The 55,337-nt window shown below is 62.1% G+C and carries 40 protein-coding genes; 21 read left to right on the top strand and 19 right to left on the bottom strand.

Translation table 11 applies throughout. The features are described 5' to 3' along the window. Positions 1-381 precede the first annotated feature (381 nt). From VGI36_00805 to VGI36_00785, 5 genes are all read right to left on the bottom strand, one after another. Complete coding sequence (locus VGI36_00805; GenBank protein ID HEY2483652.1) at positions 382-1,497, bottom strand: ResA-like WAxxUGC motif-containing protein; 1,116 nt, start codon at positions 1,495-1,497, stop codon at positions 382-384. A gap of 109 nt (positions 1,498-1,606) precedes the next feature. Next, complete coding sequence (locus VGI36_00800) at positions 1,607-5,059, bottom strand: UvrD-helicase domain-containing protein (protein HEY2483651.1); 3,453 nt, start codon at positions 5,057-5,059, stop codon at positions 1,607-1,609. After that, positions 5,056-8,295 carry a PD-(D/E)XK nuclease family protein gene (locus VGI36_00795; GenBank protein HEY2483650.1) on the bottom strand — a complete coding sequence of 1,080 codons (3,240 nt, stop codon included), beginning with the start codon at positions 8,293-8,295 and terminating at the stop codon, positions 5,056-5,058. Before VGI36_00795 ends, VGI36_00800 begins: the two co-directional genes overlap by 4 nt. Before the next feature lie 345 nt (positions 8,296-8,640). After that, complete coding sequence (locus VGI36_00790; protein HEY2483649.1) at positions 8,641-9,486, bottom strand: MOSC N-terminal beta barrel domain-containing protein; 846 nt, start codon at positions 9,484-9,486, stop codon at positions 8,641-8,643. Between the two features lies 1 nt (position 9,487). After that, positions 9,488-10,720 carry an LLM class flavin-dependent oxidoreductase gene (locus tag VGI36_00785; protein ID HEY2483648.1) on the bottom strand — a complete coding sequence of 411 codons (1,233 nt, stop codon included), beginning with the start codon at positions 10,718-10,720 and terminating at the stop codon, positions 9,488-9,490. A gap of 368 nt (positions 10,721-11,088) precedes the next feature. On the opposite strand from VGI36_00785, the gene VGI36_00780 reads away from it, so the two are divergent. Both VGI36_00780 and VGI36_00775 read left to right on the top strand, forming a co-directional pair. Continuing rightward, a complete protein-coding gene (locus VGI36_00780) occupies positions 11,089-14,241 on the top strand; it encodes an AAA family ATPase (GenBank protein HEY2483647.1) in 3,153 nt (1,050 codons plus the stop codon). Between the two features lie 53 nt (positions 14,242-14,294). Continuing rightward, positions 14,295-15,872 (top strand): sulfatase-like hydrolase/transferase, encoded by a 1,578-nt coding sequence (locus VGI36_00775; GenBank protein HEY2483646.1) that lies wholly within the window; start codon positions 14,295-14,297, stop codon positions 15,870-15,872. An 85-nt stretch (positions 15,873-15,957) separates the two neighbouring features. Here the strand turns inward: VGI36_00775 and VGI36_00770 are convergent, their stop codons facing one another. Further along, positions 15,958-16,293: a DUF2834 domain-containing protein gene (locus VGI36_00770; GenBank protein HEY2483645.1), complete on the bottom strand. Its 336-nt coding sequence runs from the start codon at positions 16,291-16,293 to the stop codon at positions 15,958-15,960. Between the two features lie 294 nt (positions 16,294-16,587). On the opposite strand from VGI36_00770, the gene VGI36_00765 reads away from it, so the two are divergent. Together VGI36_00765 and VGI36_00760 are read left to right on the top strand one after the other, a co-directional pair. Further along, positions 16,588-17,577, top strand: coding sequence for an ATP-binding protein (locus VGI36_00765; protein HEY2483644.1), 990 nt, complete (start codon positions 16,588-16,590; stop codon positions 17,575-17,577). Next, positions 17,574-18,914, top strand: coding sequence for a sigma-54 dependent transcriptional regulator (locus VGI36_00760; GenBank protein HEY2483643.1), 1,341 nt, complete (start codon positions 17,574-17,576; stop codon positions 18,912-18,914). Before VGI36_00765 ends, VGI36_00760 begins: the two co-directional genes overlap by 4 nt. Positions 18,915-19,381: 467 nt before the next feature. Here VGI36_00760 and VGI36_00755 read toward each other — a convergent pair whose 3' ends face one another. Next, positions 19,382-21,310, bottom strand: a complete 1,929-nt coding sequence (locus tag VGI36_00755) for a CocE/NonD family hydrolase (GenBank protein ID HEY2483642.1) — start codon at positions 21,308-21,310, stop codon at positions 19,382-19,384. Between the two features lie 114 nt (positions 21,311-21,424). Between VGI36_00755 and VGI36_00750 the strand changes: the two genes are divergently transcribed. The 9 genes from VGI36_00750 (at position 21,425) to VGI36_00710 (ending at position 31,995) form a co-directional block, all read left to right on the top strand. Next, positions 21,425-22,222: an alpha/beta fold hydrolase gene (locus VGI36_00750; protein ID HEY2483641.1), complete on the top strand. Its 798-nt coding sequence runs from the start codon at positions 21,425-21,427 to the stop codon at positions 22,220-22,222. Further along, positions 22,223-23,386: a peptidoglycan DD-metalloendopeptidase family protein gene (locus VGI36_00745; protein HEY2483640.1), complete on the top strand. Its 1,164-nt coding sequence runs from the start codon at positions 22,223-22,225 to the stop codon at positions 23,384-23,386. A 133-nt stretch (positions 23,387-23,519) separates the two neighbouring features. Continuing rightward, positions 23,520-24,419 (top strand): MaoC/PaaZ C-terminal domain-containing protein, encoded by a 900-nt coding sequence (locus VGI36_00740; protein ID HEY2483639.1) that lies wholly within the window; start codon positions 23,520-23,522, stop codon positions 24,417-24,419. Further along, positions 24,416-25,525, top strand: a complete 1,110-nt coding sequence (locus VGI36_00735) for an S-(hydroxymethyl)glutathione dehydrogenase/class III alcohol dehydrogenase (GenBank protein ID HEY2483638.1) — start codon at positions 24,416-24,418, stop codon at positions 25,523-25,525. Before VGI36_00740 ends, VGI36_00735 begins: the two co-directional genes overlap by 4 nt. A 9-nt stretch (positions 25,526-25,534) precedes the next feature. Further along, complete coding sequence (locus VGI36_00730; GenBank protein ID HEY2483637.1) at positions 25,535-26,689, top strand: acyl-CoA dehydrogenase family protein; 1,155 nt, start codon at positions 25,535-25,537, stop codon at positions 26,687-26,689. 13 nt (positions 26,690-26,702) lie between these two features. Continuing rightward, positions 26,703-29,117 carry a family 78 glycoside hydrolase catalytic domain gene (locus VGI36_00725; GenBank protein ID HEY2483636.1) on the top strand — a complete coding sequence of 805 codons (2,415 nt, stop codon included), beginning with the start codon at positions 26,703-26,705 and terminating at the stop codon, positions 29,115-29,117. A gap of 169 nt (positions 29,118-29,286) precedes the next feature. Continuing rightward, on the top strand, positions 29,287-30,228 hold the full coding sequence (ispH, locus tag VGI36_00720; protein ID HEY2483635.1) for a 4-hydroxy-3-methylbut-2-enyl diphosphate reductase: 942 nt from the start codon (positions 29,287-29,289) through the stop codon (positions 30,226-30,228). A 185-nt stretch (positions 30,229-30,413) separates the two neighbouring features. Further along, positions 30,414-31,274, top strand: a complete 861-nt coding sequence (locus VGI36_00715; protein ID HEY2483634.1) for a hypothetical protein — start codon at positions 30,414-30,416, stop codon at positions 31,272-31,274. 37 nt (positions 31,275-31,311) lie between these two features. Next, positions 31,312-31,995 (top strand): deoxynucleoside kinase, encoded by a 684-nt coding sequence (locus tag VGI36_00710; GenBank protein ID HEY2483633.1) that lies wholly within the window; start codon positions 31,312-31,314, stop codon positions 31,993-31,995. An 88-nt stretch (positions 31,996-32,083) separates the two neighbouring features. Here the strand turns inward: VGI36_00710 and VGI36_00705 are convergent, their stop codons facing one another. Further along, the gene (locus VGI36_00705) at positions 32,084-32,371 is read right to left on the bottom strand and encodes a 4a-hydroxytetrahydrobiopterin dehydratase (protein HEY2483632.1); all 288 of its coding nucleotides are present in this window, start codon (positions 32,369-32,371) and stop codon (positions 32,084-32,086) included. 136 nt (positions 32,372-32,507) lie between these two features. Between VGI36_00705 and VGI36_00700 the strand changes: the two genes are divergently transcribed. Genes VGI36_00700 through VGI36_00690 form a run of 3 tightly spaced genes read left to right on the top strand, consistent with a single transcriptional unit; the run spans position 32,508 to position 34,187 of the window. Next, positions 32,508-32,963 carry a MaoC family dehydratase N-terminal domain-containing protein gene (locus tag VGI36_00700; GenBank protein ID HEY2483631.1) on the top strand — a complete coding sequence of 152 codons (456 nt, stop codon included), beginning with the start codon at positions 32,508-32,510 and terminating at the stop codon, positions 32,961-32,963. Positions 32,964-32,986: 23 nt separating this feature from the next. After that, complete coding sequence (locus VGI36_00695) at positions 32,987-33,424, top strand: MaoC/PaaZ C-terminal domain-containing protein (protein HEY2483630.1); 438 nt, start codon at positions 32,987-32,989, stop codon at positions 33,422-33,424. Positions 33,425-33,434: 10 nt separating this feature from the next. Continuing rightward, positions 33,435-34,187, top strand: coding sequence for a Phenylacetic acid catabolic protein (locus VGI36_00690; GenBank protein HEY2483629.1), 753 nt, complete (start codon positions 33,435-33,437; stop codon positions 34,185-34,187). 109 nt (positions 34,188-34,296) lie between these two features. Here VGI36_00690 and VGI36_00685 read toward each other — a convergent pair whose 3' ends face one another. Continuing rightward, positions 34,297-35,604, bottom strand: a complete 1,308-nt coding sequence (locus VGI36_00685) for an Hsp70 family protein (protein HEY2483628.1) — start codon at positions 35,602-35,604, stop codon at positions 34,297-34,299. A gap of 290 nt (positions 35,605-35,894) precedes the next feature. On the opposite strand from VGI36_00685, the gene VGI36_00680 reads away from it, so the two are divergent. The 3 genes from VGI36_00680 to VGI36_00670 are packed head-to-tail and all read left to right on the top strand — an operon-like array spanning position 35,895 to position 37,733. Continuing rightward, positions 35,895-36,227: a hypothetical protein gene (locus VGI36_00680; GenBank protein HEY2483627.1), complete on the top strand. Its 333-nt coding sequence runs from the start codon at positions 35,895-35,897 to the stop codon at positions 36,225-36,227. 16 nt (positions 36,228-36,243) lie between these two features. After that, positions 36,244-37,158 carry a cobalamin-binding protein gene (locus VGI36_00675; protein ID HEY2483626.1) on the top strand — a complete coding sequence of 305 codons (915 nt, stop codon included), beginning with the start codon at positions 36,244-36,246 and terminating at the stop codon, positions 37,156-37,158. A gap of 8 nt (positions 37,159-37,166) precedes the next feature. Next, entirely contained in the window at positions 37,167-37,733 is a 567-nt protein-coding gene (locus VGI36_00670) for a Maf family nucleotide pyrophosphatase (protein ID HEY2483625.1), read from the top strand. Here VGI36_00670 and add read toward each other — a convergent pair. The 7 genes from add to VGI36_00635 form a co-directional block, all read right to left on the bottom strand. Next, positions 37,730-38,737 (bottom strand): adenosine deaminase, encoded by a 1,008-nt coding sequence (gene add / locus VGI36_00665; protein HEY2483624.1) that lies wholly within the window; start codon positions 38,735-38,737, stop codon positions 37,730-37,732. The two genes, VGI36_00670 and add, sit on opposite strands and share 4 nt — an antisense overlap. A gap of 244 nt (positions 38,738-38,981) precedes the next feature. Continuing rightward, positions 38,982-42,560 carry an efflux RND transporter permease subunit gene (locus tag VGI36_00660; protein HEY2483623.1) on the bottom strand — a complete coding sequence of 1,193 codons (3,579 nt, stop codon included), beginning with the start codon at positions 42,558-42,560 and terminating at the stop codon, positions 38,982-38,984. Beyond that, positions 42,557-45,670 (bottom strand): multidrug efflux RND transporter permease subunit, encoded by a 3,114-nt coding sequence (locus VGI36_00655; GenBank protein HEY2483622.1) that lies wholly within the window; start codon positions 45,668-45,670, stop codon positions 42,557-42,559. The genes VGI36_00660 and VGI36_00655 overlap by 4 nt, the downstream gene beginning before the upstream one ends. Next, complete coding sequence (locus VGI36_00650) at positions 45,667-46,884, bottom strand: efflux RND transporter periplasmic adaptor subunit (GenBank protein ID HEY2483621.1); 1,218 nt, start codon at positions 46,882-46,884, stop codon at positions 45,667-45,669. Before VGI36_00650 ends, VGI36_00655 begins: the two co-directional genes overlap by 4 nt. A 653-nt stretch (positions 46,885-47,537) precedes the next feature. Beyond that, positions 47,538-48,923 (bottom strand): dihydropyrimidinase, encoded by a 1,386-nt coding sequence (hydA, locus tag VGI36_00645; GenBank protein HEY2483620.1) that lies wholly within the window; start codon positions 48,921-48,923, stop codon positions 47,538-47,540. Between the two features lie 160 nt (positions 48,924-49,083). Continuing rightward, positions 49,084-49,962 carry a metallophosphoesterase gene (locus tag VGI36_00640; protein ID HEY2483619.1) on the bottom strand — a complete coding sequence of 293 codons (879 nt, stop codon included), beginning with the start codon at positions 49,960-49,962 and terminating at the stop codon, positions 49,084-49,086. A gap of 112 nt (positions 49,963-50,074) precedes the next feature. After that, positions 50,075-50,842 (bottom strand): HAD family hydrolase, encoded by a 768-nt coding sequence (locus VGI36_00635; protein ID HEY2483618.1) that lies wholly within the window; start codon positions 50,840-50,842, stop codon positions 50,075-50,077. A 226-nt stretch (positions 50,843-51,068) separates the two neighbouring features. Between VGI36_00635 and VGI36_00630 the strand changes: the two genes are divergently transcribed. Next, on the top strand, positions 51,069-51,467 hold the full coding sequence (locus VGI36_00630; protein HEY2483617.1) for a hypothetical protein: 399 nt from the start codon (positions 51,069-51,071) through the stop codon (positions 51,465-51,467). Between the two features lie 69 nt (positions 51,468-51,536). Here the strand turns inward: VGI36_00630 and VGI36_00625 are convergent, their stop codons facing one another. The 3 genes from VGI36_00625 to VGI36_00615 all read right to left on the bottom strand — a co-directional run bounded on the left by VGI36_00625 (position 51,537) and on the right by VGI36_00615 (position 54,401). Further along, complete coding sequence (locus VGI36_00625; GenBank protein HEY2483616.1) at positions 51,537-53,021, bottom strand: alpha/beta hydrolase domain-containing protein; 1,485 nt, start codon at positions 53,019-53,021, stop codon at positions 51,537-51,539. 285 nt (positions 53,022-53,306) lie between these two features. Continuing rightward, a complete protein-coding gene (locus tag VGI36_00620; protein ID HEY2483615.1) occupies positions 53,307-53,780 on the bottom strand; it encodes a MarR family winged helix-turn-helix transcriptional regulator in 474 nt (157 codons plus the stop codon). 237 nt (positions 53,781-54,017) lie between these two features. Then, entirely contained in the window at positions 54,018-54,401 is a 384-nt protein-coding gene (locus tag VGI36_00615) for a VOC family protein (protein HEY2483614.1), read from the bottom strand. A gap of 380 nt (positions 54,402-54,781) precedes the next feature. On the opposite strand from VGI36_00615, the gene VGI36_00610 reads away from it, so the two are divergent. Beyond that, positions 54,782-55,337: amidohydrolase family protein (locus tag VGI36_00610; GenBank protein ID HEY2483613.1), on the top strand; the 556-nt coding region annotated here is incomplete at its 3' end.

The raw sequence follows: 55,337 nt of genomic DNA, 5'->3' as shown, positions 1-55,337 counted from the left end.
CGTCTGTGAGGGTCGGCTACAGTTTGGCCGATCATTCTGAATCATCATGATTGTCGCCGGCCGCCCAGTGAGGCTTCTAGCGGATTATGATGGTTGAGTGCCGTGAATTCAGTGTGGGGTTGTCTGCTCGTCCGAGGCGGTGCCGGAGCGATCGGAAAGTCTCAAGTAATTGGTTGGACGGGCCGAAACTCAAAAGACCGGACGAATCCAGTTGACCTTGGCCGGGCTCAAGCCGTTGGTCGCGGCGTGGAGACCGTGCGAATCGTTACGGGAGCCCATCGAAGAGCAACGCTGGCGCGCTTACTCGCTTCGCCGTGCAGAGTATCCCGCAAGTGCAAGCGGGGCAGAGTCGGCTCGGTGCCCCTCTTGGGCAACCCGATTCTAGATGTCGTCGGCGGTTGGGTAGTACTTTTCCTTTCCCAGTGCGTCGACCGCGTTCCAGAACTCCGGGCCCCCGGCCGCCAGCGGATTGGTAGGGTCTTTGAGTGAAAGAGCCTGGCGGCGGTAGTTCCAGCTTTCGGGGCGCAGGCGTTGCGCCTCGTCCAGATACTTCACCGCAGCTGCGCCACGTCCCGTCTCATTCAGGAACTGGCCCAGCCGGAAATTGGCAGCAGCGCGGACCCGATCGTCGTCGGGCGTATGCATGCGCCCTAGCACCTCGGCTTCGCTCAGCGCGAAGCGGCTTTGGGAGCCCTTCTCAGTCCAGTCGCGGAGCGCATTCTGATAGGCGGTGCGCTTTGCCATCATCTCGTCGATTGCGTCCTGCGGCATCGCGAAGGTTTTGCGATCCATGGTGCGAAAGCCATCGGTCACCCCGGCTGCCTCGGTGGGGCGCACGATCTTTCCATGCTCATCGATCCATACCGCGTTCGGCACGTTCACCATGTCGTACAGTTCCGCCACCAGGTGGCGCGTGTCGATGAGGCACGGATAGGTCGGATTGGCCGCCTTGATCCACGGTTCGGCGGCGACCTTGCCGGCGCTGTCAAAGGCCACGGCGATCGGCAGGAAATTCTTTGTTTCCAGCTCCTGGTAGAGAGCCTGCCACACGGGCAGGTCCATACGGCATCCTCACCAGGAGGCCCAGGAGACGAGAAATACTCGTTTGCCGCGGTAGTCAGAAAGTGAATGCATCTTGCCCGACAGGTCGGGTAGTGTGAAATCAGGCGCAGCGAGCGACTGCAGCATCCGCCGGCGCTCCCCGGAAGCCTCTCCGATGCACCACGCATGGTTCGCGGTGTCGGCGACGACCGGCTGGCCGAGCAATCTGGCCAGCGCTTCGAGATTGTAGGACTGGCCGGAAACGAACTCCGCGGTGCGCGACGGCGGTACCGGGACGCACACCTCTCCCTTGCAGAAACCCTCGGGTTTGAACGTCCATCCGCTGACCCGCTCAAGGTCAGCAGCACCCAGCCACAGTCCGTCGTTGCGATTGTCAGCCGCAACGCGCCGCGCGGTCTTCTCGCCACAGATGATGTCAGTTGGTTGATTGGCCATGGTTAACCTTTCGGAACACACGGGCTACAAGCCGTGGTCACTTTAATAGGTGCGTGGAACAGGGCCGCCGTTTGGGCGCTCGCCAATCGTAGCGTGACCGGTCGCAGGTTTAAATCCACAGAATGACGCCGCTCGTTTCCGCTCCGGTCGCTTTGCGAATTCCCTGCAGGTAGAGGCGCAGTTGCTCGCGATAGCGCTCCAGGCTCGGCGCAAGGTCACGGTCGGTCTTGAAATCGACGATCGTCCACCGCGTCTTGCCGTCGAGCTTGGTCTCGAAGGCAAGGTCGGCAATTCCTTCGACCAGCGTCCCGTTCTCAAGCCGGAACAGGATGGGGTATTCGCGATGGGCTCGCTCGGAGGTCGCCGCTGCGCGCATAACCGGCGCTGCGAGCGCGCGTTCTACTGCAATCGCCGCAGCCTCCGCGTCCTCCTCACTTGCCCCGACCACCCTGGCTACATAGTTCGCGATGCGCGCGATGTCGCTGCGCGTTACCCCGAAAGGTACCCGCAGCATCGTTTCGTGAACCAGCTGCCCGAAGGCGGCGCGGCCGGGTCGCCTGCTTTCGTGCTGGGTTTCTTCAACCCGGATCTCATCGCTGGCTCCGCTCGAGGCCCCTGAATGCGCTATTCCGGTCGCGGTGGCGACCGCCAGCGTAGGCTCGGCACCCGCCGCGAGAGTGGCCTCGCGGTTCTTTCGCCACTCCTCGTGGAGCTCTTTGCCGCGGGTTGAGACGATCCCGCTCGCGTCCGCCTCGAGCAGCCGGCTTTGCCGCAGGCCCATGGCTTCCTGAACATCGAGAATCAGACGTGACGGATCCCACCATACAACTGTTTGGGTTCCCTGCTTCGGCCGATGCAGCCCGGGCGCAACTGATTGGGTGCGTCCCGGCGCGCGCGAGGGCCGCGTGTAGACGCTGTCTTCACCAAATTCCGGACACCCGGGCGGCTGCTTGGCAAGCGGGGACCGCCACTCATTCGGAGCAGGATACAAAACCGGATTGAGGCGGCTCACCCATCCCTCCCGCTGTTCATCTCCGACCACCGGTGCGACGAGCAAATCGCGGGCTCGAGTAGTTGCGACATAGAGCAGGCGGATCGCTTCTTCCTCATCCCGTCGGCGCTCCGCTTCCGCCCGATCCAGCAGCTCGCGCGGGGAACATCCAGCCAGGCGCAACGCGCACAAACCTCGCGCAGGGTCGACATAGCGGCTCGGCTCTCCGAGCGTTTCGTTGCAGGTCATGTCGGCCAGCATGACGATTGGGAACTCCAGACCCTTGGCGCGGTGCACGGTCATTATACGCACGCCCTCGGTGCCTTCCTCTGCCAGCGGGGTCTCGCTAGCCTCCTCGCGCGCGGCGCGTTCTTCCAGTTCATCGACGAAGCCGCGAAACGAGGTCGCGGTGGTGCGCGCCTCGTAGCGGCGAGCCTGATCCATCAATCGCATGATGTTGGCTAGCGCCTGGTCGCCGGTTGGCCAAATTGCGATGCCGGCGTGTGCCCGAGTTTGGCCCAATGCATCTGCGATGGTTTCCGCGATCGGGCGCCGGTTACGCCGGCGATGAAGCTCGCGGAGAACCTCGCGGGCCCGAAGCACCGGCGCGAGTCGCTCGGGCAACTCGGCAGGCAGCCGACGAAAGAGATTCAGGGTGCCGCACGCCTGATGGAACTCCAGCAGCAAGTCGTCGGGCAGGGCGAAAATCGGTCCACGGAAGGTGGCGAACACCACCAGGTCGTCGTCCGGACGCTCGACCGCAGCCAGGAGGTTGCGAATCGCCTCGACTTCCTCGCGCTCGTTGAACGATCCACCCTTCACCAGCACGTGGGGTAGATGCCGCGCTTCCAGGGCTCGCAGATACGGACGCGTCACATCGCGGCCTCTGGAGTTCAGGCGGCGGAACAGAATGCAGATATGGCGGGGACGGATCGGCACCCGCCTTCCCGGTTCTTCACGTTCGGTAACCGTCCACCCACTTTCGTGCATCAACCATCTGGCGAAAGCGGCAACCGCGTCGGGGAGCGATTCCTCAATTCTGAAATCTACTATCCCGCCGTAGTCGCCGTAGGGTGCCGGCACAGGCAAGGCAATCAGCGCCGGCTGCGAGGCGACGTCGTCGCGCGAGGGCTGCAGGGGTGTGTAGGCGGGATGGGTCGGCGCGTCGCTGCTCATCAGGGGCGCGAAAGCGGCGTTGATACTTGCTTGCAAGGCTGGCACCGCTCGAAAACTGACGGTCAGGTAGTCGAGTTTGGCTCCCGCCTCGACCAGTTGCCGCTTGACCTGCTGGTAGAGCGCGACATCGGCGCGCCGGAAACGATAGATCGACTGCTTGGGGTCGCCGACGACGAACAGTTTGCCGGGAATGGGCCTTATCCGGCGCCAATCCTGCTGGGTGGGATCGTCCGCCGCGAGCAAGACAATGATCTCGGCCTGGAGCGGATCGGTGTCCTGGAACTCATCGACAAAAATATGCGTGTAGCGGCGTTGCAGCGCCGCGCGCACCGTGGGGTTGTCACGAACCAGGTTGCGCGCCACCAGCAGCAGGTCGAGAAAATCCAGCGCGCCGGCGCGTTGCTTGCCGTTCTCGTAGAGCTCGATCATCGGCCACAGCTCGCGCTGCAGTTCAGGAGCCAGATTCGCCCCGGCGTTCTCGCGGAATTTCTCCAGGCGCGCGTGGAGCGCGGCGCGCCGGGCAAAGACTTGTTCGCGCTCAAGCCCGCCGAGTGCACCCCCGAACCCCTTGCGTCTCCACCGCGGGCCGCTGGGCAGGCGCAGCAGTACCGCTTCGAGCGCGTCGTAGTCGCGCTTGCGCACCGCCTCCAGGCGAGTTGCCTCTAAGACCGGGCGCGAAATCTCAAGCAGACTTCGGGCCAGCCAGTCATCGGGTTCGGCCTCGAGCGCCAGCGCACCGAGGGCGGTCACTTCCGCGATTAGGGCGTCGATTTCCCGATCGCGATCGAAGGGTTGCAGTTCCCACAGGGTTTTGAAGTCGCGCCACTCCCGAAGCTGGCGCGCCGCGTTGCGCAAAATCGCCCGAGGACCTTGCCGATCGACCGCATCGCGCCGGCGCAACAGCCGCCGTACCGCCTCGCCCGGCGCCGCGAGCGCGCCCTCAAACCACTGGTCAAAGGCGGTCTCGAACATGGCGTCCGAGGAATCTTCCGCCGCGACCTCGAACATCGGATCGACCCGCGCCTCAACCGGTCGCTCGCGCAGGAGATCGGCACAGAACGAATGAATGGTTCCGATGCGCGCTTCTTCCAGTTGTGGAAGCGCCTGGTCAAGCCGTGTGCGCGAAGCCGCGTCCAGCGAGGAGTCCTTGCGTGCTCGCTCAATCTCCTCGCGCAGCCGGAGTTTTAATTCGCCCGCAGCCTTCTCGGTAAAGGTCACGGCGACCATATTCCCCAGTTCGCCGCGACCCGATGCGATGGTCGCCACGATGCGGCTCACCAGCGCACTGGTCTTGCCGGTTCCGGCAGCAGCTTCGATCAGGATGGTGGAATCGAGATCGTTGCGGATCCGGTCGCGGACCTCCTGGTCCGCGAGTCCTGTGCGCGTTGCGTTCATCTCATCGCCCGCAGCTTTCGCAGCTCTTTGAGCCGGGCGTCGGGTTTGAGCGACGAGCGGCGTTCCTCGTAAGGTCCGCACACGCGCCGATAGTCGCACCATTGGCATTCGCCCGCCCCCGGAGCGGCAGGCAGGAAGCCGGACTCAAGCGCGTCCGATAAGATCGCTGCGAATTCGCGCAGCGAGGTGCGTGCTTCCTCGTCGATAGTCGTTATCCGATCCTCGTAAGCGCCCGCTGCGGTGCAGTAGTAGAGACGTCCGGTCCTGACCGGCTCGCCGAGCATGTGCTCGGCCGCGAGCGCATAGATGACGGGCTGCAGGATTTTGCCGCCGCCAATCACGAAGCTTTTCTCCGCCCGCACCTTGCCGGTTTTGTGGTCGGTCACCCGCAGTGCGCTGCCCGGCGCGCGCTCCACCAGATCGATCGATCCGCGCACCTTCAAATTATCGAGTTGGATTGGATCTGCTGAGCTGTCGGGGTCGCGGTCTTGCCCCCCAACCGTCAAGCCAAAGGCGAGCTCGAAGCGCTCCGGCGTCCATCGTCCCGGATCGTCAGCGGACCTCCTAAGCCATTCGCGCAGGTCAGCGCGGATCTCCTCGATGCCGTCCTGCCACACCCGATCAATCGCGGGCGCCAACTCCTCGCGCCATCGCGTGGCGACGGAATTCAGTCGCTCGTCGAGCATTCGTTCCGCGCGCGGCAGGGTTTCGGAGGTGAGCGGAAGCAGAGTTGCGGCGCGCAACTCGGTCAGAATCTCGAATTGCACGTCGTGGAAGAGTCCGCCGCGCGTCAGCGGGTCGATAAGCTCGATAGCCTCGGGCTCCTCGCGCGGCCCCAGGCGATGGATAGCCTGCAGCAGAAATCGATAGGGGCACGCGGCGAAGTGCTGCAGTGAGGTGGGGGAGTAGGGACGCGCGGACAACTGATGCGGCGCCAGCGCGGCGCGCGCCTGCGGATCAGGGTCAACCAGGCCGTCGGCCGGAGTCCAGCGCCTGAGCCATCGCCGCGCGCGCGCCCGCAGGGCGCGGCCCAGGAATTCGTTCGCGTCGAGCAAATAACGCGCGGTACCACGGGTCGTGTCGGGGTCGGCGTCGACCAGCTTGTCGAGCACCGCCAGATCGAACTCCGCTTCATCGATTGCATCGGCTGGCGTGGACGGTGCAGGCCAGCCGAGCCGAATCGCCTGCTCGCACGCCGCGCGGCGTGCGAGTTCATCAAACCCCGGCAAACGTCCTTCCGCGGCACGAAGAATTTCCAGCGCATAAAACGATGGAACTCGCGGACGACCCTGGTCGATATCGATGCGTGGATACGAGAACATAACCCGCCGTTCCGCCGCACCCGCCGCGATGCGCAGCGCCAGCCGTTCTGTGCTGATCCGATCCTCATTGCACCGGAGCGCGGTTCCTATTTCGGCCCGCACGGCGTCCGGCAGAATGGGGTCTTCGATCAGTTTCTGCGGGAAGACCCGCTCGGCGAGGCCCGGAACGATCACGACGTCGAACGACATTCCCCGCGCCCGGTGCGGAGGCGCGACCATCACCGCTCCGTAGCGGCGGGGAGCAGGGCGGTCCTCAAGACGCGAGAACCGCTCGGCCAGGACCATCCTGACTTCATCGAGCGCGACCGGGCCCACCGGCGCCATCGCTTCGAGTTCCGCGAGCGTTGCGAGCACCGCGGCGCGATCGCGAATTGCCTCGGCGACAAGCGCGCGAAGGTGGTCGAGCCATTCGCCCCAGGTCGCGCTCGTGGGCATGGCCGCGAGCATCGCGATGTGCCGCAGCGCGACGCGTTTCAGATCTTCGAGATCGCCGAGCTGCCGGTCCAGCGAGGCGGCGCGTCCCTCGTCATCGGTGCTCGCCTCGCGCCGGCGGCGAAGCTCGCTTTCGAGACCCTCCAGGCGTCGCTTCCAGCGTTCGGCGCTGCCGATGACGGCGGCATCGACGATGATGCGCTCCCAGCGCCACGGCGCGCGCACCGGCCGCTCCGCCGCCTCGAGATCGTCACCGCCGGCCGCGCGGTCTGCGATCTCGAATTCCGGCGCCAGGCGCAAGGCGGTGAGCTCGTCGTCCGGCGCGCTGGTGCCGTCGTCATCAGTGGAGGCGTTCTCCAGCGGTACTTGGGCCAGCGACAAATACTCGGCATAGCGACGCGCCGAGAGATTCTCGGCCTTGCACGCGAGCAGCGCGAGGAGCGCGCGGCCTCCCGGGCGCGGGCGTCGCGCCTCGCGCGAGAAGTGCGCGGGAATTCCCGCGCGCGCGAGCGCTTCCTGAAGATAGGGCACGTAGCGAACTGGATCGCGAAGCAAAACTGCCATGCGATCGAAGCGAGCGCCCGCCGCAGCTTCGGCGGTGATTTTGCGGGCAATTTCGACGCACTCGTGCATTTCGCCGGGTGCGGAGGTGACGGACACCGTCTCATCCAGCGGCCGCTCAGGGGGTTCGCCGCCGAACAGATACCGCTGCAATGCTGCCAGCGAGCTCGCATCGTGCGCCCCGCCGTCGAAGGCATCGCTGATAGGAGTGGCCAGCGCCCGTGAGAGGTGCTGCGCGCCGCGCTCATCGCCGGCCGGCACCGTTGCCAGAAATTGCGGCGCATACTGTGCGAGCGCCGCGACCAGGTCGCGCTCGCGAGTGCTGTCCACGGGAACGTCGAGGAACAGCGTAGGAATCCCCACAAAACGCGGCCTTTTCGCTACCGCCCCGACAGCGAGTGCGAGCATTCCGGCGCGGTCAATGAGCCGTGCGCCCGCTAGCTCTTCCTCGAAGCGCGCCAGCAGCGCGGCGAGCTCGGCACCGGCAGCGCCGACCTCGGAAAGCGCACTGGCGGTTACCCCTCCCTGGCGTAATTCAGCGATGGTGCGCGCAAGAGCCTCAGCGAAGCCGGGACGATCGGTCACCGGCGCGAAGTGCTTAAGCTTTCCGGACGGCGCGAGATGAAACACCGCGCGCGCCGCGATCGCCTGTGCGGCCAGATCGCTTGCGGGGGCCAAACCGGCCGCGACCATTGCCTCCGACGCGAGCAGTCCAATCAGGCGATTGAAGGTCAAACGGTGAATGCCCGCGACGGCGCCGCGGGCAGCGGCAACTCCCCGCACGAGGTCGTCGGCAGCCTCGCGCGTCGGCGCGATCACCAGCGTTTCGGTGGCGGGCTCTTTGGCGGCGAGCCATTCGCGCGCGGCGGCAATTCGCTCAGCAGCGCGATGGGATCGGACTATCTGAGGGGACTTCGGCATTCAGCCCCCCTAAAGATCGTCAGTCATTTCGCAGCGCCCGCGGCTGTGATTTTTCGAAACTGGGGCAGCGAGCGAGTTGTCAGCAGCTTCCATCGGTGTCGATGCAATGAGAAGTGATTATTATCCGTCGTCGGATCGAGGCTTCCAAGCCGTCATGCCGAACCTGCCCGGCACGCATCCACAGGTGCTGGATGATGTGTGATCCAGCCGTGACCCGCGCGGGCCAACTCGGCTTACAGACAGCGAGCTAAGTCGCGCGGGTCCCCACCGTTACTCGAACCGGAGCGTGCATCTCTTGGAGCGGGCGTGCGGGCCGCCGGCCCAACTCAGAAAAACCGACCGAAGCTATGCTTCGATGAAGACGGGGTCACCGAGATGGACTGTGCCCGGCGCGCCTATCTGCGCGAAAACTCCCACGCTGGCGTGATGGTGTTGGGCGGCAGTGCGGAAGATCGCATAGTCGCGGGGCAGATCGTCTTGGGGATGGGTCGTCATCACGCAGCGCAGCGCCGCGCGGGGTTTCACGATCTTGAGATCAACGCCGACCGCAATGGTTGCCCCTTCCCACTCATCTTCGACGAAATGGTCATCGCTCAGACCGGTGTCGACGAAGATGGTGGGGCGGAAGCGGCGAGGATCGAAAATCGACCCGGCGGCTAGCTTCGCCAGGTGGCGGAGGGTCCCGCTCGCAAGGACGTGCATCGGCGCCGAATCGAAGAACGTGCCGGGCGCCAGGCTGAACTCCGACGGCATGGTTTCCGCTGTCAGGTCGGGAAATACTTTTTCGACCGGCACATCGGCGAACACCGTCTTCGGATCGATTCCGGCCTGCTCTCTCCCGATCGATTCGCAGCGCTCCATCTTGACCTTGCGCCCCAGTGCGGCGCTGATGACCTCCGATGCATCAGCATCCTCGGCGTGGATGGTCCGTCCATTCGGCAGCCTGATTGCCACCGGCGCGAAACGTCCCTGCGAGGGTCGCTCTTCATATGACGCGCGAAAGTCAAACAGCGCGGAAAATTTCTTGCCGCTTACGATTTTCTGCGTGGCCAACTCGCGAAGCGCGTATGCGCGATCGCCAACCGCTCCGCGCTCGCCGATTTCCAGCTCCGCGAGCTGCTCGCCGAGCATCGATTTCACCGGGTAGCGCCACAGCCCCACAACTATTCCGACCCGCTTCGAGATGGCCACTCTACTTTCCTTCTCCGGACCGCGCGGTGCTTTGCGCCGGCGCGATATTGAAAGGTCCCGCCTGCGTGGTGGCGAGCGCCTCCATAGCGCGCTGGTCGGAGCTTATAGCTTTCATGATCGCACCGGTCGCTGCCGACATGAACTTTTCCTTGTTGGCCGTAACATGCGCGGCGCTGCGGTCGATCGACTCGAGCTGACCCTGGAAATGCGGCATCACGAAGCGCGCGATCAGTTCGTAGCTGCGCCACATCTGTTCGCGCGGTGCCCAATCGTGGGCGAAGGTGAGAATGGTGCCGAAGCCGCCAGACAGCTCCTGGAGCTTCTTCAGCTTGACTATCGCGTCTTCCGGCGTGCCGAAAATGCCGCCGCCGAATTCATCCATGAACTTCGCTGCTGCGTAGCCATCGTCGTAGATTTTGCCGTCCGGACGTCCGAGGATTCCGACCACGTATTCGTTGTTCCAGCGCTTGAGGCCGTCGGCGACCTCGCGCCATGCCTGCTCGCGCGAATCCGAGAGATGAAACGGCATTACGATCCGCCAGGTGGCGCGATCGGCCCGCCGACCGGTATCCTGAGCAGCGCTCTCGGCAAAGCCCCACTGGGTCTTGAGCGCGGTGAGTCCGGCCTCCGAATACGACGCGACCGAAAGGACGCCCACCCCGTGCTTGCCGGCGCACTTCATCCCCGACGGCGAAATCATCGACGCAACCGCCATCGGAATTTCACGCTGCACGGGACGGAGATGCAGCGCGGCATCACGTAGTTTGTACCAGGACCCGTCGAGGGTTATCGGCTCGCGCTCGGAGAGCAGGCGTCTGATGACTCCCAAGCCCTCGTCCATCTGCTCGCGCTGCGTCATCGGATCGATTCCGAGCATGAACGCATCGGAAGGTAGCGCTCCGGGGCCGACGCCAAGCATGGCCCGGCCGCGGCTTAGATGGTCGAGCATGACGATCCGCTGGGCTACCGTGAACGGATGATGGTAAGGAATCGACACCACCCCGGTGCCGAGCTTGATGCGCTGGGTTTTCATCGCCGCGGCCGCCAGAAACATCTCCGGCGACGCGATGGTTTCCCATCCGCCCGAATGATGCTCGCCGACCCAGAATTCGTCGTACCCCAGATCGTCAAGCAACGTGGCGAGCTCGAGGTCGCGCTTGAGCTGGAGGGTCGGATGCTCTCCCATCGGATGGTGGGGCGCTAGGAACACTCCAAAACCGAGCCGGTTTTCCATGGCGGGCGTCTCCTTGCCGAAACTCAAGTGACTGTAACACGAGCCGGCGCGCGCTGCGCAACGAACCGGCGAAACGTGCGCCGTTGTGTTGTGGGTTCTGAGGGACCGGACCCGGATGCATTCCCTTAGAGCTCCGTCCAAGATAGTTGGGATTTGGGAACCTGCCGCCTAGACGGGCTTGCAGGGCCGAGCTACACCAAAAGCGGGCCATCTTTTTTGAGGAGTGGGTAATGCTCTGTCCAGCCTGTGGAGCCCAAGCGCACGGCGACGCGCGTTTTTGCAGCGCGTGCGGATTTCGCCTGCCTGCGGCCTGCCCGGGATGTGGGTCGCCGGTTCAGCCGTTCGACCGGTTCTGTGAGCATTGCGGCATGGCGCTCCTCTCCGCTGCCTCGCAAACACCGCGTCCAAACCTCGGCGACAACTCGACGGGCGAGCGGCGCCATGTAACGGTCCTGTTTTCGGACCTCGTCAATTCCACTGCGATTGCGGCACAGCTCGATCCCGAGGAGTGGCGCGAGTTAGCGGCGGGCTATCAGCGGGCCGCTGCGGAGGCGGTCAGCCGATTCGGCGGGCACGTCGCCAAGTACCTGGGAGACGGTCTACTCGTCTACTTCGGTTTTCCCGAGGCGAGTGAGAACGGTCCTGAGCGCGCGGTCCGAGCGGGGCTGCTGATTCTGGAGGCCGTCGAGTCGCTAAACCGAGGCGGGCAAGACCAAAACAAGCACCTTGCGGTGAGGGTCGGAATCCACGCCGGAGAGGTTGTGATCGGCCAGGACGGCGGTGGAAATCCGGAGCTGTTCGGCGAGACCACCAATCTGGCGGCGAGGGTTCAGTCGGCGGCGGAGCCTGGCAACCTGCTTATCACGGCTCCGGTACATCGGATGGTTTCCGGGCTGTTCGTCGTCGAGCCACGCGGTGCCAATCAGCTCAAAGGCGTTCCGGAACCGGTCGAGCTATTCCGGGTCAGCCAGGCCAGTGGCGTGCGTGGTCGTATCCACGCTGCGGCGGCGGCTCAAGGGTTGATCTCATTTGTGGGCCGCGAAGAAGAACTCGGCGTGTTGTGGCGGCGCTGGGAACGCGCACGCGAGGGCGAAGGTCAGGTGGTGGTTATCGCCGGGGAGGCAGGCATCGGTAAGTCGCGCTTAGTCGAGGAGATACATACGCGTCTGGCCCGCATTCCCCACACCTGGATCGAATGCGCCTGCGACCAGTTGCTGCAGAACACGCCGTTTCATCCGGTCAGCGAAATGCTCCGCTCCGCGTTTCCCCTTCGACCCGAAGAAAGTGCCGAACGGCGCATCGAGGCGCTGAAGAACGCGCTAGAGACGGTCGGCGTGCGGGAGGCAGACTTGCCGCTGGTCGCGCCGCTGCTGGACCTCCCGGTGCCTGCGAGTTATCCGCCCCTGCTTGCGACGCCGAATCAGCAGCACCGGCGCCTGCTCGCGACTTTGGCGCAATGGTTGTTCGGGCTCGCGCGGGCGCAGCCGGTGGTGATCGCCATAGAAGACCTGCATTGGGCTGACCCCTCGAGCTTAGAGCTCGCCCGCTTGCTCAGCGAACAGAACGCTAGCGAACCGGTCCTGATTCTATTCACCACCCGCTCGGAATTTCGCGTTCCCTGGCCGCTGCGCGCGCATCATGCGCATCTGACGCTGAGCCCGCTTAGCCGCCGCGAAACTCGCGCCTTGGTGGAAGAGGTCGCGGCTAGTGCGGTACTCGCAGGCGATACCATCGATGCGGTGGTCGACCGCACCGGCGGCGTGCCGCTCTTCATCGAGGAGTTGACGCGACTGATGATCGATTCGGGCGGGCGCTCGGGCACGCGCGAGATTCCGCCCACCCTGCACGACTCGCTGGCCGCGAGATTGGGCAGAGTAGGCTCGGCTCGGGAGATCGCCCAGATTGGTGCAGTGCTGGGCCGGGAGTTCAGCTACGACTTGGTCAGCGCAGTGAGTGGCGTACCCGAGAGCGAACTGCAAGCTGCACTCGAGCGGCTTACGGATGCGGACCTGTTGCACGTGCGCGGAGTTCCTCCCGAGGCCTGGTATCGGTTTAAGCACGCGCTCTTGCAGGATGCGGCTTATGATGCGCTGCTCAAGACCCGGCGCCGCGACCTTCACCGCGTGGCCGGACGAGTGCTCTCCACAACGCAGTTCAGAGACCTCGCCGAATCGCAACCCGAGATCGTGGCGCGGCACCTCACCGAGGCAAACGAATTCGATGACGCGGTTTTCGCCTGGCAGCGCGCGGGCAATGAGGCAACCAAGCGTGGCGCTTTTACCGAAGCGGAAGGACACCTCCGTCATGCGCTGGAAGTGTTTGCGAAATTACCTGAGGCGGCCCAGCGTGGACCGCGCGAACTGGCGCTGAAAGGAGACCTTGCCATCACGCTCTTGGCGACCAAGGGGTGGGCGTCTCCCGAAGCCAAGGAAATATTTGAAGACGCGCTGTCGGTCAGCAAACGCTTCGGTGACCCGATGACCACCACGCTGTTGCTGGCGGCATTGTTCGGGAGCGTATTCACCGCGGGTGAGATGGCCGCGGCCGCTGCGACCGCGGGTGAGATCTCCGCGGTCGCCGAGCGAACCGGCAGCGGATTTGCACAGACCTGGGCCGAAGCCATGTTGGCCATGCTGCGGCTGGTGGGCGGCGACTTGGCGGGTGCCCGGGCATCTGCGGCGCGCGCGATCGCAGCCTATGAGGAAGAGGACCATCGGCTAAGTCCGATCAATCCCGTGGTGTTCGCTCGCGCCCAGGAAAGTGCCGCCGCGGTAATTTCGGGGGAGATCGAGTTCGGTGTGGCCAAAGCCCGCGAGATGCTCGCGGCTGCGGCGCACGGCAATCGGATGCTCGACATGGCGCAGGCACGAACCGAGGCGCTGGCCATCTATTTTCATCTCCGCGATACGGCCGAGGTCGAAAAGCATGCCCGTGCCTTAATCGACGACGCCAAAGAGCACAACATGCAAGCCTATCTGGCCTGGGCAATGATTTATCACGGGTGGTCGGTCGCGATGAGAGAGAACGCCTTCGAGGGTCGCGCCATTTTGAGAAAGGGGCTTGAACTCTACGCCGCCGGCGGACGCCGACTTCTGATCAATCGTTACTTGTCGATGCTGGCCGATGTTCAGCTGGCGGTGGGGTTGCTCGACCACGCCGTCGACGCGATCGACGAGGCGCTGCACGCGGCGCCGGAGCAGAAGATCGACGAGCCTACTATCTTGTGGCGGCGCGGCGAACTGCTGCTCGAAAAGAGCGCCCAATCGACCAACGGTCACGATGCAGCGCTGCTCGAACAAGCTGAGCGGGACTTCCGCGAAGCGATCGCGAGAGCGCGCTCGATGGGTGCGAAACTGTACGAACTGCGCGCCACCAGCAGCCTCGCGCGTATCCTCAAAGCGCGCAGAGAAATCAAGCAGGCACGCGAACTGCTGCAGCCGCTGTATGATTCGTTCGCGCGGTGCGACGACTCCTCCGACTTGAAGGAAGCGGGCACCCTCCTCAAGGCACTGGAGTGCTGATATGGGGATGTTCGAGGCAGGCGGAGGTCGCCGCTCGACCGCCGGAGGAAAGCATGGGCCGCAAGATCCTGTTCATCACGACTGATCAGCAGCGCTACGATGCACTCGGCTGCAATGGCGGCCGAATCGCACGCACCCCGGTGGCGGATGGTTTGGCTGCTGCGGGTATCAACTTTCGCCGCGCGTACAACCAGAACACGGTATGTATGCCCGCGCGCTCCACGATGATCACGGGACAGTACGTGCGCACTCACGGTGTCTTTGCCAACGGCGTGCCGCTCCCGCCCGATGCTCCGAGCATCGCGGCCTGGCTCCATGAAAAAGCGGGCTACCGGACCGCGCTGATCGGCAAGGCGCATTTCGAGCCGATGCTCGATCCCGGCGCGCGCTGGTTCGAAAACCGGATGGCGGATGAGGGGAAGACCGGCCCGTACCGTGGGTTCGAACACATGGAGCTGGCCATGCACGGGCCGATGGGTCGCTGGCACTATTCGAAGTGGCTGAACAGCAACTTTCCCGCAGAAGCCGCAGGGTTCGGGAGGATGCTGAGTGCCAAGGGGGGCGGCGATACTGGCGCCCCGGAAGTTACCTACAATCCGGTGCCGCGCGCGCACTATCACACCGATTGGATCGCGGACCGTACCATCGCGTATCTCAACTCGCTGGGTGTGAATGACGACTGGTTCGTGTGGATGAGCTTTCCCGACCCCCATCATCCGTGGGACCCGCCGGCCAGCGAGGCACGCCGGATCAACTGGCACGACCTCGATTTGCCGCCCGGCCATCCGGGTTCGCGCGAGAAGATCGAAAAAATCCTTGCCGCGAAGCCGCGCCATTGGCTGGAATGGTACCAGGGGCGCTTTCGCAACGATGAAGGCGGTTCGATGGCCTTCATCCCGTGTGTCATGACCCATGACCAGGTGCGTGAAATCAACGCGCTCACCCACGTCGAAAACGAGCTTATCGATGAGGCGTGTGGCCGCGTGCTGGGCCGGATTGCGGAGCGCGGATGGGACGGCAGCACGGATATTTTCTTCACCACTGACCACGGCGAGCTGCAGGGCGATTTCGGTCTGATGTTCAAGGGCCCTTATCACGTCGACGCGTTGATGCGTGTCCCCCTCATCTGGCGCCCAGCACCGGTGGCCAGGGTTGCCCCGGCCGAGATCGCCGAGCCGGTCGGTCACCTCGATATTGCTCCCACCTTCTGCCAAATCGCGGGAGTTGCGACTCCGGAGTGGGCGCAAGGCAGGTCGCTCCCGACCGCAGGCGGCTCGGGTCGCCAGGGGGCCATCACCGAATGGGACAGCCAGTTCGCGGAGATCGGAATGCATCTGCGGTCGATCTATCGCGACGGCTGGGTCTGCACCGTGTACGAGAAGTCAACCCGTGACTTCGGGTTCAATCTCACATTGGTATACCAGGCGCTGCAGCAGAATCGGCCTGTGCCCGACATCCGCTACCAGGGGACGGAGGGCGAGCTCTACAACCTGGCCGAAGACCCGTTGCAGTGGCGAAATCTGTGGGATGATGCAGGGTATCGGAAGGTCAAGTCGGATCTGATTGCGGATCTGTACGACAATCTGCCAAAGGCGCGCGATCCGCGGCTGACCGTGGATGCTCCCGCCTGATCCCGAAAGATCGACCGAGCAGACAATACTGGAGCGCTACCTTCCTCCGAGGTCGTTTCGGGTCAATCCGAAGCAACGGTCATCATTAATTGGATGCGCCCGCGGGACGAGCCGGCTCGCGATTGACGTCGTGATTTCCGCCCATGCGGCGAATCAAATAGAGAAGCGGCCCCACGCTGCCAAAGGCGAGTGTTAGCAGTAGATACGGCACTGCCGAAGCCCCTCGCTCGCGGGCATCATTGCCGAGGTAAACCAGGATGATCGTGAGCGAGATTATCAGGTCCACCAGTAGCGTTACGGAAGCAAGGTTGGAGATGGCCTCGCGAAAAAAGCCTACGTACCCGTACCCGATTAACGCGTAGGCGGTCAGAATTGAAAAACCGGCTAGTACGATCCCCAGTACAATCTGTTTGAGATTCATCAAATAGACTCCTTTCGATTTGCTGCAGTACGGCACATTGTTCTTTCAAGCTCTGTGCCGCCTCGGAGGGCGCCCAGATGCGACCGCCGCGTGCGCTTCTGCGTTGCGAAACTCAACGGCGTTGCAGGTCTCAACGGTTTCGGAGCGGGCGGACGGGAAAGTCGTCGGGTCGGGGTCGCTCACGATTCTTGCAATCGATCTTGCGTGGCATCCGATGGATTGCGTGTGGATGCGCAGGCGAAGAGAATTGCCAGCATGAGTGCGGGTCTAGACGCTCCGGCAGAAGGACTAGCGATGCCTTCAGCGGGAGCGGCGGCTGAGTCCGCCAATACCCGCATCAACCTCAAGTCGCAACTGCACTGGTGGGGCGCCGCGCTCGGCGCGGCCGTCGCGCTAGCCGATGCGCTCATCCTGAGGCGGCTCGGTGTAAACCTGACTTCCCATGGCCATGACGTGATGTGGCCTGTGGTTGCCTGGTTTGGAGCATGGTTCGCGGTGCTGGGGTTCATGCTCGGTAAAACCCTCGACGACCGCCAGCGCGCGCGGACTTCCGCCGATCTCATCGGTGCGCAAATGAGGGAACTCGCCGCATCCCGCGAGCGTCTCTTGCAGTCGGAAAAGCTCGCAGCCCTGGGAACCCTCGCCGCTGCGATCGCCCACGAGGTGCGAAACCCGCTCGCGGTAATTCGTTCCGCCGCACAAAGCCTGGCGGAGGCCGCACCATCAGAGGCCGCCGAAACCCTGCGCTCCTGCCGGTTCATGATGGAAGAGGCAGACCGGCTTGCCAGCCTGGTGAACTCGCTGCTCGCCTTCGCGCGGCCGGCCCGGCTCACGGCGCAGGCGGTGGCGGCCGCCGAATTGTTCGATCGGGCACTACTGCTGGCTCGCGGGCCAATCGAGTCGCGCCAGGTCCGCATCGAGCGTCGGGAGGCGCCGAGGAGCGCGGTCGCGAGTGCGGATCCAAACTTGATCGCACAGGTGCTCGCCGGCCTTCTAACCAATGCCGCGCAGGCGGCGCCGATAGGTGGTGAAGTCAAGATCGAATGTCGCGCGGAAGATTCGACTGTCGAACTGGTGGTCGAAGATTCCGGACCCGGCGTTCCTGCGGCTCTCCACGATAGAATCTTTGAACCGTTTTTCACCACCCGGGCGAGCGGTGTCGGACTCGGACTGGCAATCGCGCGGCAAATCACCGAAGCGCACGGCGGCTCGATCCGGCTCGGCGAAAGCTCATCGGGCGGGGCCCGGTTCAGCGTGATCTTGCCACGCGCGGCGCTGCCATGAACGCACGCATTCTGATCGTCGACGACCAGGAGCGGATGGGCGAAGTGATCGCCACCGCACTGCGATCGGCCGGCTACGAATGCGACTTCTCCAGCGACGGCGAGCGGGCGATTGCGCTCCTTGGGGACCGCGCGTACGACGCGGTCGTCACCGACTGGAAGATGTCGGAGGTAGACGGGATGGAAGTGCTGCGCCGCGTAAAGCGCGACTATCCGGCGTTGCCCGTCATCTTTATTACCGCCTACGGCAGCGTCCCTTCCGCAGTCGCCGCGATGCGCGCCGGCGCGTTTGACTATGTCACCAAGCCCTTCGATAACGACGAACTGCGGGCCACCGTAGGGCGCGCCCTGGAGATGTCGCGCCTTCGTCGCGAGAACTCCGATTTGCGCCAGGTCGCCGCCAGTCGCTACTCGCCCGAATCGATGGTCAGCGAGAGCCGTCGCAGCCGCGAACTGATCAACCTGGTGCGACGCGCCGCACCCAGCCACGCAGCCATCCTTATCCAGGGCGAGAGCGGTACCGGCAAGGAACTGGTTGCGCGCATGCTCCACTACTACAGCGATCGGGTGGGCGGTCCCTTCGTTGCCGTAAACTGCAAGGCTTTCGCGCCGGGCGTGCTGGAAAGCGAGCTGTTCGGCCACGAGAAGGGAGCGTTCACCGGGGCGGTAGGTGCGCATGCCGGATGCTTCGAGCGCGCGCACGGGGGGACCCTCTTCCTCGACGAGATCGCGGAGGTTGGAGACGATTTTCAGGCCAAGCTGCTCCGTGTTCTCCAGGAGGGCGAAGTGCTGCGCGTGGGAGGTACCGCGACGCGGCACGTGGATGTGCGCATGGTCGCGGCGACCAACCGGGTGATTCAGGACGAAATTGTGGCTGGGCGCTTTCGCGAAGATCTGTTCTTTCGCCTCAACGTGATCCCCGTGCAAATTCCCTCCCTGCGCGAGCGGGCAGAAGACATCATTCCGCTCGCGCGCCACTTTCTGTCGATTCATGCCGCAGAAGCAAACCGCAAACTCGAGTTCTCACCCGAGAGCGAAGCGGCGCTGCTTAGGCATCGCTGGCCTGGCAATGTTCGCGAGCTGGAAAACGTGGTCGAGCGAGCCGCCGTGCTGTGTGCTACCGACCGCATCCAGCCAGAGGATCTGATGCTGGATCGGCCGATCTTCGGCCGCGAACTGCCCTTCAAAGGATCGCTGCAAGACTCGATCGACGACCTGGTGCGCGCGCGAATAGTAGCCGCGCTCGATGCCAGCGAGGGCAACCGCGCCCAGGCGGCCCGCGCGCTTGATATCGATCGCGCAACGCTCTGGCGGTGGATCAGGCGGCTGGGTATCTGAATCTCGATGAAGGCCTGCGCGGCTATTTGCTCCACGGGGCGGACCGAGAGAGCGACCAGACTTGTCCACGCCGAAAGTCTGAAGTTTTGATTTCATGGATGAAAAGTATGAAGCCAATGAGAAGCAGAGTTGGGGCGCGGGGGCAGGTAGTAATTCCCAAGCCGTTGCGTGATCGCCTCGGCCTGAGGCCAGGAACCGTGCTCGAGTTTTCAGAGGAACAGGGCCGGCTGATCGCCGTGAAAGTGGACAGGCCCAGCCCGACACACCGCGTCTGGGGCGCCGTTGGCCAAAACTTCGACACCGATGCGTTCATTTCTGAAATTCGTGGGAAACGATGATCGCCGCGGTCGACCACTCCAGTGATTGGCAAGACGCATTTCGAGCGGATCTCGATGCGGCTGGCCCTGGTTTGAAAACCGATGGCTGTCAGTAGCGAGGAATCCGCTCGCGGTTCGCAGCCTGAGCCGCTATTTGCTCCACCGTTTTTCGAACACCACCGCACCGTCGCGCGTGATGCGCGCTGCCAGGGTCATCCCGTTGCGCGAAATCAGGCTGGTAGTTGCGACTTCGACGTCGCCGATCACCGGCGCGTTCACGCGGATCTTGGTGTTGCCTGCAACGCTGGCGCCGTCGGGCCGGACGGCGCTCACGCGTGCGACCGCGGTGTGATCGACCTCGATCGCGCCGCCTTGTGGGAGCGGGAAGCCGTTTTTTTCTCCCGTGGTGACGGCGATTTCGCCTGCCACCAGGTTACGCTCGATCTTCCAAATCGGGCGCAGTGTCGACGGCGGCGCGGGTTCCGGTCGGCGTAATTTCGGCGCTTCGAACGGCTCCGAGTGCGCGGGTACGATCGGCAGCCGGATAGCGCTGGCCCGATTGCCGCCGAAGAACAGTCGAATTTCCGGATTGCTGCGTGTTGGCCACAGACGCGGGAAGTCGGCGCAAGAGACACTCACCCGAATCCGGTTGCCCTTCGGCACCTGGTAGGAGGTGGACCATAGCGGGATGCGGAGTTCGTAGACCTCGCCCGCCTCGACCGGCTCAAGCCGCTCTACCGAGTTGCGGCACGCTGCGCGCAGCCATCCCGAGGTTATAAGCGATGAAGTGCCGGCCGGGTCCACGTCGCACACTTTCACCACGACATTTGCGTCGTCGCCCCGTTTGATTTCGGCGAATACCGTAGCCTGCGGCGCGCCGGAAATTTCCAGGCTTTCCGCCAGCGGTTCCGAAGTGTAAGCGAGCGATGCGAGGTCGTCTTCGTTCTGGTCCAGCGGCATGCCGACGCCAAGGCCCATCGGGTCCCACAGCCCCGCTGCCGTGCCGAGCGTTGGATTCGAGGTATAGGACTCGCCTTGTTCCTCGCGAGCAGCCGCATCGCCGAGTGTTCCCGTGCTGCCAAGGTACATCGCGCGGCTCTGCGCCCGCGCGATCGGCCATTCACGTTCGTGCTTCCAGAGATTCGCGCGCTGCACGTTGATCAGCACCGGCGGCTCCTCCGCAATGCCGTTCTTCTCTCCGCGCAGCCAATGATCGAACCAGCGCTTCATTTCGTGCAGGTAATCGAGCGGTTCGTGCGGCGCGAGCGCGGGCAGCGTGTGCATCCAGGGCCCCATCCAGAGTTTTTTCGGGCATTTCAACCGCGCAAAGACCGAGGGCATGACTTCCGGGAAAATGTCGCGCCATCCGCCGATGATGAACGTCGGCACTTTGATCTTTGTGGGATCCACCGCCTTTCCCTGCCAGTACTCGTCGTGCGCCGGATGATCCGGCCATGGAAACACGTAGGGCTCGCCGTGTTCCAGTCGTTCATTCCACACCGAATGCCATCGGCCCTCGCGGTCTGCGTTGGTGGGTGGCATCAGGTTCATGGCGAGCATGAACGATCCCCACGCGCCATAGCCGCCGAGACATGTCGCGCATCCGCCCGGATAGAGGTAGTCGTGATAGATGTCGACGCTGCCCTGCAGGGGAACGATGGCGCGCAGATGAGGGGGGTTTTCCGCGGCGACTTTGAGCGAGGAAATTCCGCCATACGAGAGCCCCCACATTCCGACATTGCCGTCACACCACGGTTGCCGAGCGATCCATTCGATCGCCTCGGCCCCGTCACGCGCCTCGCCGCGATCCATTGCCGGCCAGGCCACGCCGCTGGAGCCGCCCAGACCGCGAAAATCCACGAGCAGATGGGCATAGCCGCGCGCGGCGAAGTAGCGGCGCGGAGCCTCATTCATCGCGCCGATGAAATCGTCCTTGTGATACGGATAAAAGCTCATGAGCGCGGGGAAGGGCCCTTTGCCTGCCGGGCGATACAGATCGGCCGAGAGAGTCGCGCCATCGCTCAGCGGTATGGAAAGATTGCGTTCGACAATGATCTCGTTAAGTTCCTTTGAATCCATGATCGCCTCGCCTCGAGTCATCGAACCCCATCGCTTAATTCGCACCGTTTCGGGCGCTCGCACAAGCGAATTGGCGTTGGCTAGCCGAGGGCTGCGGCGCTAAATTTTCCGACCATGCCAAGACAGCGCGTCGGTGATATCGAGATCTACTACGAGATTCATGGCGACGGACCGCAGACGCTCGCGATGATTCGCGGGCTGGGGTCCAATCTGACCGCCTGGTACGAGCAGGTCCCGGAGTTCTCACGTCATTTCCGGGTGCTGGTATTCGACAATCGCGGTGCCGGCCGCACCGACAAGCCGGACGCGCCCTATTCGATTTTGCAGATGGCGTCAGACACAGCAGGTCTGCTCGCGGCGCTCAAGCTGGAACGGGTGGCCTTGTTGGGAATTTCGATGGGCGGGATGATCGCGCAGGAGTTTGCGATCGCCCATCAGGACCGCCTGAGCTGTCTGATTCTCGGATGCACCACGTGTGGCGGCAAAGAAGCGGTCGGCGCAGCGGCTCCGGTAATCGAGGCGCTGGTTGCAGCCGAGAATGCCAACCCCGAGCAACGCAAGCTGCAGATTCGTTCGGGCTTTACCGAGAACGCGATCGCACATCGCCGCGACGTCATCGAGCGCTACGACAAGGTCCGCGCCCAATACCTGATTCCCCCGTTTGCATATCAGCGCCAGTTGCGGGCGGTGATGGGCTTTGACGCGAGTGCGCGGCTGAACTCGATTCGCGTGCCGACGATGGTGCTGACCGGTACCGATGACATCCTCGTGCCGCCCGCGAATTCGCGGCTGATCGCCGGGAAAATTCCCGGTGCGATCGTGAAGGAACTGCCGGGAGCACACCAGTTCTTCACGGAGTACCCGCGCGAATTCAATCAGGCGGTTATCGAATTTGTGAAGGCGCATGCCTAGGTGAGGCGCTCACTGCTCGCCGCAGTCGCTTTGGCTATGGTGCTGCCATCGGTGGTTGCGGCGCAGACGGGGTTGCCATTCAGACTGCTGATGCTGCCGAGCCCCGGCACGCCGGAAGTGTTCAATGGCGACGGCAAAACGCATGTAGCCTATGAATTCTTGCTGGCGAACTTTACCGACCAAACTATTCAAATCGATTCACTGGCCATCACGGAAGCCGACGCCAAATCGAAGGAGGCGCCGGTTTCGTCCGCTCAGGCCAATCCCGTTAATTTCGAGCAGCTGAAATCCCTCTTTTCACTCATCGGAGCCAATCCGTTGAAGCCGCAAGCGCCAGTGCTCAAACCTAGCGAAGCGGGAGTGATTTTTCTGTTCCGTGACGATTGGAATCTGGAGAAGTGGACCAACCAGCTCACGGTCGAAGCGCAAGGAAAACCGCAGACGCGTCAGAAGGTGGTCGTCGATATGAACCTCTCTCGGACCAAGCCGGTCGTCATTCAGGCTCCGCTGCGGGGCAAGAACTGGTGGACACCCAATGGTCCGGCCAACGATTCGATCCACCGGCGGATCATCGTCGCCCTGGCAAACCATCTCGGCTTGCCGGAGCGGTTTGCCGTCGATTGGATTCAGCTCGGTGCCGATGGCAACAGCTTCACCGGAAACCAATCCGAGAATCGCAGCTATCATTGTTACGGTGCGGAGGTACTCGCGGTGGCGGACGGGAAAGTCGTGGGCGTGAAAGACGGAATCAAGGAGAACGTTCCCAACGCGGCGAAGATGGCGGTGCCGATCACTCTGGAGACCATTGGCGGAAACTACGTGATGGAAGATATCGGCGGGGGCCGCTACGCGTTCTATGCGCATCTGATTCCAAGCACCATCGGCGTGAAAGTCGGCGACTCCGTGAGAGCCGGCGAGCGTCTCGCCAAGCTCGGTAATTCCGGAAATTCGACCGAGCCGCACCTACACTTTCACGTCTGCGATAGTCCGAGTCCGCTCCTGTGTAACGGGCTGCCGTTCGCGATCGATCATTTCACCCGCTACGACTACCAGATGCAGATGAAGGGCGAGCATCCTGTGAAATTCGTGGTGGGTGCTCCCCACCAGGTGACCGATGAGATCTTCATGAACCGGGACCTGGGCGAATTTACGACCGCGAATTAGTCGGACCGTTCTCGGACGGAAGACGGGATTCTTGGCGCGGCGGCGGTGCGTGCGCACGACGCGTTCCGTGGCGTTACCCTCTTGCCGGCGACTTGGTTGGACAACCGCGCGGCGGCGCAAGTACAAGAGAAGTATGCCGCTGAATTCCTCGCTGGCCGGTACGAGCGGCGAATGGCTCGCCGGCGAAATCGATGCGCGCTGGACGATGGCGTATGGGGCAGCACTGGGCGACTTGCTGCCCTGTTATTTGGACACCGCTTCGGCCGCGGGAATTGTCGCGCATCCGTTGTTTCCGGTCTGTTTCGAATGGCCGGTATTGGTCGCGATGCGCGCGACGTTCGATCAGTCGGGGCTTACCCCGGATGAAGCGCGTCGCGGTGTGCACGCGTCGCACGATCTGATCATCCATCGCCAGATTCGTCCGCCCGCCCGCGTGCGGACGCGCGCGACGGTGGCCGGAATCGAGCGCCGCAAACCTGGCGCCTATCAGCTGACCCGGCTGCAAACCGTCGATGCGGCAGGAGCGCCGATCTGCACGTCGTGGTACGGATCGATCTACCGGGATGTTGCGGTCACGGGACCGGACCGGACGGTGGCGGCTGCACCTGCGCTGGCGCTGCCGTCAGAAATGGGTCGCCAGCCGATTTCAGAAATCCCGATCCCGGTCGCCGCGGGACTGGCGCACATCTATACCGAATGCGCACGAATTTTTAATCCGATCCATACCGATGCCGCCGTGGCGCAGCAGGCGGGCCTTCCCGAGATCATCCTTCATGGAACGGCAATGCTCGCGCTCGCGGTCTCGAAAATCGTCGCGGCCGAGACGGGCGGGGATCCCTCGCGGGTAAGCAGAATCACGGGCAGGTTCGGTGCGATGGTGATGATGCCCTCGCAGGTCTTGCTGCGCATCTGCGCCCGGGAACCAGCGCACGACGGCGATCGGATTTTCTTCGAGGTGCTCAACGATCAAAATCGCCCGGCCATAAGAGACGGCTTGGTCGTACTGGCGCCGGCGAATGGAGTCCAGCGGTGAAAGTCAGAGCTGCAGTAGCGACTAAAGCGGGCGACCCGCTGGAAATCACTACCGTCGACCTCGATGGACCCAAGGCAGGCGAGGTGCTGGTCGAGATAAAGGCGACCGGCGTTTGTCACACCGATGCGTTCACGCTCTCGGGTAAGGATCCCGAAGGGCTGTTTCCCGCAATCCTCGGCCACGAAGGCGCCGGGGTGGTCGTCGAAACCGGCCCGGGAGTGACCACCCTCAAGCCGGGCGATCACGTGATTCCCCTGTATATTCCCGAATGCCGCAACTGCCCGGCGTGCTTGTCGGGCAAAACCAATCTCTGTATCGCGATTCGCGAGACCCAGGGCAAAGGTCTCATGCCAGACGGAACCAGCCGCTTCTCCCAAGCGGGGCGGATGATTCATCACTACATGGGCACCTCGACCTTCGCCAACTACACAGTGGTGCCCGAAATAGCGCTGGCCAGGGTCCGTGAAGACGCCCCCTTCGACAAGATCTGCTATATCGGATGCGGCGTCACGACGGGGCTCGGAGCAGTTATCAACACCGCGAAGGTCCAGCCGGGGGACCGGGTGGTGGTCTTCGGGGTCGGCGGAATCGGGCTCAATGTGATCCAGGGCGCTCGCCTGGCGGGTGCCGCAATGATCGTCGCGATCGATGTGAACCCGGCGCGCGAAACGATGGCGCGTAAGTTTGGGGCCACGCATTTCGTAAATCCGACGGAGCTCAAAGGCGATCTGGTTGCGCACCTGATCGACTTGACCCGCGGCGGCGCGGATTTCTCGTTCGAATGCGTGGGCAACCCCAAGCTGATGCGGCAGGCGCTGGAGTGCTGTCAGCGCGGATGGGGTACCAGCGTGATCATCGGGGTGGCCGGGGCCGGAGAGGAGATCGCCACGCGGCCATTCCAGTTAGTCACCGGCCGCACCTGGAAAGGGACCGCGTTCGGTGGCGCCCGCGGGCGGCGCGACGTTCCCAAGATCGTCGACTGGTACATGGAAGGGCGGATCAACATCGACGATCTGATCACGCATACCCTGCCGCTCGATCGAATCAACGAGGCCTTCGACCTTATGCATGACGGCAAATCAATCCGCAGCGTTGTTACCTTCTGAGGCGTTAGCGTGGACTTTGAGCTTTCGCCCGAGCAACAACTGCTCCAGTCGACCTTGCGCGAATTCGCTACTCGCGAACTGCTCCCCGCCTATCCAGCGCGCGATCGGGATGAGGATCTCCCGCCCGCGCTAGTGCGCCAGCTCGGCGAGCTGGGCGTGCTTGCCTCGATGGTCGACCCTCGGTACGGCGGCGCGGGACTCGACTACCTATCGTTGGGAATCGCCCACGAGGAGATCGCGCGCGGCGACTTCAACGCGGCCTACGTTCTCCTGCTCGCCGGGTTGGTCGGCGCGATCATTTCCCGCAACGGCGACCAGCGGCAGAAGGCCGCGTATCTGCCCCCGATTTGTCGCGGGGAACTCCTTTGCGCGCTGGCGGTAACCGAGCCGGCGGGTGGCTCTGACGCCGCGCACGTGAAGCTCCAGGCGCGCCGCGACGGCGACCATTACGTGATCGACGGCGAGAAGACCTCGATTTCATTTTCGTCCTCGGCCGCCACCGCCCTGGTGATGGCGCGGACCGGCTCGCTAGAACAGGGCGCTCACGGCGTAAGCGCTTTCTACGTCGACCTTAACTCGCCGGGCGTGAGCCGCACGCGTTTCAAGGACCTTGGCTCGCGCGCGATCGGGCGCGGCTCGCTTTTTTTCGACGCGGTGCAGGTTCCCGCCACCGCGCGGATCGCCGCCGAAGGCGCAGGCTTCGTGCAGGTGATGCAGGGCTTTGATTTCTCTCGCGCGCTCATCGGCCTCATGTGTATCGGTGCGGCGGAGCAAAGCGTGGAAGAAACCTGTGCCTATGTCGCAGAGCGGCAGGCCTTTGGCGGATCGCTCGCGCGCTTCGAGGGCGTGTCATTTCCACTCGCCGAGGCGGCGGTGGAGCTGCGCGCCGCGCGCCACCTGTGTTACGAGGCGCTCTGGCTTCGCGACCGCGGCGAGCCGCACGGGTGGATCTCCGCAGGCGCGAAATGGCTCGCTCCCGAGCTCTGCGCGCGAGTGCTGCATGATTGCCTCCTGCTGCACGGTCACCTGGGCTTCAGCCTCGATCTGCCGCACCAGCAGCGGATGCGCGATGTGATCGGGCTGGAGATCGGCGATGGCACCGCGCAGATCATGAAGCTGCTGGTGGCACGCGAAATTATTGGCAAGGGGGCACGTCCCTATTAGGTTCGGCGGCGCGATGGCATCGCAATGGCCGATCGTATGGAACGCGCACTGGATCTGGGCGGCGGATTCGCTGCACCGCGAACGGCAGATGGTCGGCGAGTCGTATCCCTCGCGCGACATCAGGAACCGCTTCTGCTACCTGCGCCGGGTCCTTGAGCTCGGCGTGGTTCCTGATTCGGTGCCCGCCCGGGTTACCGCGGACTCGCGCTTCATCCTCTATGTCAACGGAAGCGAGGTGGGCCGCGGTCCGGCGCGGTCGAACCCGGTCCGGTTGGCCTGGTTGGAACTGGATCTGGCCACGCACTTGCGTAGTGGCCGTAACGCGATTGCCGCGCTGGTCAGATTCTACGGCGCTGCGGTGCCCTGGTGGATTCCCGCTCCGCCGAGCTTTCAGATAGGGTTCGGCTCGTTCGCTTTCGAGGCTCCGCAAATCGGGGTGGTGTCGGATCAGTTCTGGAAAGGCCACGTGGCGCCCTATCGCCAGCATCCGAAGCCGGCGCCCGGGCTTTCGCAGGTACCCAACGAAATTCTCGACGGAAGCAAGGTTCCCGAGCGATGGAATCAACCCGATTTCGACGATTCCGGATGGGCCAGGGCGGCGGAGCTTTCCGCTCGCACCTTTTCCTGGAACCGTATGCAGATTCCGGTGGAGCCGTTCACCGCGCCGGAGGCCGCAGAAATTGCACCGTTGACGGCGATTCCGATCGAACTCGTGGAACTTAAACGAGTCGAGGTCGCCGAAAATGCGGCGGACGATCCGGCCGATGCTCTTCCGGCGCCGAGCGCGGGCGGTCGTGACCGGATGATCATCTATGATGCCGGCGGAGCGACGCTGGCGACGCCGTCACTCGAAGTCAGCGGCCCCATCGGGTCCGTGGTCGATGTCTACGTGGGCGAGGACCTTCGCCCCGACGGCACGGTCGAGGTCGCGCCGCGATTTTACGCGATGCGTTATGCGCTGGGCGGACGCGGCCGTGAGCTGGTGGAAGCATTTGAAGCCGTGGGTTTCCGCTATCTGGCGGCGGTTGCGCGCGGCGACGCGCGCATCGAATCGGCCGGCGCCGTCGAGCGACGCTATCCGCGTGACCGGGGGCCACGGTTCGAGTGCGACGATCTTCGCCTGAGCAAAATCTGGCGAGTCGGCGCACGAACGCTGGACCTGTGCTCCACCGACGCTTTCATTGACTGTCCTGGCCGCGAGCAGCGTGCCTGGCTCGGCGATTCCTATATCCATTCGCTGCTCACCTTCGTAACCAATACCGATTGGCGCCTGGTGCGTCGTCATCTGCGCATCTGCGCGCATTCGCAGCGCGCCGACGGCCTGCTCGGCATGGTTGCGGCGGGAGACTTCGCGATCGCATCGACTACCATCCCCGACTACTCGCTGCACTGGGTTCGTGCACTCGCGCGCTATTTCGAATACTCCGGTGATGCCGACACGGTGCGTGAATTGTTTCCCGTCGCGGTGGACATCCTGGCGGCCTTCGAACGTTATCGCGCCGCCGACGGACTCATCCGTGCGATGCCCGGATGGATGTTCGTCGATTGGGCCATGACCGAGCGGGCCGAGGTCATCGGCGCCATCGATGCGCTCTACGCCGCGGCGCTCGACGATTTCGCCTCACTCGCGTACGCCGCGCTCGACAGGCCGGATGCGGCCGTAGATGCGATCTCGCGCGCAGAGCGGACGCGCACCGCCTTCGAGCTGCTGTGGGATGAGGCCAGCGGCGTGTACGTCGACGCGGCCGATTCGCGTGGCGCGCGCCGCCGCGTGAGCCAGCAGACCAACGCTGCCGCGATCGTTGGCGGATGTGCTCCCCCAGAGCGCTGGAAGCGGATGTTCGATTACGTGCTCGATGAATCCCGGCTGGTGTTGACACCTACTATTTCGGACAACCTGATGGCTTACGTGCGCAACGAAATGAACCCCGCCGACCACGTGAGGTTCGATCCCGAGCAGAGCGTAGTAATGGCACAACCGTTCTTCTCCCATCTGTTACATGACGCGATGGTTCGCGCCGGTCGGCGCGATCTTGTGCAATCGCGATGCCTCGAATGGTGGCCGCAGATCGAACGCGGCAACACCGTCTTCGAGGAGTACTGGGAAGCGCGCCCCGGCACTGGCAGCCGCTGCCACGCGTGGTCGGCGACGCCCACCTACGACCTGACCACCCACGTGCTGGGTGTCAGACCGCGAAAGCCCGGCTACGCCGAAGCTGAGATCGCGCCGTGGTTCGGTTCTCTAAGCCACCTCGAGGGTGCAGTACCGACGCCCCGGGGATTCATCGAGGTAACCCTCGATAGGGAGCGCGGCGGAGAGATAGTGATTCCCCCGGGGATAGTCGGGTACTTGCGGTGCGACGACGCGCCACTCGCGGGTGGGCGCCTGGCCGCGGGGCGCCATCGCGTTGCACCGCGAGCGGGTTAGACCGGATTCAGAACTCGAGAGTTGAAATTGATGTAGGTTCGCTGAGCAGGCGCGACGTCAGCTTATCGCAGCCCGCCGCTCGGGATCTCTCGGGGGAGTGATGACCATACCGCGCCCCGCTTACGGTGGTTGAGTTGACCGAGCGGACAGGGCTGGATATTTTGAATCGATGTCTCCCGACCAGAGCTCAATCGAGAAGATCATTCTCGCCGAGCCGCGCGGCTTTTGCGCGGGCGTGGACCGCGCGGTCGAGGCCGTGCGCAGCGCGTTGCGCGCCTATGGCCGCCCGCTCTACGTACGCCATCAGATTGTACACAACCGTTTCGTGCTCGAAGCGCTGGAGAAGGAAGGAGCCATATTTGTCGAGAGTCTGGACCAGGTGCCCGAGGGACAGCGCGTGATCTTCAGTGCCCACGGCGTGGCGCCCAGTGAATGGGATCGCGCGAAGGATCGCAGCCTGCGGGTAATCGACGCGACCTGTCCGTTGGTCACGAAGGTTCATCTCGAAGTTGAGCGTTACGCCAACGAGGGTCGCACCGTAATTTTGGTCGGGCACGCTGGTCATGAAGAAGTGAAGGGCACGCTCGGAGTCGCGCCCGGCAAAGTGGTGCTGGTGGGCCGCGTCGAGGAAGCGCGGGCGCTCGAAGTTTCGGACCCGGAACGCATCGCCGCGGTAACCCAGACGACGCTCAGCGTCGACGACACTCGCGACATCATGGACACGCTGAAGGAGCGATTCCCGGCGCTACTGACGCCCAAGACCGACGATATCTGCTACGCGACCCAGAACCGTCAGAACGCGGTCAAGGAGCTGGTCGCGGTCAGCGACGTGGTGCTGGTGGTCGGCTCCCGCCAAAGCTCGAACGCCAATCGGCTGGTCGAAGTTGCGCGCCAGCGCGGCGCCCGCGCATTCCTGGTCGACTCCATGGCCGACGTCGAACCCACCATGCTTGAAGGGGTGAAGGCGCTCGGCCTTACCGCAAGCGCATCGTCCCCCGAGTGGCTGGTCGAGGAGATTATCGGGGCCTTCGCCGATCGCGGTGCCCAGGTCGAACTGCTGAGCGTAGCTAAAGAGCGGGTTCACTTCCCGCTTCCCATGTCCGCTGACTGAGCTCCGGTGTAGGATTCCTCGCGGGCGTCCAAGGTCACAGGGTTTAAAGCGCGCTTCGCTCACCGGGCTACGTGCGGGTGCTTCTGCTATTGCGCGGACGCGGTAGTTTGCCTTGACAATTCCTTGAGCTTGCCCGAAAACTCATCGGGCGGCGACCCGCCAAACCCAAATAAGGAAGAGCCCAGATGCGAAGAGCGATCGCGCATGCGCTGATCATCCCGATATTGTTTGCGATACCGTTGCTCGGCGGCTGCCAATCCGAAACCAAGAAACATCTGTACAAGGCCGAAGATCTCTTCGAGAAGCGCGACCTGGAAGGGGCTCAGAAGGAACTCCAACTCGCGATTCAGGCCGACCCCAACAATGTCGATGCGCACAAATCGCTCGCGCACATCGACGAATTCCTCGGCGATCAGGACGGCGCGGCCAAGGAGTACGAAGCCGCATCGGCGCTGGACCCGAGCGATCAAAAGATCATGCAAAAAGCGCGGATGTACCGCGCGATCCAGGAGATGGTCAACAACGCCAACAAGGCCGTCGATCAGGTTAAGTCCGGCGATGCCGAAGGCGGCATGCGCGCGCTCAAGGACGCTTTGATGGCCAGCAAGAGCAAGTACCTGCGCGACAAGACCATCGGTTACATCAAGCAGGCCATTCCCATCATTGTGCAGCAAGCCGACCAGCAGGTTAAGGACAAAAAGTACCAGGACGCGATCAAGAGCTACGAGGAGGCCATCCGCGGCTACATGCTGATGGCCGAGGCCAGCCAGGCACATACCCTGGACCCGGGTGCCGATGCAGTGCTGCACTCCGCCAACGAAGCCGCCAAGGATGGCGGTATGCCGGATGCGACCTTCAAGCTTCTCAACGACGTGCTCACCGTCGATCCCGACAACAAGAGCGCCAACCTGGAACTCGCGCAGGTCTACCTGCGGCGCACGCCGCCCGACTACGATACCGCCGCCGACCTAGAGGAACGAGCGGGTGCACCCGACGCCGACGTGAAGAAGCTGCGCGACGAGGCCAAGCGCCATCGCAAGGGCTAGCCGCAGAAAGCCCCGCCGCTCCGGAAGGACGGGGTCCCTGCGGCTCGGCAGCGCACAGCCGCCGAAACAGAAGCCAATCGTTCTGCGCCGACGCAGCTACCTGGCCGTCGAAGGGCCTATCGGGGTGGGGAAAACCACGCTCGCCCAGGCGCTCGGCCAGGAGCTCAACGCGCGTCTGGTGCTGGAAGATTCCGACAACAATCCATTTATCTCGCGGTTTTACGAAGACCCCGACAAGTACTCTTTTCCGGCGCAGCTCTACTTCCTCCTGACCCGCTACAACCAGCAGCGGGAACTTTCCCAGCAGGATCTGTTCTCACAGATGACCGTCGCGGACTACCTGTTCGCCAAGGATCGGATTTTCGCGACCTTGAACCTCGCTCCCGACGAGCTGAAGCTCTACGAGGGCGTCTATCAGCTGCTCAACGCGGAGATGGCGAAGCCGGACCTGGTGGTCTACGTGCGCGCACGGGTCGAAGTGTTGGCCGAGCGTCTGCGCAAGCGCAACCGCGATTTCGAACGCGACATCAGCTTCGAGTACCTGGAGCGCGTCTCGGCCGCGTATCGCGATTTCTTCTTTTACTACGACGAGGCGCCGCTGCTGGTCGTGGACACCTCGGACATCGACTTCGTGGCCAACCCAGAAGACCTCGCCGACCTGGTCCGCGAGATCAACCACGCCGGCGAGGGCACCCAGCACTTCGTGCCGAGGAAGTCATGAGCGAGTCCCCGCGGATTGGGCAGGCACGCGGATTGGAACCTGTGCCCCACCCGGAAATCCGTGAATGCGCGGTAACCCGGGGAATCGCTTAAGCTTTCTTGGCTTCCTGTTCTATTTCCTTCGCCAGCTTGAAATCCTTTTCCGTGATGCCGCCCTGGTCGTGGGTCGAGCAGGTCATCGTCACGCGCGTGTAGTTGATGGTCACGTCGGGGTGATGGTCGGCGGCTTCGGCTTTTTCCGCAACCCGGTTCAGGAATTTGATTCCATCCATGAATTCCTTGAAGCGAAACAGCTTGCGGATCGAGTCCTCGTGCCGCTCCCATCCGGGCAGCGCTTTCAGCTGTTCGGTTACTTCCACATCGCTCAATTTGGCCATCGCAAACCACCTCCTTGAGGCAGCGGGTGCTTCCCGATCATAGGCCCACGCCGGTACTCTTGGCCAATTCGATTAACGGCTCCGCGCTGCTGTGGTAATAAGGAGAAGTCATTCCACGAGTAAGGATCTCAAGCTGATGGCCAACAAAATTCTCGACGAAGAGTCACTCAAGCAGGTGGGCAGGTCCGGAGAACCGCGCACTTACGAGGTCGAACGCGGTGCCATTCGCCGGTTTGCGGAGGCGATAGGAGATTCGAATCCCCTGTTTAACGATGAGCATCGCGCCCGCGCATCCCGCTTCGGTGGAATTATCGCGCCACCCACCTTTTGCCGGTCGATGGGCTCGCCAATCCCGGACGTCCGCATCGGCGCGCTGGGAACCTCGTTCCGCGGTCTCGATGGCGGTTCGGATTGGGAATACTTCCACCCGATTCGCGCCGGCGATCGAATCACCGTCCAGACCAGGCTTGCCGACCTGCGCGAATCTGAGGGACGGCTCGGTGCGATGGTATTCATCACCATGGAAACGACCTACACCAACCAGTTCGGCGAACTGTGCGCGACGCAGCGCTCAACCGGCATTCGGTACTAGCCGCGAGGAGGCTTTAGCAAACCATGGCCCACCAGATCTATTTCGATGACGTCGAAGTCGGAACCGAGATCGGACCGCTGGAGAAAAATCCGACTACCCAGCAACTCGTGAAGTATGCCGGTGCCTCGGGCGACTTCTACCAGATCCACTACGACAAGGATTTCGCGCTGGCCAACAAGCTGCCCGGGGTCATTCTGCACGGCGCGCTCAAGAACGGCTTTCTCGCCCAGCTCATGACCGATTTTGCGGGACCCGAGGGTTGGCTGCGGAAGCTGTCGGTGCAGTATCGCGGGATGGATCAGCCCGGCGCGAAGGTGGTGTGCCGCGGCAGGGTCATCAAGAAGTACCATGACAAGGATCAGCACCTGGTCGATTGCGAGATCTGGCTGGAAAACGCCAAGGGCGAGAAAACCACGCCGGGTTCGGCCACCGTGATCTTGCCGGCCCGGCACACTCACTGAAGTATGGAACATGCCGACCAGGCGTGAGTTTGCACCGCGATCGTTGCACGCCAGCGATGTCGCCCGGATCGATCCGAACTACCGACGGGTCCTGACCCGGCTGCTCGCCGCACATGCCATGGCGGAGAAGCTCACGGCGCTTGGCTACCATCGCGCACTCCAGACCGTCGACAATCCGACCCTGCGCCAGGTGATCGAGAAGAACTATCACGAGGAACACAAGCACGCGCGCTTGATCTATCGCCTACTCGACGTGCTGGGCATCAGCGAGAAGCAGGCCGATCGTACGATGACGATGCTGGTCAAGTCGCCGTCTTTCGAAGCCCCGATGTATTTCGCACAGGAGGCGGAAGGCGAGCTCGACCTGCTCATGGCATCGATCGCGCTCGACGTCACCGGGCTGGTTATGATCGGCGTGAACTATCGCGACTCCAGCTACGCGCCGCACGCCGAAGCGGCCGAAATAATTCTCGAAGAGGAAGCCGACCACGATGTATTCGCGACCGAACAGCTCGGGCGCGCGGTCGCCCGCTTCGGCCCCGAAAGCGTCAACGCGGCGCTGCGCGAATGGCTCCCGCGCGCGGTCAATTTCTTCGGACCCCCCGGGAGCGGTTTCACCTATGATTGCCTCCGCTACGGATTGAAAAGCCGCGACAACCAGGAACTCGCCGACCTGTTTCTTGCGATGATCGAGAAACGCTGCGAGCAGCTCGGCCTCGATCTTCCGGATTTAAGCAAGGAATACCCGCGCGCCGTCGTTTAGCTCGAGCCCGGACTGTGAAGAAGCGATGTCTGTCGCTGTCTCGCTCTACCAGTTGACAACCTGAGCGGACGGTCCGCAACAACGAGGAGAGCGCGGCGGTGGCGTGGCGCTAGCCCAATTGCAGGGCGCGCAGAGCGAGGCCGCGTGCCACCGAGGTGAACTCATTGCCCAGCTGAATCTTCTCTGCACCGAATCGAAGACTGAAAATTCTGCGCACCGCGGGCACGAACGAGGAACCTCCGGTCAGGAACACACTGTCGATCTGCTCTGGAGAAAGAGCCGCTGCCGTCATCAGGCGAGCGACGCAGCGTTCGATTTCCAGCAGTTGAGACGCAACCCACACCTCGAATTCCCGCCGTCCCACGACCCGGCTGATTTCCGTCGGTGGATCGGAAAAGGCGAACTCCGTCGACTCTGACGCTGACAGCTCAACCTTGGTTTTCTCGACCGAGCGAAACAGGTAGTAGCCGAGGTCGCTGTCCACCACATGCAGCAACGCCGCTATTTTCGCCGGCTCGATTGCGTCGCGCTGCAGCGCGCGCAGGCGAGAGAGAGTGGACGGGTTTTTCAGCAGCGACAGGTGATGCCAGCGCTCCAGCTTGGAGTATGGCCAGGTTGGCACCGGCAGAACCATCCCGTAGGGCGACCGGTGCCGCGACCCGCGGCCGAGCGCCGGCGCGACGACATGATGCATCATCCGTCCATCGAAGGCGTCCCCGGCGGTGGCGACACCGTCGTTGCCGAGAATCTCGTAGCGTGGGTCCCGCGCGGCGCCGGGTGGTCTGAGTCGGAGAATCGAGAAGTCGCTGGTTCCGCCGCCGAAGTCTCCGATCAGGACAAGCTGGTCGCGCGTGATTCTGCTCGCGTAGTCATAGGCCGCGGCGACCGGTTCGTACTCGAAAATTATGTCGTCCCATCCCGCACGCCGAACCGCAACGTCTAGGCGCGCCTGGGCGAACCCGTCGTCGTCGTCGGTACGCGCGTCCGAAAAGTGCACCGGCCTTCCGACTACCACCCGCGCCGGCAGCGGTCCGAACTGCGCTTCCGCGGCGTTGCGCAGATCGACGAGAATTGGAGCGATCAGATCGCCCAGCGAATAATCTTCGCCCATGATATCGGTGGATTCGAAGCTGCGTACCGCGAGGAATGACTTGAGCGACTGAATCAGCCGACCGTTCCCGGCCGCGGCCAGGTAGCGGCGAATCGCCTCATTGCCAACCGACAGTGCGGATTCGGTTCCGCCGGTCTCTTCGGTTGCCTCGAAAAACAGAATCGATCGAAAGGTTTCCGCATCGTAAGCATCGACCGCCGCGTTCCGGAAGCGCGCGAGCCGTGGTGCGCCGTTGCTTCCGATGATCGCGATCGCGCTGTTGGTCGTGCCGAAATCAAGCCCGACCGCCTGTACTGGTGAACTCATCGCGCCGCTCCCCTGCACGACGAGCATCGAGGCCATTCTAATCGTTGTCAATGTGGACGATTTTCATGTATTGTGACCAAAGGCTTTGGATGAAGTGGATTTGGCGGCTCGCCTCGCGCGGGCCGTTTCTTTTATTTTTCAGAGTGAAAACGATTTGCCCGATCGGCGGCAAAGAATAAAATCCCGAGCCGGTTGCGATGCTGGCGGGACGCTCATCCAAACGGCTGACTTTTGCGGCGCTAGCGATCGCTTGCCTGGGATGTTTCGCGCCGGGAACTCCCTTCCAACGCATGCAGCTGACGAGTAACCACGCGGTGATCTACGTCTATCGGCAATCCGATCCGCTTTCGGCGACCTTGGACCCGGACATAACCTGCGGCCACGCAACCATCGCGATCGTGTCGGGCGGCTACTACCCCTTTGTTGAACAACCGGGCATGGTCACGTGCTATGCATCGAGTGATGCTTCCAGTCGCATCGAGTTCGAGACACGACCGGAGAGCGAGTATTTCGTGGCCGAGGTGGTAGCGCCCGGAGTCCGCGAAGGTGCCGTGAGCCTGAAACAAGTGAGCAGCAGTCGCGGCTTGAGTGAAATCGAGTCGTGCAACTACACCGTCAAATAGCGACGGAGTCCACCGGATGCATAGAATTGTGACCTTGCTGCCGAGTGCCACCGAGATCGTCTGTGCGCTTGGCTTCGGCCGCGAATTGGTGGGGCGTTCCCACGAATGCGATTTTCCTGCCGGTGTCGAGCAGCTGCCCGCGCTGACCGAGCCGAAAATCGCGGTGGAAGGCACGAGCGCCGAGATCGACGAACAGGTGAAGCGAATCGTCGGGGAGGCGCTCTCGGTTTATCGAGTAGACGCGGCTCGACTGCGCGAGCTCCGGCCCGACGTGATCGTCACGCAATCGCAATGTGAAGTCTGCGCGGTTAACGAAAGCGACGTCGAGGCGGCGGTGGCCGAGTGGCTCGGTGCGCGCCCGCATATCGTGTCGCTCAGGCCCTACGCGCTCGCGGACGTGTTCGCGGATATGACGCGGGTGGCGATAGCGTTGGGTGTGCGAGAACGCGGCGAGCATACAGTCGCGGCTCTCCGGGCTCGAATGAATGCGGTTGCCGAGCGCGCGCGGGTGGCCAAGACGCGACCGACGTTCGCGTGTATCGAGTGGATCGAGCCGATGATGTCGGCGGGCAACTGGATGCCGGAATTGGTTGGGATGGCGGGTGGCACGAATCTCTTCGGCCGGGCCGGAGAGCATTCGCCGTGGATGAAGATCGAGGAACTTGCCGCTCGGGACCCGGAGGTGATCATGGTCTCCCCGTGCGGATTTCCGATGGAGCGCTCGCGGCGCGAACTACCCGCGTTGAGCGGTACTCCGCTCTGGAACGCGCTCCGTGCCGTCCGGGACCACAAAGTGTTCCTCGCCGACGGCAATCAGTACTTCAATCGTCCGGGACCGCGCATCGTCGAGTCGCTGGAAATTCTGGCCGAAATCCTCCATCCCGAGATTTTTCACTTCGGACATGAAGGCTCGGGCTGGGCGCGCGTGTAAATCGCGCGATGAGAATCGTACTCGCGTCGGAGTCGCGGTCGCGCAGGCGCGCGCTCGATCTGATCGGGGTACGTTATGAAGTGCGTCCGAGCGCGGTTGACGAAAAAGCGATAAGAGACTTCGACCCGGTCGCGCTGACCCGCAAACTGGCCGAAGCCAAGGCTTACAAAGTGGCCGAAGAGATTCGCGATGCGGTGATCGTTTCGGGCGATGCGGTGGTGACCAAGGACGGCAGAACCTACGAAAAACCCCGCGACTTAAAGGAGGCCGCCGAGTTTCTCAGAGAACTGTCCGGCGGCGACCTGGAATTCGTGACCTCGCTGGTAGTGCTGCGGCCAGAGACCGGAAAGATCCTCTCCGCGGTCGAGGTCTCGCGAATCACGTTTCGCTCCCTGACCGATCGTGAAATTCAGGACTACATCGCCCTATACCCGGTGCTGAGTTGTGCCGGCGGATTCGAAGGCGACGGGGTGCTCCGTTTCGCCGAACGAATCTCCGGCAGCTACAATTTTCTGACTGCGATCCCGGTAAGCCGACTCATCGTGTTCCTGCGCGAACAGGGCGTTGCAATTTAGCGCCCGGGATCTTGCGTCTCGCCCAGCCAGCGGTCGATAGCCTGTCGCAGCGAAGTCTTGGTGTTGGCATCAGCGAATGAAGCAGTGACGCTCGCCTGCGCGAGTCCGGCGAGCGCGGTATCGTCCAGGCCAAAGGTATCGCGGGCCAGCTGGTACTCGGAAGCAATCGGTGCGGCGAAGATCGCCGGGGTGTCCGCATTGATGGTAACCGTCAATCCGGCAGCCAGCAGGTCCGGCAGGGGATGACGGTCAATCGACGGCACCCGGGCGGGAATCGCGACGTTCGATGTCAGACAGACTTCGAGCGCTATGCCGCGCGCCTTTAATTCAACTACCAGCATCTCGTCGTCCAGGACGCTTATGCCGTGGCCGATTCGCTCGGCACGCAGCGCGTGTATGGCACCGCGGATGCTCTCGGGACCGTGGGTCTCTCCGGCATGCGGCACGGAGTGCAATCCGCCATCTACCGCGGCATGAAAAACCTCTGCGAACTGTTCGGGCGGATACTTTTCATCGCCACCGAGTCCAAACCCCACCACTCCCAGGTCGCGGTAGCGCAGAGCCGTGTGCAACGCCTGCCAGGCGAGTTCCCGCGGTTTGCTGCGCCCGTGATCAACAATCACTCGGCACTTGATGCCAAATGCCTGCTCGCCCTTGGCAAAGCCTTCCAACACGGACTCCAGCGGCATGTCCCAATTGCCGAGTCTCGGGCCGTGGGCTCCCAGCGTGAAGGTGACCTCCGCATAGCGTACGCCCTGTACTGCCTCGTCCTGACACAGCTCGAAAGCGACGCGCCGGAAGTCCTGTGCATCCTGCAAACACGATCGAATCGCTCGATATTGCAGATTGAAGTCGGCGAAATCGCGAAAGCGATATCCGTGCTCGGCGCACGCCGGCAGCTCAAGCCGATGTCGGTGGGCTATCTCGGAAAGCGTACGGGCCCGGATCGAGCCCTCCAGATGCACATGCAGATGTGCCTTAGGTAGCGTGAGCAGCTCGCCCATAGAAGATCACTCGCTGAGTGCTCGGCGTCAGTCAAGTAAGCCTCACGAAGCAGGGTTGGCGTAACCGCCCGAAGCAGAGCGGTTTCGTCCGCTGTTTTCCAGCCCTAGAGCTTCGTTTCCTTCACAGTTTCTAAATCGGCTGTGAACCGCTGCGCGAGCCTCACCGGCTGCGGCAGCTATCATGCGAGCATCACGATGACCATGAGCACGGCCACGGTTAGTTGAACCAGGTCGCGACGCGGCGTCAGGTCTCTGCCGTGGTGGGAAGGGATCCGGCTTGGGGACGCCGCTTGATCAGCCCCAGGCCCCATAGGCGCAAGCGATCCAGGTAGAGATAGATCACCGGGGTCGTGTAGAGCGTGAGCATCTGGCTTACGATAAGTCCGCCGACGATCGTGACGCCGAGCGGGCGGCGTAGTTCGGAGCCGTAGCCGGTGCCGAGGGCGAGAGGCAGCCCGCCGAGCAGCGCAGCCATCGTGGTCATCATGATCGGGCGAAACCGCAGCACGCACGCTTGGTAGATCGCGTCCTCCGACGACTTGCCCTGCTTGCGCTCGGCTTCCAGCGCGAAGTCGATCATGAGGATCGCATTCTTCTTCACGATGCCTATCAGCAGGATGATGCCGATCAGCGCGATTACGCTGAGGTCGATATGACACAGTTGCAGCGCTAGCAGCGCTCCGATACCTGCCGATGGCAAGGTCGAGAGAATCGTGATCGGGTGCACATAACTTTCATAGAGAATTCCCAGCACGATGTAGACGCTGAGGAGCGCGGCCGCTATCAGCATCGGCTCGTTGGCCAGAGACGCCTGAAAGGCTTGCGCGGTTCCCGCGAAAGTTCCATGGATGGGAGCAGGAAGATGGATGTCCTGTTCCGCCTGATTAATCAGCCCGACGGCGTCGCCGAGCGCGACTCCCGACGCGAGATTGAACGACATGGTGACGGCGGGAAATTGGCCCTGATGATTGACCGTCAAAGGCGTGGTCGACGACGTGTAGCGACTGATGGCGCCTATCGGCACCATACCGTGCGCAACGCTGGCCGTAGTCAGGACCGCGGTGCTGGCAGGCGAGCTGGGGCTGGTGTTAGTGGCGCCGATTACGGTGAAGCCCGGATTTGACGGAGGAGTCGCGCCGGCGACTATGACCGGAGCTGTGTTGTTGGGAGCGGCGGTTGTCGTCGCACCGATTGCGCTGGAGCTTGAAGAACCCGACTGAGTCATCGAGGTGTCGGTACTGGCGATGCCGGCATCGACTGAGCCGGTTGGAACCGGCGCGGTGCTGGAGCCGGTGGTGGTCTGGGTGCCAGAAATCTGGCTGCCGATGTTGGCCAGACTTTCAGAGCTCGATCCATTGGTGGTCGCTACGCCCGGAACTTGCGAGCCGGTGACAGGTGGCAGCGTGCTCGGCGGAACGCTGCTGTTGGAACCGGCTGCGCTGGAGGCCGAAGCAATTCCGGTTTGGCCGGCGGCCCCTGCGCCAGCCAGTTGAGTACCGGAGAGGTTCGGGCTCAGATGAATCACGTCGAGGGTTTCAGGGTCCTGCCAGAACTGCGGTGCGACCTCCATCACCACGTAGTACTGGTTCAACGGGGTGTACATGGTGGAGACTTCGCGCTGCCCGAACGCATCGTAGAGCGTGTCATCGATGAGTTGGGTCGAGAGTCCAAAGCGCGCGGCGCTGTCGTGATCGATCGTGAGATCGGCGGCGAGGCCCGCGTTCTGCTGATCGCTGCTGACGTCAGTGAGCTGGGTAATCGCGCGAAGCCTTACGAGTAACTTGGGCGCCCATTCCATTAGCAAGCCGAGGTCGTCGCTCGTCAGAGTGTATTGATATTCCGCATTGGACGATCGCCCACCGATACGCAGATCCTGCTGCGCCTGAAGATAGAGACTCAGCCCGGCGTAGTTACTGACTTTCTTGCGGATTCTTGCGATTACCTGCTGAGCACTGAACTTGCGTTGGTTGAGGGGCTTGAGACTGACGTACATGGTCCCGCTATTGGTGGCCGCATTGGTACCGGTCAGAGTGATCACGTTGCTCACGTCCTGGTCCGACAGCACCATCTTGACCAACTTGAGCAGCCGGCGGTTCATCGCCTGATATGACGTGTCCTGATCGGCGATCACCGCGCCGACCAGCCGGCCCGCGTCCTGCTCGGGGAAAAAGCCCTTGGGAATTTCGTAGAATAAGTAAACGTTAAGAGCGACAGTTCCGATGGCCACCGCGAGAATCACAGGCGAATGGTTGAGCACCCACTTGAGGCTTTGCTCATAGCGGCGGTGCATCCAGTTGAAGCCGCCTTCGGCGATACGATCGAATCTGCCGGGATTGCGTTCCTGTTCATGGCGCAGGAGCTTCGCGCACATCATCGGCGTGGTGGTCAGCGATACCACCATCGAGACCACGACCGCGGCCGCAAGCGTGACCGCGAATTCACGGAACAGACGGCCGACGATTCCGCCCATCATCAGAAGTGGAATGAACACCGCGACCAGCGAGATGCTAATCGAGACCACCGCGAAGCCGATCTCGCGCGTTCCCAGGATCGCGGCGCGGTATGGCGAGTAGCCTTGTTCCAGGTAACGGGTGACGTTCTCCGTCACCACGATCGCATCGTCAACTACGAAGCCGGTCGAGATGGTCAGCGCCATCAACGAGAGATTGTCGACGCTGAATCCGAACAGGTACATCACGCCAAAGGTGCCGATCAGGGAGACCGGAACGGCAACGCCGGGAATCGCGGTCGCGCGCAGGTTGCGCAGAAACAGGAACACCACCATCACCACCAGGCAAATCGAAATCAGCAGAGTGCCTTCGACATCCTTGACCGAGGCACGGATGCTGGTGGTGCGGTCGAGAACCACCCTCAGATTTATCGATGCGGGAATGGAGGCCTGCAGCGAGGGCAGCGCCGCGTAGACGCGATCGACGGTGTCGATGACGTTGGCGTTGGGCTGGCGCCATATGATGACGAGAATCGCGCGATTCAGATCCACGTAGCCGGAAGCGCGCACGTTTTGCACGTCGTCGACTACGTCGGCGACGTCCGAGAGCCGCACGGCGGTGCCGTTGTGATAGCCGACGATCAGCGGCTGATACTGATCGGCCTTGAGAAGCTGGTCAGTCGTGCTGATCGACCATGAATTGTTGTCATCGGCAAATTCGCCCTTGGGTAGATTGCTATTCGCTGATGCCAGAACCGTGCGCACTTGCTCCAGGCTGATGCCCATATTCTTGAGCTGCGCGGGATTTAGCTCGACGCGGACGGCGGGCAGCGCGCCTCCGCCGACGATCACCTGGCCGACGCCGGAGATCTGCGAGAGACGCTGCTCGAGGATCGAATCGGCAGCGTCGTACAACTCGCCGGGGTTCTTGGTCTTCGAGGTCAGCGCGATGATCAAGACCGGTGGATCGGACGGATTGACTTTCCGATACGTCGGCTTCGACGGCAGGTTGGACGGCAAAAAACTGTTGGCGGCATTGATAGCCGCCTGCACGTCGCGTCCGGCGGCATCGATGTTCCGGTCCAGGTCGAACTGGAGCACGATGTTGGTTTGCCCGATGTAGCTGGTGGAGGTCATTTCAGTCAGAGACGCGATATGGCCGAACTGGCGTTCGAGCGGAGTCGCTACCGAGCTTGCCATGGTTTCGGGACTGGCGCCGGGAAGCTGCGCCGTAACCTGGATAGTGGGAAAGTCGACGGCGGGTAGGGGAGCGACAGGCAAGTTGCGGAACGCGACTAAGCCGCCCAGCACGATCGCGATGGTTAACAACGTGGTGCCGACCGAGTTCCTGACGAAAGTCTCGCAGAAGGTCACGTCGGCTGTGCCCCCGCCTCGAGAGATTCATCTTCGATATGCACTTTCTCGGATTCAGGTGCGAGCCGATCGAAGTACAGAAAGATCACCGGAGTAGTGTAGAGCGTGAGCACCTGGCTCAGGAGCAAGCCGCCGACGATGGCGATGCCGAGAGGCCGGCGAAGCTCGGCTCCGGTCCCGGTGCCGAGCGCGAGTGGAAGACCGCCCAGCAGCGCCGCCATGGTGGTCATCATGATGGGCCTGAAGCGGAGCAGGCAGGCCTCGTAGATGGCATCCAGGGCGCTCTTGCCGTGTTCGCGCTGCGCTTCGAGGGCGAAATCGATCATCATGATGGCGTTCTTTTTCACGATGCCGATGAGCAGGATGATGCCGATGAGTGCGATCACATTGAGGTCGTTGCCGCAGACCATCAGAGCGAGAATCGCGCCGACGCCCGCTGAAGGCAGGGTCGAGAGAATCGTGATGGGGTGTATGTAACTCTCATAGAGAACGCCCAGCACGATGTAGACGGTGACCAGCGCGGCGAGAATCAATAGCGGCTCATTGGTCAGCGAAGCGCGAAACGCCTCGGCGGTTCCCTGAAATGCGCCCTGCACGCTGATCGGCATGCCGATTTGCCGCTGCATCGCGGTGATCGCGTCGACCGCACCACCGAGGGAGTATCCATTCGCGATATTGAAAGAGATAGTCACGACCGGAAACTGGCCCTGATGATTGACTATCAGCGGCGCACTTTCGGGCGCGAAGTGAGTAAAGGCGCTCAGCGGAATTTGCCCACCGGTGGATGAAGTGAGATAGATATCGTCGAGGGCTTTGGGGTCGCGCTGGAATTTTGGATCGACCTCCATCACCACGTGATACTGATTGAGTTGGGTGAAGATGGTCGAAATTTGCCGCTGACCGAAGGCGTCATACAGCGTGTTGTCGATTTCGGTCGAGGTGAGACCCAGGCGCGACGCGGTATCGCGGTCGATCACCAGATGCGCCCCGAGGCCGTCATCTTGCTGATCAGTTGCGACATCGCGCAGAGCGGGCAGAGTCCGCAACTTCGCGACCAGCTTCGCGGTCCAATACTGCAACTCCGAGGAATCGGGATCTTCCAGGGTGTACTGGTATTGAGTCCGGCTGACCCGGTCTTCGACGGTTAGGTCCTGCACCGGCTGGAGATAGAGCGTAATGCCTTCGACGGCGGCGAGCTTGGGCTGGAGCCGCGCGATAATTTCCTCGACGCTGGCCTTGCGATCTTCAAGGGGCTTCAGGTTGATCAGAATCCTGCCGCTGTTGACGGTGGTATTGGTGCCGTCCACGCCGATAAAGGAAGAGAGGCTTTCGACGCCGGGGTCCTGGAGGATCACACTCGCGAGCGCTTGCTGCCGTCTGACCATCGCATCGAATGAGACGTTTTGCGGTGCTTGCGAGATGCCCTGGATTACGCCGGTATCTTCCACCGGGAAGAAACCTTTGGGCACGTACCAATAGAGAAAGACGGTCAGTACCAGGGTCGCGATCGCGACCATCAGCGTTGCGAACTGATGCTGCAGGACCCATCGTAGGGTCTTGCCGTAGAATTCAATCGCGCCTTCAAACGCGCGCTCGGACTTCCGATAAAACTCGGTCTTCTGGTCTTCCGGCGTGCGGCTGAGCAGCTTGGCCGCCATCATTGGAGTCAGCGTCAGAGAAACGACGGCTGATACCAGAATGGTGACAGCCAGAGTGATCGCGAATTGGCGGAAGAGACGCCCGACGATGTCGCCCATGAAGAGCAGCGGAATCAACACGGCGATGAGCGAGACCGTCAGCGACAGAATCGTGAAACCGATCTGCTCGGCGCCCTTGAGCGCGCCTTGCAGGGGAGAATCGCCTTCCTCGATGTAGCGCGAGATATTTTCGATCATCACGATCGCGTCATCAACCACGAAGCCGGTCGAAATCGTGAGCGCCATCAAGGTCAGGTTGTTCAGGCTGTAGCCCAGGAGGTACATGACGCCGAAGGTGCCGACCAGCGACAGCGGCACCGCCACGCTGGGAATGATGGTCGCGGAGATACTGCGCAGGAACAAGAAGATGACCAACACCACCAGCGCGATTGTCAGCATCAGCTCGAATTCCACGTCTTTCACAGAAGCGCGAATGGTAACCGTGCGGTCGGTCAGCAGTACCACCTTGACCGACGCGGGCAGCGTGCTTTGCAGACGCGGCAGGAGAGCCTTGATGTGATCGACGGTCTCGATGATGTTGGCGCCCGGCTGCCGCTGCACGTTCATGATCACGGCGGGCGTCGAGTTCATCCAGGCGGCTTCTTTGACGTTCTCGGCCTCATCGACGACTTTGGCGACATCGGAGAGCCGAATCGGCGCGCCGTTATGGTAGGCGATGATCAGCGGCTGATAGCTCTGCGCGGTGAGCAGTTGATCGTTGTCGCTGATGGTGTAGTCGAGGTTCTTGCCGTCGAAGTTGCCCTTCGCTTCATCGATATTCGACGCTGCTACGGCAGCGCGCACCTGTTCGAGCGTGAGCCCGTAAGATCCGAGCTGAACCGGATTGACCTGGATTCTGACTGATGGCTTTTGTCCACCGCTGATAGTTACCAGGCCGACGCCGGGCACCTGCGCGATTTTTTCCGACAACCGCGTGTCGGCGAGATCCTCGACCTGATCGAGTGGAAGCTCGCTCGAAGTCAACGCGAGGGTGAGAATCGGCGCGTCTGCAGGATTTATTTTGCTGTAGACCGGCGGAGTCGGAAGATTGGGAGGCAGGTAGGTGGCGGCCGCATTGATCGCTTCCTGGACTTCCTGCTCCGCGACATCGATGTTGAGATTGAGATCGAACTGAAGCGTGATGATCGAGCTTCCGAAGGAACTGCTCGAAGTCATCTGATTCAGACCGGGCACTTCGCCAAACTGGCGTTCCAGCGGAGCGGTCACCGAAGATGACATGACGTCGGGACTGGCGCCCGGATAGAACGTGACGACCTGGATAGTTGGATAGTCGACTTCGGGCAGGGCCGACACCGGGAGTTCTTTGTAGGCGAAGGCGCCGGCGAGCAGTATTGCGGCCATCAGCAATGAAGTCGCGATGGGCCGCAGGATGAATGGCCGCGACAGATTCATTCGCGCGCGTTTTGCACGGGAGCGCCGGCCTCCTGCACCTTGACGTGGGTGCCGGGCTGGAGTTTGTCGAGGCCGTCGGTCACGACGACATCACCGGGACTCAGGCCGCTCGCGATCGCGGTGGTTTCGCCCTGCGTTGCAGTAACTTTGACGTCGCGCTGCGCTACCGTCTGATTCTGCTGCACGAGGTACACGGAAGTGCCTTGCGGAGTTTTCTGGAGCGCCATGGTCGGAATCAGCAACACCTGGTGAAGGGTACTGACGAGGACGCGTGCATTGACGAATTGATTGGGGAACAGCGCGTAATCGTTGTTGGCGAATTCCGCGCGCAACTTAACCGTGCCGGTGGTTTGATCGATCTGATTGTCGAAGGTGAGCAGAAACCCGGTCGCGATCTGCTTGCTCATATCGCGATTCCAGGCTTCCACCGGCAATTGCCCGTGTGCCTTCATGTCCGCGGCTATCTGCGGGATGTAATCTTCGTTGATGCTGAAAATCACCGAGATCGGCTGCAACTGGGTGATGACAACCAGGCTGTCTGTCGCCTGCACGTAGTTGCCCAGATCAACGAGGCGCAATCCGATGCGGCCGGTGATCGCTGCGGTTATTTCGCAGTAACCAAGATTGACCTTGACGCCGGCAATCAAGCCTTGGTCGTTGTCTACAGTGCCAATAGCCTGGTTGTAGAGGGTTTGCTGGTTGTCGAGGTCCTGACGCGCGATGACGCCCTGGCGGTAAAGATCGCGATAGCGATCGAAGGTGATTTTCGCATTCGCCAGCAGCGCCCGGTCGCGATTGAGCTGACCCTCATACTGCTGGAGCTGCGCCTCGTAAGGCTTGGAGTCGATATTGATCAGAACCTGTCCCGCCTTGACCGCATCGCCCTCGCGAAAATCGATCTTGATGATCTGGCCGGCCACGCGGCTCTTGAGCGTGTCCGTGGCGAACGGAGTAACCGTGCCGATTTGGCTGAGATAAGTATCCAGGTCACCGATTCTGGCGGTGGCCGCCATCACCGGAATCAGCGGCGCCCTCGGCGCAGGTTTACCGGCCGAAGAAGTCGCCCACAGATAGAGGCATAAGCCCGCCAGACACGCTCCCGCGAGCCAATAAGGCCAATGATGAGCACGATCGACGGTTCGACCCCGGCTGGCTTCAACTCTATCGAAGTGCGCAACCGAACGAGGTTCGATAACCGGAATTCTTTCACCCATATCCATATTTAAGTTGACGACCGAAGCGCGCAGTCCGTTGCGGTGCAAATGATTTAATCAAGACGATCGAACATTACGGTTGGGGCCGGAACAACATTGCCAAAACCACGCGAGAGGCGCGCGATGGAAAAAAAACGCGTCGCGGCCGTCAGCCTGTCAGGCGGCTGACTCGCTTCCTGTATTATGGTGGCAATTTTGGACGCACCAGTCCACATTCTTGGCGGAGGCCATGGAAACGAGCGCCACCACGATCAGCGTATCAACACTCACAGTGTCACGCAGAATTTTTTGCGGCCGCGAAACTTACCTATCCGCGGGATGAGATCGGGAACGAGGAGTTCCTAGCAGGCGAGTGAAAAGGGATTTTCGCAGCCTGCTTCCCTCACTGTTATCTCTTCCCGGGGAGAGAACTAAAGGAAAGAAACCATCTTTTTCGCAGAGTGTTTAGACTCATCATCATCGCCTGAAGTCCTCAGTACTTCTTTTCAACACCCTGCTAATGCGTCCGGACTCGGCTTTGATTCGAGCGGCAACCATGAGCGCGATAAGTCGCACCGACCTAAGTTCTGGCCGGCTAATCGCGAATGTCCCGAGGACGCCGACCATCGAGGTGATTTCCAGCGCTTCTCCGGGTCGGCGCTGGCCGCAGGCGTCTACAACTCGCGCCAGTTCGGCGAAAATTTTCCCCGCGTGAGGAATTGACCGCGGCCTGCGCGCGCGTCGGGTTTGCGATCGGCGACGATGACTTCGCCGTGCGAGATGGTTTCCCGCGGCCATCCGGTTACTTCGAACCCTTCAAATGGATCGTAGTCGGCGCGCGAATGCATTTCCGTGCTGCGGATCACCACTTTGCGGCTGGGGTCGAACACCACAAGGTCGGCATCGGCGCCGACCGTGATCGCGCCCTTGCGCGGATAGAGCCCGAAAATCTTCGCGGGATTGGTTGCCACCAGGTCGACCATCCGCTGGAGCGAAATACGACGCTTGCCGACGCCCTCCGAGTAAAGCATTGGCACGAGTGTCTCCAGATTCGACATTCCCGGTCTGATGCGCGTGAAGCGGTCCGCCGACAGCTTCTGCTGCAGCATCCAGCAGCAATGGTCGGTTGCGACCACATCGATGGTTCCGTCGGCGAGACCCTCCCAAATTGCGTCGACGTCGCGCTGTGGACGCAGTGGCGGATACCCGACGTACCGTTCACCCTGCGGCTCGCGGAAGCGATCTTCGGTCAGATACAGATAGATGGGCCGCGTTTCGGCGAGCACGTCGCGGCCCTCGCCGCGGGCACGGCGAATCGCATCGATCGCGCGCGCACTCGACAGATGAACAAAATAGGCCGGCGCACCCGCGATGGTCGCCATCGCAAGTGCCCGCTTGACGGCCGCCTCCTCCACCAGCGGCGGACGGCTGGCTGCGAAATACTCGACCCCGCGATGGCCCTCCGCCAGCAGGCGTTCGGTGCAGTAGCCGATCAGGTGTTCGTCTTCCGCGTGTATGGTGAGTAGGGCACCCGCTTCAGCGGCCGCACGAAACGCGCGCATGAAGTCGCGCACGCGCGCCTCGAACCGGTTCATCATGAAAATCTTGAAACTGCTGATTCCGTGATCGACGATGTAAGGAATCTCCGCAATAGCGTCGGGGGTCGGGTCCAGTATCGCGACGTGAAATCCGTAGTCGATGACCGCGCGGCCTTGCGCCTTTGCGTGCCACTTACGAGCCGCATCGGCGAGCGAACCGTTCTCGGGTTGAAACGCGTAGTCGATTATCGAAGTGACTCCGCCTGCACTGGCAGCAATTGTCCCCGATTCGAAGTCGTCGGCGGTACGTGAGGCAAACATTTCTGCATCGAGATGCGTGTGTGGATCGATGGCGCCGGGGAGCAGGAGCATTCCGGTGGCATCGATGGTCTGGGATGCCTGCGCAGTGAGCGCCCCGGGTGCGCTCAGCTCAACAATTTTTTCGGCGCGGACCCCGAGGTCGGTAGGTGAAACCCCCGACGGGGTTACCACGGTTGCGCCGACGATCGCGAGATCGAGCACTGCGGCTGCTCCTTGAAATGCAGGCCAGGAAAATGGATTTTCCCGGGCAGCTTCCTCACGGTAATCTCCCCCAGGGCGAGAAAGCTAGCGGAAACCGGCGAACTTTCTCGCAGGGGTCGTCGAAATCGAACTTCTCGATCCCGACGCTTTCGGCGCCTTGTTAGTGAGCGGGATGATGGCGCTTGCTGGTGCGCCGGGGCCCCTGAATATGCCGGACCCGCCGGCGCGGACGGCGCCGCACTGCGGGTGCGGCCGCTTCGTTGGCTTCCGAGAAGGGAATCAGGTTGAAGCGCGAGACCTCGGGGCGGCAGTTAATTCGGATTCGTAGCCAGAAGGTGCCGAGCCCCCGATTTGTATAGATGTAGAAGTCTTCGAAGCGGTTGAGGCCCGAGTAAAAGCGTTTGCCGATCTTCAAAATCGATTTGAAGGGCGAGCCATAGTAGGGGATGCGCACCACGCCGCCGTGGGTATGACCGGATAGCATCACCCCCGGCTGCAGATGCTTCGCGTAGAGCGCGGTGTCGGGATTGTGCGCCAGCACGATGGTTGTATCGCCGGGTCGCACCTGGCTGAAGGCGCGCACCGGTTCCGCGCGCCGCGCCCACAGATCGTCGATACCCACCACCACCAGCTCGGAACCATTGACACCGACGCGCCGGCTCTCATTGACCAGGACCTCGGCGCCCGCGGCCTGCAGCGCCTCGGTGACACGTTCGGATGAGGACCAGTGATCGTGATTGCCTAGAATCGCGAACAATCCTGCCTTGGGCTTCAGCTGGCGCAGTGCGCCGCGGAATGCATCAACATAGCGCAGCATCGTGTCCGGGCCGGAGAAATAGTCGCCGGTGAGGAACACGAAATCCGGATGCTCGCGATTGACTGCTTCGACTGCCAGGAAGAGCCGCGCGAGATCCTCATCGCGATCCACGTGAAAATCGCTGATCTGGCAGGCGACCGTCTTGCGATGGGCGTCGCGGAGCTTGCGCACCGGCAAGTCGATGCGCGAAACCTCGATTTCATCGATCGTCTTGCGCCACATGCGATGGAGCGGGCGCAGGGCGAGAGGCGGTCGTCCCTTTCGGGTCCTCGTCGGCGCGGAGTTCGTGGCGCGCTCTGCTGTAGGTTCCGCTTTGGGCATCGAAGGGTCGATTCTAGAACAACTGCAGCAAGTGGCGGAAGGCTTCGATCTCGACGATGCGTTCGCTCACCAGCAGCTCCTCGTCTTCCAGCTCCCAGGTATGCGGGTAAGGGATAAAGACCGCGTGCAGCCCGGCGCGAACGGCGGGGTTGATATCGGAGCGCGGGCTGTTGCCGATCATCCAGGTGCACTCCGGATGCAATTCCGCCTCACGAATCAGGCGCTGGTAGGCCTCGGTGTTTTTTTCGTGGGGTGTCTCGATTCGGCTGAACAGGGGCATCAGGCCGGTGTGCGCCAGCTTGCCCAGTTGCTCATCGCGCTGACCCTTGGTCAGCAGCAGCAGGGTGTGGCGGCGGGACAATTCGAGCAAAGTGGTGTCGACGTCGGGCAGCAATTCGCAGTGTCGCTCGATCAAATAATCGCCGATCCGATCGATTTCCGCCTGTAGCCACGCGCCGTCGCCATTGGTTATCAATTCGCGCCCTGCCTGATGAAGGGCGAGCACGTACGGCTTGCGGCCATAGCCTAGAGTCTGAATCAGCTCCAGTTCGGCATCGCGAATCGCACTTTTGATGCGGTCCGCCGGCCCGGGAACGCCGGCGTCCATGCACGCCAGGACAAACGCATCGCACGCTTCGAGGAAATGGATGTTGGAATCCCACAGCGTATCATCGGCGTCAAAGATCAGGTTAAGCGGTTCACCCGCATTGAGATCCATCAATTCAAGGTTAGCCACCGCCATCAAGCGGTGCAATCTGGTGTATCCGTCCCGCACTGTCACGGAGATTGCTCGGCCCTAATCGGAAATAGCTTGGGCGGGCGCTTTCGATGAGAACGGTCCGTCCCGACGAGAACTTCCGTTGAGGACACCGCGCGCAGCGATGCGAGCTCAGATCAGCACTAGGCTGGGAGCAGATTCCGCTTCAGAATGGCTCAGATAATCAATGAGCGTGCGCCCGTGGGTGCACCGTCGATTGTGCGAATCAACCGGCCCGAGGCGATTCTCCATGGAAGAAAAAACCACGCGTGGTCCAATCCTGACGGTCTTCTCGATCTTACTCGCATTGCTCGCGGTGTCGAATTTTTCAAAACCGCTCAGCAGAGGCCGAGCCGGCTTTGTATTCTTTGGAACGAAAACGTCGGGTTTGGCCAACGCCATACTCGGACCCGCCTTCGGACTATTCCTGGTCGTATACGTAATTGGGATCTGGCGACAGAAACGTTGGGCGGTGCCGATGGCGTGGGCATACGCCGCTTACGTGCTCATCAATATGACGCTCTTTACGATCAAAACTCCGCAGAACTGGCAAGCGCCGCTCTTCGCAGTAATTTATGTGGTGATCGCGCTCGGAGTCTCGTGGGGTTCTGCGATTTTGCTCACCCAACGCAGACCACAATTGACCTGAAAGCAGGCCTCGGCTTTTGCGGCGGCGGCACGACTCTGCCTGAGGACACAGTCGTGCAGCACCCCAAGTTCAAGGAACCGCGGCCTGGGCGGCACCGGTCTTCGCATCTTGAGCGTCGGGATCCAGCAGGAATCCCGCCTTCTCGAGATTGTTCGTCGCGTGGACAAACTGCGAGACGTAGTTGCCGTGGTTCTTATACAGTGAACTCAGCGGGACTGGCAGCGGCAAGGTCCTTCCGAATAGGAAGCAAAACAAGCTCCCGGTATTCCCGACACCCTGCTCGACTTCGGTTGGCACGTCCATCTCCGGTAGGCGAATTCCCCCGAGCGCGATGTCGAGTGAATTGCGCTGGATCACTCCCGAGACTACGTCGATAGGCGGTGCAGTGGGGGGGAGGGTTCCTCCATTGATCCACTGACTCAAGCGCACCAGCGCCGCGTCCATCAGATAACGTTCGTGGGCGGTATTGTCCTCGAAGTTGCATGAATTGGCTGGATACGACGGCTCTGAATTGACCGGATCCGACATGAACGAAGCCAGGTCGTAGGAATCGACATGCGCCGTTCCTGCTCCTTCCCACAGCCGGTAAGTCGGACCGTTGGCTTGACGTGCCGGGAAGTAAAAGGCCGTGTCAGTCTCGGTCTCGAAGACGAGCGCGGGTTGCTGGTCGGTCCGCAAATTCGAGGGGCTGGGTACGCTTCCGCCGGATTCGCCGAACAGGTTGGCACCAGTAGGGCCGGTGCTGTGGATCAGGAAGCCATCGAAGAGCTGCGCGAGCGGTTGGGCGGCGTTGTAGTAGGTGACCATCCGCCCCGCCGACTGCGACTCACCGTCGGCGATGATGCCCTTGATTACGTAGGCGCCGCTGCCGAGCGGATTGACCCCCACGGGGTGCCGAATAGCCTGCACGGCCTGAGAGTAGATGTCGTAGCAGTAGTCGTCGCCCGGGTGCGCCAACGGCGCGTAACGGACCGGGTCCCACGACTTGAGGGCGAATCCCGGAAGGAAGGGAGAACCGTCGATACCCACCTGTTGTGCGCTTACCCCGACCCAGATGAATCCATCGCGGAGCAGCTCATTTTGGTAGTAACCGTAGTCCGGCGCCAGATCGATCGAGGCGGTGACATTGAACCATTCGACAACGACGATGCCATTGAACTTGGACGGATCGGTCGGCCTGCGCACTAACATCCGGCTCGTGTACGCCATCGGGGTGAGAGTGGTGCTGGGGATCGCGGTCCAGTCGCCGTTCGAAGTCCAGGCCGGTGCAGCGGGGTCCTGCTCGAAAGCGGTGGCGGTACCCGAGAAGAGGAACTCTTCTTCGGTGTAATCTGCGGCGATGAAGGACGCTTGGTTGCTGACCCCGTCGAATGCGGCCGGAACGTGAATGCCGTTGGTCGGGCCGGGTGGGGAAGGGCAGTTGGGGCTACATCCACCGGTGATCGGTCCAGTAACGGTAGGGTTTGGCTCGGCGGCCAACCCCGCCCTCGGAGTTATGCCGGCGGCGATCAGAATCAGTGCGACGACGCCTGGACCCCAGAACCTGGCTTTCATGTTGGTTCCTCCTGTTTGGCCGCATCGTGCTCGCCAAGAATGAGTGCGAGATGGCTACGAACGGGTGCAGAACTCATGATTCCCCGTAACGATCCGTGAGCGGGCGTTACTTCGAGTGCGATCATCGGAAACCAGGCCCGCGCATTTGAGCGCGACGGGCTTGGTCCTCCCTCGCACCACGAAGAGCTAGTTTGATTGCCCTAACTATCTCGCTCGGGGAAACTGGTTGTCAAGAAGAATGTCAGTTAGGCGAGCTCGCGTTCAAACCGCAATCTTGCCGCGCAACTAGGCCGTACGTAGGCGGGGCCTGCCATCTCCGTGATCAGCGTATCCAATCGCGCTCAGAGACCCGTACAGGCGGGTCAGGGCCGCAAATATAAGCGGTTGATCGGCTTTGGACAGGTATGATTCCAGCGTCCTGGCTAATTGGTTGTCGAAGGCGCGAAGCCGACGACGCCCGGAGGGGGTCAGCACCACCGTGACGACGCGCCCGTCGACGGGATTGGTCCGATCCGAGATCCAGCCGCGCTGGCGTAATCCGTTGAGCAAGGCCGAGACGGTGGGTTTCTTGACCGCGGAGGCCAACGCGAGCTCTCCGGCCCGATGCGGTCCGTTCTGCAGGAATCCCAGGATCCGGTATTGGGCAAAGCTTAGATCGGAATCGCGCGAGGCCGATTCGAAGCGATGAAACATTCGTACGATCGCGCGCGCGCTCAGAATCCTGGGCGGCAAATTGGCCAGGTTACTCGCTGGTTTCATGACTGGCAGTGTATCCGGAGTGCGCGAGATTGTCCTCGCGGCGATAAAGAAATCGACCGCGTTAGCGCAGGTGGAAGCTGAAGTCACCTCCAACCGACGCGGCTGCGACCATCAGCGGCCACAAGTTTTTAGGCTGCGGCAGGACTACGTCCTGCCCTTCAAGAGGATCTCGGGGTTTGAGCGAGTTGGCCCTCGGTCGACGAGTGGCAGTCTAACACCGTTTCTCGAGGGTTCTATTCAGCCTTGGTAGGTCTCGATGTACCAAATGTTGCCGAACGAATCTCTTACGCCGGCGGCTCTGCCTTTCCAGGGTTTATCGGTGGGTTGGGTGACTGAGGTTGCACCCACCGCGAGCGCGCGCTGATAGGTCGCGTCAACATCGGGCACGTAGACGTAGACAGAACCCCGGGTGGCTTCTTGGTATGGCGGGTCCATCGCGGACAGCACCATTACCGAGTCGCCGATCTGCGCTTGAACATGGAACCCGTTGGGGAGCTGGTTGCGCTCTAATTCGATCGCATCAAATACTTTCTTTACGAAGTCCAGCAAATCCAGACGGCCGTATATGTAGGGTCGCACGGTCCCCTTGCCGTGGTGAACGTATTCTGTTTGGGACTCCATTTTCCCGTCTCCCGGTTTCGAGTTGCCAATCCGAACTACTATCTAGGGTGCCTGTCCATCTACCGCCAGAACGATTGGTTGCGCTTCAGACACGCCGGCCATAGTGATCAGTCAGAACAGCTCGAAAAACTAACATGGCCCAAATTGCCGAGCTCTTTTCGTAACGGACGCGGTTGGAAAGCAGATAAAGGTGGCGGTTTGCGACCTAGGGATTGTACCGGCGCTACATGCGCAGGTCCTTCTCCTTGTAGCTTTGCGCTACAACGAAAAAGGGGAGGATTTCTTGCTTCGGTCACGTAGCGAGAATCTGATGCGACTACCGTTGGTTGTGGCGCGACCTGTAGGCGAAAGTTGTTCTGCAGATCGGAGGGTTTCCGAGCATGGATTACAAGATCATTTCGTGCGACGACCACATTGACTTGCAGATGCTGCCCCACGACCTGTGGACACAGCGCCTGGTGTTGTCGATGCGCGATCGTGCACCCCGGGTGGAGGAGCGCGATGGACGCGCGGTGTGGCTGTGCGAAGGCAAGGTTTGGGGTCCGTGGTTCGGCAAGCGTCCCGCATCTGGAGCGGCGAGGCCGCCGAGCCCGGTAATCAATGCCTTCGACCGCAGCGGGATCAGCGAACAGAGCGACCGCCGTCCCGGGGTTGCCGCGTTGCGGCTGGCCGACATGGACCGCGACGGTGTGCAAACCCATGTGATGTTCGGTCCGGTCGTCTCGATCATCGCCGAGGATCCGGCGCTGCGCGACTACTGCTATCGCGCTTACAACGACTGGCTTGCGGAGTTTTGCGCCGCGGCTCCGGATCGCCTGATCGGCGTGGCGATGCTGCCCGAGTCCCCCGAAGCGGCTTTGAAGGAGATGCTGCGGCTGGCCGCCCGAGGGGGTTTTCGCCAGGCGAACCTTCAGATCGCCAACGTCAGGCCACGTC

The organism is Candidatus Binataceae bacterium, assembly GCA_036495685.1.
Lineage (GTDB): Bacteria > Desulfobacterota > Binatia > Binatales > Binataceae > JAFAHS01.
The sequence above is the reverse complement of the archived record's forward strand: the minus strand, read 5'-3'. Positions and strand labels throughout refer to the sequence as shown.

What these genes read in the sequence shown, in the direction of transcription:
- VGI36_00690 (HEY2483629.1), top strand. Translation starts at nt 33,435, where the DNA reads ATGCCGACCAGGCGTGAGTTTGCACCGCGATCGTTGCACGCCAGCGAT.
- VGI36_00755 (HEY2483642.1), bottom strand. Translation starts at nt 21,310, where the DNA reads ATGGATTCAAAGGAACTTAACGAGATCATTGTCGAACGCAATCTTTCC.
- VGI36_00715 (HEY2483634.1), top strand. Translation starts at nt 30,414, where the DNA reads ATGCGAAGAGCGATCGCGCATGCGCTGATCATCCCGATATTGTTTGCG.
- VGI36_00700 (HEY2483631.1), top strand. Translation starts at nt 32,508, where the DNA reads ATGGCCAACAAAATTCTCGACGAAGAGTCACTCAAGCAGGTGGGCAGG.
- VGI36_00770 (HEY2483645.1), bottom strand. Translation starts at nt 16,293, where the DNA reads ATGAATCTCAAACAGATTGTACTGGGGATCGTACTAGCCGGTTTTTCA.
- VGI36_00640 (HEY2483619.1), bottom strand. Translation starts at nt 49,962, where the DNA reads ATGTGGCGCAAGACGATCGATGAAATCGAGGTTTCGCGCATCGACTTG.
- ispH (HEY2483635.1), top strand. Translation starts at nt 29,287, where the DNA reads ATGTCTCCCGACCAGAGCTCAATCGAGAAGATCATTCTCGCCGAGCCG.
- VGI36_00675 (HEY2483626.1), top strand. Translation starts at nt 36,244, where the DNA reads ATGCATAGAATTGTGACCTTGCTGCCGAGTGCCACCGAGATCGTCTGT.
- VGI36_00630 (HEY2483617.1), top strand. Translation starts at nt 51,069, where the DNA reads ATGGAAGAAAAAACCACGCGTGGTCCAATCCTGACGGTCTTCTCGATC.
- VGI36_00750 (HEY2483641.1), top strand. Translation starts at nt 21,425, where the DNA reads ATGCCAAGACAGCGCGTCGGTGATATCGAGATCTACTACGAGATTCAT.
- VGI36_00680 (HEY2483627.1), top strand. Translation starts at nt 35,895, where the DNA reads ATGCAGCTGACGAGTAACCACGCGGTGATCTACGTCTATCGGCAATCC.
- VGI36_00760 (HEY2483643.1), top strand. Translation starts at nt 17,574, where the DNA reads ATGAACGCACGCATTCTGATCGTCGACGACCAGGAGCGGATGGGCGAA.
- VGI36_00615 (HEY2483614.1), bottom strand. Translation starts at nt 54,401, where the DNA reads ATGGAGTCCCAAACAGAATACGTTCACCACGGCAAGGGGACCGTGCGA.
- VGI36_00775 (HEY2483646.1), top strand. Translation starts at nt 14,295, where the DNA reads ATGGGCCGCAAGATCCTGTTCATCACGACTGATCAGCAGCGCTACGAT.
- VGI36_00655 (HEY2483622.1), bottom strand. Translation starts at nt 45,670, where the DNA reads ATGAATCTGTCGCGGCCATTCATCCTGCGGCCCATCGCGACTTCATTG.
- VGI36_00780 (HEY2483647.1), top strand. Translation starts at nt 11,089, where the DNA reads ATGGCGCTCCTCTCCGCTGCCTCGCAAACACCGCGTCCAAACCTCGGC.
- VGI36_00650 (HEY2483621.1), bottom strand. Translation starts at nt 46,884, where the DNA reads ATGGGTGAAAGAATTCCGGTTATCGAACCTCGTTCGGTTGCGCACTTC.
- VGI36_00625 (HEY2483616.1), bottom strand. Translation starts at nt 53,021, where the DNA reads ATGAAAGCCAGGTTCTGGGGTCCAGGCGTCGTCGCACTGATTCTGATC.
- VGI36_00785 (HEY2483648.1), bottom strand. Translation starts at nt 10,720, where the DNA reads ATGGAAAACCGGCTCGGTTTTGGAGTGTTCCTAGCGCCCCACCATCCG.
- VGI36_00620 (HEY2483615.1), bottom strand. Translation starts at nt 53,780, where the DNA reads ATGAAACCAGCGAGTAACCTGGCCAATTTGCCGCCCAGGATTCTGAGC.
- VGI36_00795 (HEY2483650.1), bottom strand. Translation starts at nt 8,295, where the DNA reads ATGCCGAAGTCCCCTCAGATAGTCCGATCCCATCGCGCTGCTGAGCGA.
- VGI36_00705 (HEY2483632.1), bottom strand. Translation starts at nt 32,371, where the DNA reads ATGGCCAAATTGAGCGATGTGGAAGTAACCGAACAGCTGAAAGCGCTG.
- VGI36_00765 (HEY2483644.1), top strand. Translation starts at nt 16,588, where the DNA reads ATGCCTTCAGCGGGAGCGGCGGCTGAGTCCGCCAATACCCGCATCAAC.
- VGI36_00740 (HEY2483639.1), top strand. Translation starts at nt 23,520, where the DNA reads ATGCCGCTGAATTCCTCGCTGGCCGGTACGAGCGGCGAATGGCTCGCC.
- VGI36_00725 (HEY2483636.1), top strand. Translation starts at nt 26,703, where the DNA reads ATGGCATCGCAATGGCCGATCGTATGGAACGCGCACTGGATCTGGGCG.
- VGI36_00670 (HEY2483625.1), top strand. Translation starts at nt 37,167, where the DNA reads ATGAGAATCGTACTCGCGTCGGAGTCGCGGTCGCGCAGGCGCGCGCTC.
- VGI36_00685 (HEY2483628.1), bottom strand. Translation starts at nt 35,604, where the DNA reads ATGAGTTCACCAGTACAGGCGGTCGGGCTTGATTTCGGCACGACCAAC.
- VGI36_00800 (HEY2483651.1), bottom strand. Translation starts at nt 5,059, where the DNA reads ATGAACGCAACGCGCACAGGACTCGCGGACCAGGAGGTCCGCGACCGG.
- add (HEY2483624.1), bottom strand. Translation starts at nt 38,737, where the DNA reads ATGGGCGAGCTGCTCACGCTACCTAAGGCACATCTGCATGTGCATCTG.
- VGI36_00695 (HEY2483630.1), top strand. Translation starts at nt 32,987, where the DNA reads ATGGCCCACCAGATCTATTTCGATGACGTCGAAGTCGGAACCGAGATC.